Here is a 57671-nt window from a genome sequence, read left to right as displayed (position 1 = left end):
GATAGCACGTGTAACGCCACAGTATGGTGGTTTACGTTGGGAGAATATTACGGTGAACGGCGTGCAATGGCCAAGTAATAAGAATAACCCTGATGGCACTCGTATCATGCACCAGACCCAATTTACGCGTGGGCGTGGTCAAATGGAGGCGATTCCGTTTAGATACGCTGCTGAGTTACCGGACGCGGAATACCCGCTAGTATTAACGACAGGCCGCATTTTAGAACAGTTCCACACTGGAACCATGACACGTAAAACAAAAGGGTTGGATAACTTAGCTGGGCCGCGTGCCATGGTGAGTGTTCATGATGCTGAAGCGTTGGGTATCTCGAATGGTCAGATGCTCAAAGTATCAACACGTCGTGGTGAAATAGAAATCGCGGCGTTTGTGACTAAGCGAATGCAAAAGGGTGTGGTGTTCATTCCATTCCATTTCGTTGAATCACCGGTTAACCGTTTGACGACTACTGCGACGGATCCACATGCGAAGATCCCTGAGTTTAAGGTGGCGGCTGTTCGTATTGACCCCATTCGTCAGTCTGAAACGGAAACAGCAGAAGCTTAGTTCCGAGCGTTAAGCGAATTAGTGACAGAGATTAAAAAGCCGCGTAACTCTCAGAGTTATGCGGCTTTTTTTAATGAGCTATATTCAGTATGAATTACTTACTCAGTCGTTTGGCTTTAATTTAGATGAGATTAGTTTGGAGCAATCTCGTTACCGTGAACGCCAAATTGTTTAGCGGCGTAGGCAACACGCTCTGCTGGTTTTGGGTATTCAGCAGGTGTACCTAGGTTTTCGATATGATGCAAGCGAGGCAGTAAACCAGCGCCGTTTGCAATCTGTATTGCTAATCCAGGACGTGCGTTTAGCTCAAGTACCATCGGACCTTCTTCTTGGTCTAAAACCATGTCCGTACCCATGTAGCCAAGGCCTGTCATTTCCCAAGCGCTTGATGCAAGCGTGAGTAGCTTTTCCCAATGCGGTACTTGAAGAAGTGCCAACTCTTTCCCCGTATCTGGGTGGTGAGTCACTGGGTGGTCAAACTGAACCGCACGAACGGCTTTACCAGTAGCGATACAAATACCTACGCCCACAGCACCTTGGTGCAAGTTAGCTTTGCCATCCGAAGCTGAAGTAGATAGACGCATCATCGCCATAACAGGGTAGCCCTTGAATACGATGATTCGTACATCTGGTACGCCCTCGTAACTGAAGCCATCAAAACATTCGTCAAACTTGATGAGGTTTTCAACTACCGCTACATCGTTTTTACCACCAAGTGAAAAAAGCCCCGCGAGAGCGTTACTGATGTGACGCTCTACGTCTTCTTCATTGATAGTCGAACCCGATGGTTTGGTGTAAACACCATCCTTGTGAGAGATCACAACAAGGATACCTTTACCGCCACTGCCTTGAGCCGGCTTGATTACGAAACCCGGCCACTCTTTTACCATCTTGTGGATTGTTTTTACTTCAGCTTGATGACCAATAACGCCAATCAGTTTTGGCACAGTAGCGCCAGCCTGTTCAGCAATGATCTTAGTCTTAAGCTTGTCATCAACGAGTGGATACTTGGAACGATCATTGTAGCGACCAATATAACTATGGTTACGCTTGTTCATTCCCATTATGCCTTTGTCTTTCAACTTAAACGGTGAAGTAAATTGATCAAACATAACTTAGTCCTCCGCTAGCGGTTTAAAGCGACGAAGCTCTGTTAGACGGTAGCCTGTGTAGTTACCTAGTAGCAAAATGGTCGCTAGAATAACAAGCTGTAAACCAATAAAATTAAACGTTAAGTGCTGAATGAACGGGTTAGTCATGCCTAAGTAAACAAGAACCGCAGTGAATAGAGAACCACCACCTTGTAGCATAACTTCTTTCGCGCCTTCTTCTTCCCATAGGATAGACATACGCTCGATAGTCCAAGATAGGATGATCATTGGGAAGAACGTAATGGATAGACCTTCTGTCAGACCCACTTTAAATGCGACTACAGTAAACACAGAGATAATCATGATTACCGTGATGATTACGGCGGATATCCTGGCGACCAGTAGCAAATTAAGTTTGGACAAGTAGCTTCGAATAATCAGACCCGTACCCACGATAAGTAGGAAGCCGACAATGCCCGTTACCAACTGTGTTTGTACAAAGGCTACTGCAATCAGTACTGGCATGAAGGTACCAGACGTTTTTAAACCAATGATGACACGCAGGAATACAACAATCAGAGCACCGATAGGAATCAGCATGATGGTTTTGAACATCGCTTGCTCTTCTAGCGGTAAGCTGTGAATTGAAAGGTTTAACAGTTGATCAGCAGAGACTTTGCTATTGGTTGCTTCAGTAGGAGTAACCTCCTGCGCAATCATAGAGAAGTGGACTTTACTGTTCTGACCGCCAACCACATCCAGTAGAGATACGTTTGATTCATCCCAAATAAGTAGGTTTGGCTGAACTTGTTGTTCACTTGATTCTGGAGAGAATAGAACCCATTGGTCGTTATCCCAGATCTGGTTCATTTGCTGAATAGATTGACGACGACGCCCATCTTCTAGCTCGATAACGCCAACGACTTTATTGTGGATGTTTGCTGCTGAAAGTAGCTTATGTGTCGCTTCAACTTTGCTCATGTTATTCAGAATCAGCGCTGAGTTTTGGCTGTCTGGATCATTAAGCGTTTTGATAAGTTCGCGAGTGAAAGTGATGTTGTCTGCTGAGCGTTTAGTTGCTCTGTCAATCAATGCCAACGCTGCTGCTTCTTCAGGACCATCAAAGCTTGGTTGTGTGATTTCACCTTCAGGTGGTATAGCATCAACTTTCGCTTGGTTATCGACTAGGAATTGAGTCTTATAGTAGATAGTTTGAGGGCCATCAGCATGGCGAATAGACCACTCTGCACGGCGACCTGATTCTGTGTTCAAGTAAGAGATGCCGTAACCTGGTGACGAAGCTGATTCACCAATAAGTGTGTAATTAGACTGAGTGTGAGGAGCTGCTAGTGAAACTTTTGCTTCTTTACCAACCGCATTGAACTCGATACGAGCTTCAATATCCCAAACCTGCCTGGTTTCCCCAGGAGTCCAAGGTACACCGTAGGTGGTATGTCTGAACATACTCAGTGTTATACCTGCAACGATAAGCAGGAATATAGAGATATAAAATGGAATTCTTGACGTCATAGCTTACCCTACTATTGTTATTTAACTTCCGTTTGTACGTACTTTTTACTTACATCCACTAGCGCTATGTCTTTGATAAATTCGCGCCCTAGTAATACAGGGTGACTCATTTGAGAGCGATCCGCCAATGTAAATTGCGCTTTTTCATGGATTTTTCCAACTTTCACCCATAATTCGATCACAGCTCGACGTTCAGTCTGATCATTAGTTGATTGACGGATTTTTACATAACGTACAACAGGCGCTTCAATCCATTTTTGGTCTTCTTCAGCTTGGGCTTTGTCGTCTAGGTGAAATTTAACCCAGTTCTTACCGTTACGTTCGAACTCTTTGATATCGACAGCGTTTAGAGAAGAGGTTGTTGCACCTGTATCCACACGAGCATCGAAGCTTTGCTTGATTGAGTCAATAGACACTTTTTCGATGCCGCCAAGGATGGTTGGTTGTAACGTAGGGGCGACAGGAGCGGCTGCAACGACGACAGGTTCTTCTTCCTCTAGTTCTTCAATAACCTTGTGTTCCATATTTGTTAGATGGACATCTAATTGACTAGAAAGGCGAGTGATTTCGTCTTCTAAGCTTTCAATATAATCACTTTGATTGCTTAGTTGCAGTTCAAGATTTTGAACTTTATTTGCGATGTTTGTCTCTGAGCGGGAAATAGCGTCGAGAGTTTCTTGGTGATAGGCTGCACCGTTTGTCAGAGTACAGCCAGAGAGCAAACCAACCGCCACAATCGGCGATAATCGCTTAAACATAAAAAAACCTTTGAGAATTAGAGAATAGTTCAGACTATTTAGAAGTTTAGCCCACAAAAAAGGATGCGTGAAGCATCCTATTGTAAGAGTCTGGTCATATTGAATCGCAATGTGAGCGCTACGCCAATTATTGCTATTTTAAATAGCTCATTTATTAAACATAAGTCAATTTTTGTTCAACTCGTGAGCTCTGGAAGCAAATGTTCACCGCGGAATCAACGGTGACTTTTTGACCATGGCAGCCATTGTTTTGCTGCCTTATATAGGCTTGTGTTTTATTTACTCAATATGTCACTGCTTTGTGGGCAGAGAATCTATGGCTTTGTTGCTACCAAAATCGCACGTCTTGGCGCTGGGTGACCTTCAACCGTTTTGCTTGGATCGTTCGGATCTAGATAATCTGGAAGAGAGTTGTGTGTCATCCATTCTGTTGTGCGTTGTTCACCAATTGTCGTGACATTTTCATCAACGATACGTACGTCTTCAAAGCCAACTTGTTCAAGCCAGCGTTTCAGTGCACGAGCTGAAGGGAAGAAGTACACGTTTCTCATCTGTGCGTAACGGTCAACAGGGACCAGTACCGCATTTTCATCGCCTTCAATAACTAGGGTTTCAAGCACCAACTCGCCGCCAGATACCAATTGGTCTTTTAGTTGAATCAAGTGATCAAGTGGCGAACGACGGTGGTACAGAACACCCATGCTGAAAACAGTGTCGTAGGCTTCTAGCTTTGGCAGTTGCTCAATACCTAGAGGTAATAGGTGTGCACGTTGGTCATCGCCCATCAACTTACGAATTGCTTCAAACTGAACCAAGAATAGATGAGAAGGATCGATACCAACCGTTAAGCGAGCACCTTCACCTAGCATGCGCCACATGTGGTAACCATTACCACAACCTACATCGAGAACCGAACGGTTTTTCAATGGGGAGATATGTGGAAGCACACGCTCCCATTTCCAGTCACTACGCCACTCAGTATCGATATGAATATCGTGAACGGTGTAAGGGCCTTTTCTCCATGGGTGGAACGTCTTTAATAGGCTTTCTAGCTTTTTAAGCTCACCTGTGTGAAATGGTGTTGAGCTGCCAATCGTCACTGAGTTCTTCAGGTCAACTTGGTCTGGTACACCTTGTGGGATCTTGTTTAGTGCACGTAACCAACGGTCGAAATCACCGTGCTCTGCATTTTGCCAATCGGTCAGTTGCTGTGGCAGAACATTGAGCCACGGCTGAAGGCGAGTATCTTGGGCAATAAGTTGATAAAAATTGGCAAAATTAAACATAGGTTTTCACTGAGTTGGTGGTGTAGAAATTAAATTTGTCACTCGATCAAGAGTGTGGACAAACATGCTAGGGAATCTCGTTTATCATGTTTGATAAGAGATCCCCAACTCACTCGTTCCTCGCTCTTGAGGATGACATTTTAGTACGTGCTAATGGTGTCGCGGCTGTTACGTAATCGAAAATGTTTACTTTATCGCGAACATTGAACCAAAGTTGAAACATTGGAACCAAACTTCGCTGCTTGAGAAGCCAATCTTATCAAATCGTTCTCTGTGAACAGGGATCGAATCCGGACGCATTACGTTTTCAATTGCGCTGCGTTTCTGGCTTACTTCTAGCTCGCTGTATCCGTTAGCACGTTTGAAATCATGGTGCAGATCGATAAGCAGTTCATTTGAGCTTTCGTCTTCGAATACGTATTTTTCAGACAAGATTAAGATCCCACCCGGGCGCAAGCCAGCATGAATTTTTTCAAGCAGAGCGGATCGATCGTCCGGCGACAGAAATTGCAGCGTAAAGTTAAGCACCACAACAGAAGCGTCTTTGATTTCGACTTCGCGAATGTCGGCTTCAATCACCTCTACTGGTGTGTCACTGCGGTAAGCATTAACGTGCAATTTGCAGCGCTCAACCATGGCTTCTGAGTTATCGATAGCGAAAATCGTGCAGCCTTCTTGCTGAATGTGGCGACGCATAGAAAGTGTCGCCGCACCAAGCGAGCAACCAAGGTCGTAAATATTTGAATGTGGCTTTACAAAGCGCTCAGCCAGCATGCCGATTGCAGAGATGATATTACTATAGCCAGGCACCGAGCGTTGAATCATATCCGGAAATACTTCAGCAACCCTTGCATCAAAGGTGAAGTCTCCAATTTTATCAATAGGAGCGGAAAAGATATTGTCTGTGTTGCTCATGGCATTTTCTCTCGACAGTCAGCGTAATTGGCACAAAATTCGTACCAAATAAAAGGGGGCGTATTTTACGTAAAAAAAGCGCGGCTGTCACGAAAACTGAGATTTAGCTCAAGGTTCGAAGTTACTTATAGGTGAGGGGCTAAAACATCGAGATTTGGTTATTGCCTTTCTGAGCAGGAAACTGAGCTAGGTCGGGCAATAATAATAACGTATTTTCAGACACTTGCTTTTGCAACAGATCGTAAATAGCGATGGCAAGTTCAGGCGCATGATTATTGTCTGGGGTGTGAATCATTAAATACGGTTGTTTCCCTTCGCTTAGCCAGTTTGGAATTTTGGTAAACCAAGGCTTAAAAAACTCAATATTAGGTTCTTGGTCTGGGTGACCAATAAATCGAATCATTGGGTTATTGGCGGTCGCAATTGCATGAACAGGAACACGCGGTTTTTTCTGATGTGCATCGATCACCGCTTCTGTGGTGGGTGGCGCAGAAAAAACGGGGCGGCTGTCCATAATGATGCGATTGATGCCTTCCTCAACCAGCCATTGGTTGAAGCGTTTTTCCGCATCGCCCTTGTCAAAGAAACCTAAGTGTCGAACTTCGACGCCGAGCTGCATATCTTTTGGGAATAAGGTGCAAAACTTTTGTAGGGTAGGCAGCATGCTGGGCTCAAAACTGTGCGGCAGCTGAATTGTCCATTGACCAATGCGGTCGTGCAGTGGCGACATAGTCATCAAGAACTCTTTGAGCTCTGCTTGGCAGTGTCTGAGTTGCTGCTGGTGAGTGATGAATTTGGGCAATTTGAAGGTGAACTTGAAATCATCATGACTGGCGGCTTTCCAGTTATGAACGGTAGACATACTTGGCGTCGCGTAAAAGGTCGTGTTGCCCTCAACAGTATGAAAAACTTGCGTGTACTTTTCTAGGCGTTCGGCAGGCTTGGTTCCCTTGCCATAGAACTGACTTTGCCACTCAGAGTGAGACCACATGGTTAATCCAAGTCTTAGAGGTAAAGTGTCCATCGTTTTTGCACCATTAGTCATCACATTACTGCTTTTAATCGAAATGAAAATCTACTTTACGAGAGTTTTGCTGATTAAGGTACTTTCGAGATATAATTATCGCAATTTTTTCGGTTTTGATGAATCTTTGCGCACTTGATGGGCTAAAAAGCAGCAAAGCCTGATAAAACACAATAAATTCGAATGTGGAAGGTCGATTTTAAGCGAATTTCCGCGTATAAATGTTCCTTTGCTCTGTTGTGTGGAATGACCACAGACAGCTTGGAAACTAGTAAATAATTAAGAGATTGGGAAATTCATTATGCGTACCCATTACTGTGGTAACCTGAACAAGTCCCTGGCGGGACAAACTGTAGAATTGTGCGGCTGGGTAAACCGTCGCCGTGATTTAGGCGGTCTTATCTTTATTGATATGCGTGATCGTGAAGGCATCGTTCAGGTTGTTGTCGATCCAGATATGAAAGATATCTTCCCGATCGCTAACCAACTGCGTAATGAATTCTGTATCAAGTTTACTGGTGAAGTACGTGTTCGCCCGGACAGCCAAGTAAATAAAGACATGGCTACTGGTGAAGTAGAACTTTACGCGACCGGTCTAGAGATCATCAACCGTTCAGAAGCGCTTCCACTAGACTTCAACCAAACGAACTCTGAAGAGCAGCGTCTTAAGTACCGTTACATCGATCTTCGTCGTCCAGAAATGAGCGACCGTATCAAGCTTCGTGCACGTGCTTCTAGCTTCGTTCGTCGTTTCCTAGATGAGAACCTATTCCTAGACATCGAAACGCCAGTACTAACAAAAGCGACTCCAGAAGGTGCTCGTGACTACCTAGTACCAAGCCGTGTTCACAAAGGTAGCTTCTACGCACTTCCTCAATCTCCTCAGCTGTTCAAGCAATTGCTGATGATGTCTGGTTTCGACCGTTACTACCAAATCGTTAAATGTTTCCGTGATGAAGATTTACGTGCTGACCGTCAGCCTGAATTCACTCAAATCGATATCGAAACATCTTTCATGACTTCTCAAGAAGTACGTAACGTGACTGAGAAGCTTGTTCACGATATGTGGAAAGAACTTCTAGATGTTGAACTGGGTCAATTCCCAGTAATGCCTTTCTCTGAAGCGATTCGTCGTTTCGGTTCTGATAAGCCAGATCTACGTAACCCACTAGAGCTAGTTGACGTTGCTGACTTGGTTAAAGACGTTGAGTTCAAAGTATTCTCTGGCCCAGCTAACGACGAAAAAGGTCGCGTAGCGGTTATCCGTGTTCCAGGTGGTGCTAAGCTAACTCGTAAGCAAATTGACGGTTACGCTGAACACGTAAACATCTACGGCGCGAAAGGCCTAGCTTGGATGAAGGTTAACGACCGTGCTGCAGGCATGGAAGGTATTCAATCTCCAGTTGCTAAATTCCTAAGCGAAGACGTAATCAACGGTATTCTAGATCGCACTCAAGCTGAATCTGGCGATATCATTCTGTTTGGCGCAGACAAAGCGGGCATCGTTGCTGAAGCAATGGGCGCACTTCGTCTTAAACTAGGTACTGATCTAGAGCTAACAGACACATCTGCATGGGCTCCACTGTGGGTTGTTGACTTCCCAATGTTCGAAGAAGACGGCGAAGGTAACCTACACGCAATGCACCACCCATTCACATCGCCACTAGGTGTGAACGCGGAAGAGCTAAAAGCGAACCCAGCAGCAGCAAACTCTGATGCATACGACATGGTAATCAACGGCTACGAAGTAGGCGGTGGTTCGGTACGTATTCATAGCGCAGAAATGCAAACGGCTGTATTCGGTATCCTAGGTATTGAAGCTAAAGAGCAACAAGAGAAGTTCGGCTTCCTACTTGAAGCACTTAAGTACGGTACGCCACCACACGCAGGTCTAGCATTCGGTCTTGACCGTCTAGCAATGCTACTTTGTGGTACAGAGAATATCCGTGATGTTATCGCATTCCCGAAAACAACAGCAGCAGCATGTCTACTAACAGATGCGCCAAGCCTAGCAAACCCAGCATCACTGGAAGAGCTAGCAATCGCTGTTAAATTGGCAGAGAAGAAAGAGCAAGCGTAAGCCTGTTATCTTTCTCGTTGATGAAGAGATCCTAGTTGATAGAGAGCTCTTAATTAATTAGTCAAGATTTGTGAGTAAATTAGAAAATGCCCGTTAATTTGACGGGCATTTTTTTTTGCGTTCGATATACTAAGCTGAAAAGCATGTATAAATAATCAGTATTGAAGTTATGTCTATTATCTTAGGGATTGACCCTGGCTCTCGCATTACCGGCTATGGCGTGATTCGTCAAAATGGTCGCCATCTATATTACTTAGGTAGTGGTTGTATTCGTACTTCCGAAAAAGAACTGCCAGGTCGACTAAAACAGATTTACGCTGGCGTGAGCGAAATCATCACTCAGTTTCAGCCAGATGTGTTTGCGATCGAGCAGGTTTTCATGGCGAAGAACGCTGATTCTGCACTTAAGCTTGGACAAGCTCGTGGTAGTGCGATTGTGGCAGCGGTGAATGCGGATTTACCCGTTCATGAATATGCGGCTCGTTTGATCAAACAAGCGGTGACAGGTAATGGTGGTGCTGATAAGTCGATGGTTCAGAACATGGTGATGAGCATGCTCAAGCTACCTGCCAAACCACAGGCTGATGCTGCCGATGCTCTCGGCGTAGCGATCACTCACGCTAACACCAATAAAACCTTGGTTGCACTGGCAGGTAAAGCGACAGGTGCGAGAAAAGGGCGCTACCGTTAATCCCACCCCTCTATTTTCTGAAAGCTTGCATTACATGAGCCTGACGCCTCGTTTGGCTCATATCAAAACAATACGCACCTAAATCCTTGATGAAATGAGATCTTTCGAACAGAACCCAGATAATAACATTGCGTATCATTTAACATGTTATTAACATTGGTCGGAGGTCTTACAAGTTAATCAAGGATGATCACTGATGAACCCAATCAAGCTGTGGCGCGCGCTGTTTCTACCCAAAAGTAATGGATGGAATAGCAACGAAGTCAGACAAGCCGATATCTTATTACTCTTCACTTTTATCGCATTCTTTGTGGGTGTCTACAGCCTCATCAAGTGGACCAAGCATGAAGAGCAATTGCTGGTTGCCACTTCCGTATTTCTTATCGCCTTTGAATTAGTCTCTGCACTGCTATTACGCATTACCCGAAAGCCTAGCTTGGCATTGAACTTTGGCTTTGTCGGTATGGCGGTGCACGCCCTGAATATCATTTACCAAAGCGGTGGCGTGGTTGAGTCTACTCAGGCTTATTGGGTGCCGTTGTTAGTGGTTGCTTTTTTCCTGTCAGGAACTCGGATTGTCGCCCTTGTATGGAGTGGGTTAGTGATTGGCGTTTCATTGGTGATGACTTCAGCTCATCTTGATGGCTTTGAATTTCCGCAGTTAGTACTTACTCCGGAAGCGGTAGTGGTTGAAACGTGGTCTGGTGTGATCATGCCGCTGGTGGTGATTTGCATTGCTCAAGCCTTTACCGCTAAGCAAAAAGAGGTGGCGATTGAAATGGCAGAAGATGCGATTTCGGAAAGCCAACAGATTGCCAATCAAGCGACGCAAAGTGAAGGTCGACTTTCTATTGTCCTTGACCAAGCGAACTCAAACTCTGAAAGCTTACAGGGCGTATCTGTCCATTTAGACCAGCAGTCTCAAGACCTACATGCTCAAGTTGAAGTGTTGAACATCAATTGCGAATCTCAGGCGAGTGCAGCAGAACAGATGAGCCAACAACTGCATCAAATGACTCAAGGCATCGAAGAATCCAATTCATTCGTGGGTGAACTGAAAGAGCGCAGTGAAGCTGTGGGAACGAAAGCGCAAAAGAGCTCAGAATCACTAGAAGCCTCAACCAGTGCAATCAGCCAGATCATTCAAAGTAATCAAGAAATCATGAAAGTCGCGGACTTGATTACCTCGGTTGCCGAGCAAACCAACCTATTAGCTCTTAACGCAGCAATAGAAGCAGCACGCGCCGGAGAGCAAGGGCGAGGTTTTGCGGTAGTTGCAGATCAAGTGAGAGAGCTATCGGCGAAAAGCAGCCATTCCGCGATAGAAATTCGAACCTTATTAGACCGAAGTAAAGAAGAAGTGGAGCATGGCAGAGCCATTATTGAAACCACGGCCAATGAAATGAACGGCATTATCTCTGAGGTGCAAACCATCTCGACTGATGTTAATCAGCTCACCAATATTATGGCGATGCAGATGAGCTCATTGAAAGAACTCGACCTTGCTAGTTCAGAAGTGGCACAGAGCGTTGCAGAAACCAAATCCGTATCAGGTTTAGTCGCTAATTATGGTTCTGAACTGACCGGGCATGTCACCTCAGTAAAAGAACTGGTCGAAAGCTTAAACAGCGTGGTTTCCCAAGCTAAGCAAGCTTAAATAAATCATTCTAATAAACACAAAGAACTGGATAAGCATCCAGTTCTTTTATATTCTGTCCCTCAAATTATATTCCATCAAGAGAGTGAATTGTGATCGGACGTCTACGCGGTACATTAATAGAAAAACAGCCACCAGAATTACTAATCGAAGTGAGTGGCGTTGGCTATGAAGTTCAAATGCCAATGAGCTGTTTTTATGAATTACCAAACGTGGGCGAAGAGGCAATTATCTACACTCACTTTGTTGTTCGTGAAGATGCGCAGCTACTTTATGGTTTTAACACGGTTAAAGAGCGTGCGCTGTTCCGTGAAGTGATCAAAGCGAACGGTGTGGGCCCTAAGTTAGGCCTTGGCATTCTTTCAGGCATGACAGCTAGCCAGTTTGTGCAGAGTGTCGAACGTGAAGACATCTCGACGCTGGTTAAACTTCCGGGTGTGGGTAAGAAAACCGCTGAACGTCTGGTTGTTGAAATGAAAGACCGCCTGAAAGGGTGGGGTGCGGGTGACTTGTTTACTCCAGCGACAGATGCAGTTCCTATTGATTCTATGCCAACCGTTCACGACGCGGAAGAAGAAGCGGTAAGTGCACTACTTGCATTAGGCTACAAGCCGACTCAAGCTTCTAAGGTGGTTTCTCAAGTGGCTAAAGATGGCATGACCAGCGAGCAGTTGATTCGCGAAGCTCTGAAATCGATGGTTTAATACCCAATATACTTGTTCGACAAAATAGACTCATTCACTTTGCCTTTACACAGAGTCAAGAAGCGCAGAGTCAACAAGAGCATAGTTAGGAATAGCAGAATTTATGATTGAAGCCGATCGCCTTATTGCACCGGATAACCCAGTATTCAAAGATGAAGATGTCATTGATCGTGCAATACGCCCGAAAGCACTTGCTGACTATCAAGGTCAGGATCACGTTCGCGGCCAGATGGAGATTTTCATCAAAGCGGCACAATTGCGTAACGAGGCGCTCGACCATCTGTTGATATTTGGTCCTCCAGGTTTGGGTAAAACCACGTTGGCGAACATTGTTGCGAATGAGATGGATGTCAACATTCGTACGACTTCAGGCCCTGTTCTAGAAAAAGCGGGTGATCTAGCGGCGTTACTGACCAACCTAGAAGAAAATGATGTCCTGTTCATTGATGAGATTCACCGTTTAAGCCCTGTGGTTGAAGAGGTGTTGTACCCAGCAATGGAAGACTACCAATTAGATATCATGATTGGTGAAGGCCCAGCGGCACGCTCTATCAAGATCGACCTTCCTCCTTTTACTTTGATTGGCGCAACCACTCGTGCTGGCTCACTGACATCGCCGTTACGTGACCGTTTCGGTATTACTCAGCGTCTTGAGTACTACAAGGTTGAAGACCTACAAAACATCGTTCAGCGCAGTGCAGATTGCCTTGGTCTTTCTATGGAGTCCGAAGGGGCGCTAGAAGTTGCTCGCCGAGCTCGTGGTACGCCACGTATTGCTAACCGTCTACTGCGCCGTGTTCGTGATTATGCGGAAGTAAAAGGCGATGGGCATATTTGTCCAGAGGTTGCTGACAAAGCGCTAAACATGTTGGATGTCGATGCTAAAGGTTTCGACTACATGGATAGAAAGCTTCTGCTGGCGATTATGGAGAAGTTTGGTGGTGGTCCGGTAGGTATCGACAACATGGCTGCCGCGATTGGTGAAGAGAGAGACACCATTGAAGATGTGTTAGAACCTTACTTGATTCAACAAGGTTACCTACAAAGAACGCCAAGAGGTCGAATCGCGACCGACAGAGCATATTTACACTTCGGAATAGATAAGCCGTCTAATCGTTAAATTATTCATTTTTAAAGATCCCAGTTGCATAAGCGCTGGGATTTTTTGCTTTTTACTGAATAACAACTCTTTGAGCGAGTCGATAAAAAGACTGAATAACGGTCATCAAAAATGAAAACTTTGATTGCAGGTTTGATTTGGCTAACAAAAAATGAAATAAGTTGTCATATTTTTTGTTAATACTTTATAGGTAGTTGTAATTCGTATGTTGAGGCGGTGCTGAGCTTTTGTCACAGATATCATGCGCTGTTATTAACTGAGGCTAAATTGGTGTGATTTTAATCATGATTGTTCAAAAATAACTCTAATTTGCTCGAATAAAATTGATACAAATCAACGCAAGGTTCTCCTATAAACCTTTTGAAACATACTGATTTTACCAGTAATATTAGCGTCAGCTATATTAGCTCATGCTTAACAATAATCTAACTATAACGGTACGTTTTTGCTACAAATTTCAATTTGTAATAACAATTACACAAATTGTTTTAACATGGATTTTTGCGGTGATTAATCACACAGGTGTCATTCAGCCGACACAAAGGAGTTACCATGATTGATGTTGTTGATCTGTCGCGATTGCAGTTTGCATTTACAGCGATGTATCACTTCCTATTTGTTCCACTGACACTAGGTATGGCATTTCTACTTGCCATCATGGAGTCAGTTTATGTAATGACTGGCAAGCAAATTTACAAGGACATGACTAAGTTCTGGGGTAAATTGTTTGGTATTAACTTTGCTCTTGGTGTAGCGACAGGCTTAACCATGGAGTTCCAGTTCGGTACTAACTGGTCTTACTATTCTCACTATGTTGGCGACATCTTTGGTGCTCCGCTGGCTATCGAAGCGCTTGTTGCATTCTTCCTAGAGTCTACTTTTGTTGGTCTTTTCTTCTTCGGTTGGGACAGATTGTCGAAGCGTCAACACTTAGCGGTAACTTGGTTAGTAGCACTTGGTTCTAACTTCTCTGCGCTTTGGATCTTGGTAGCTAACGGCTGGATGCAAAACCCAGTGGGTGCGGAATTTAACTTTGAAACTATGCGTATGGAAATGGTGAGCTTCGCTGAAGTTGTACTAAACCCAGTAGCACAGGTTAAATTCGTACACACAGTCGCGTCTGGTTACACAACGGGTGCAATGTTCGTCCTTGGTATCAGCTCATACTACATTCTTAAAGGTCGTGACCTTGCCTTTGCTCGTCGCTCTTTCGCGATTGCAGCATCTTTCGGTATGGCGGCGATCCTGTCAGTAATCGTGCTAGGTGATGAATCTGGTTACGAGCTTGGTGAAGTTCAAAAAGTGAAGCTAGCAGCTATTGAAGCAGAGTGGCACACTGAAGAAGCACCAGCCGCATTTACTGTTTTTGGTATTCCAAACCAAGAAACAATGGATACTGACTACGCAATTAAAATTCCTTACGTAATGGGTATCATCGCAACGCGTTCGCTTGATACTGAAGTAACGGGCCTACGTGACCTACGTGATGACCACGTTGATCGTATCCGTACTGGTATGTATGCGTACGAGCTGCTTGAAAAGCTACGTGCAGGCGATAAGTCTGAAGAAAACATGGCTGCGTTCGACGAAGTGAAAGGTGACCTAGGTTACGGTCTACTTCTTAAGCGCTACACAGACGACGTTGTTGATGCAACAGAAGACCAAATCCAAATGGCTGCGGATGATTCTATCCCAACAGTTTGGCCTCTATTCTGGTCATTCCGTCTGATGGTTGCTTGTGGCTTCATCATGCTGTTTGTATTCGGTGCTGCGTTTGTTCAAACGTGTCGTCAGAAAATCGAACAGAAACCATGGGTACTTAAAGCTGCGCTATTCTCAATCCCACTTCCTTGGATTGCGATTGAAGCAGGTTGGTTCGTTGCTGAGTTTGGTCGTCAACCATGGGCGGTTGGTGAAATCCTACCGGTTAACGTTGCTGCATCAGCACTGACTATTGGACAGCTTTGGACTTCTCTATTCGCTATCCTGGCACTTTACACAGTGTTCTTGATTGCTGAAGTTTACCTAATGCTGAAATTCGCACGTAAAGGTCCAAGTAGCTTGAAGACAGGCCGTTACCACTTCGAACAAAACGATAACTCTGTTGAAGACAAAGTTAGCCGTTCAGTTGAAGTATAAGTGAGGGAATATTATGTTTGATTACGAAAGCTTACGACTTATTTGGTGGGTATTGATCGGTGTTCTACTGGTTGGTTTCGCCGTAACTGATGGCTTTGATATGGGTGTTGCCGCTCTGTCACCTGTTATCGGTAAGAGCGACACTGAACGTCGTATTATGCTAAACACGATTGCCCCTCACTGGGATGGTAACCAAGTTTGGCTTATCACTGCGGGTGGTGCATTGTTTGCTGCATGGCCACTGGTTTACGCGACGTCTTTCTCTGGTTTTTACTTCGCAATGTACGTAACGCTAGCTGCACTTTGGTTACGTCCACTTGCTCTTGACTACCGTTCAAAGATCGAAGATCCAAAATGGCGCAAAACTTGGGACTACGCACTTTGCTTTAGTGGCGCAGTACCACCAATCATTTTCGGTGTGGCATTTGGTAACCTACTACAAGGTGTTCCATTTGAACTGAACGAATTTATGATGTCTAAGTACCATGGTACGTTCTTCGCTCTGCTTAACCCATTTGCATTGCTTTGTGGTGTGTTGGCTCTGATGTTGTTCGTGATGCAAGGTGCAACATGGCTTCAAATGAAGACAACAGAAGAACTGCACGCTCGTGCTCGTAACGTTGCTCAGATCACTGGCCTAATTGCTATTGCTCTATTCGTTATTGGTGGTCTCTGGGTTCAATCAATCGAAGGCTATGTAATTACGAGCACTATCGATACGTTTGCTGACTCAAACCCACTAAACAAAGAAGTATCACTTCAAGTGGGTGCTTGGATGACAAACTTCGAAACATATCCAGCAATGTGGGCTGCGCCGATCCTTGGTGTAGCAATGCCACTGCTTGCTGTGATTGCATCTCGCTTTGAGCGTGGTGGTTTCGCATTCTTGTTCTCAAGCCTATCGAACGCTGGTGTTATTTTAACGGCTGGTTTTGCAATGTTCCCATTCGTAATGCCATCAAGCCTGAACCCTAACCAAAGCTTGACTATGTGGGATTCAACAGCGAGTGAGCTAACGCTTGGTCTTATGACTGTCGTTGCGGCGGTAATGGTTCCTGTGATTCTTGGCTACACAACTTGGACATACTACAAAATGTTCGGTCGTCTAGATAAGAAACACATCGAAGATAACGACGTTTCAGCTTACTAAGCTAGAAGTTAAATAACTTAGGAGAAATTTTATGTGGTATTTCGCATGGATTTTGGGTGTACTTCTAGCATGTGCATTCGGCATCATCAATGCTCTATGGCTAGAGCATTCAGAAATGATGGACAAAGACAGTGAGTAATCTCGCAGAGCAAATCGCTAAGCTGCATCAACCAATGGATAAGACTCTGCTTAGAGCCTTATCCCTAGTATTGGGTTTCATGCATGTGGGTTTAGTGATGTGGGATCCTGAAGCGTATGCGACAAGCATCGGTGGCTTTAACGCGATCATCGGGCCAATGTTCATTTGGGCAGTATGCTCAAGCATGGTTTACGGTATCGGATTTAAGCCAAGAGCTTGGATGTGGCAGCTACTGTTTAGCCCATACGTTTCACTCACAATTTTGCTCTACCTAACGGTGCTGCGCCTTTTATAAAAGGCAAAGGATTTAGGTTCATTGCAACGTGAATCTTTATACTTGTTGGGTTTTTAGCCAAAAAGAGGTCATCTTATACAGATGGCCTTTTTTTTCGTCTCTTAAATCAAAAAATTCACAGCGATATACTATTAATGATAAGGAGTTAGGTTATAGTGAGATCTTTATCGTTTTGGGTTGTGGTATCAAATTGCAGGGATTATCTAAGCCATTTACGTGGCCAGTGACAGTGTATTACGAAGACACCGACGCAGGTGGTGTTGTATACCATTCAAACTATCTTAAGTTTTTCGAACGCGCTCGAACTGAGATGTTGCGCTCAATTGGCGTCTCTCAGCAAGTCTTGTTAGAACAAAACATCGGTTTTGTAGTCCGACATATGGACATTGATTTTATTCAAGGTGCGCGCCTTGATGATTCTTTACAAGTCATTACAAATATTTACGAGTTGAAGCGAGCTACCTTGGTCTTCTGTCAAGAGATCGTAAATCCTGATGGCAAAGCATTGTGTAAAGCAATGGTTAAGGTAGCATGTATCGACAATCAAAAAATGAAACCAAAAGCAATGCCAACATTTATTCTTACGGAGCTAACGAATAGTGACTGCTGAAATCTCAATCTTAGGCCTAATTTTAGAAGCTAGTTTATTAGTTAAAATGGTCATGCTAGTTCTTATGGGCATGTCTGTTGTTTCTTGGGCGATGATCATCAAAAGAAGTAAAGTATTATCTCAAGCTTCGAAACAAACAGAAGTGTTTGAAGACAAATTTTGGTCGGGCGTTGATCTTGCAAAATTGTACCAAGAGAGCAACAAACGCAAAGACGAGCTTTCTGGTACTGAAGAAATTTTCTACGCAGGCTTTACTGAGTTTGCTCGCCTTCGTAAATCGAATGCAACTTCACCTGACTTCATTATGGAAGGCACTGGCCGTGCGATGCGCGTAGCCGTTGCTCGCGAAGTCGATGAACTAGAAACTAACTTACCTTTCTTGGCGACTGTTGGCTCTATCAGCCCATACATCGGCCTATTTGGTACGGTTTGGGGCATCATGCACTCATTCATCGCATTAGGTGAAGTGAAGCAAGCGACGCTCGCAATGGTTGCCCCTGGTATTGCAGAAGCACTGATCGCAACAGCAATGGGCCTATTCGCTGCGATTCCAGCGGTAATGGCGTACAACCGCTTCAGCAGCCGAGTAGGCAAGCTAGAGCACAACTACGCGACTTTCTCTGAAGAGTTCCACAGTATTCTTCACCGTCAAGCGATGGCTGGCAGGGAATAATAGATGGCTGGATACCAACCTAAAAAACGCAAAATGACAGCAGAGATTAACGTTGTACCTTACATCGACGTTATGCTTGTTTTGCTGATCATTTTTATGGTGACTTCGCCGTTTGTTACTCAAGGCGTTGACGTTGAATTGCCTCAGGCTTCAACGGCTAAATCGGCACAAGACCTATTGGGTGACGACAACGCAAGTTTCATCATCGTTGAAGTGAACAAAGACGGTGAGCTTGGCTTGAGCGTTAATGACGAAGAAGTACAGCGTGGCTTATCTATGGAAGATATTATCGTCCGAGTGAAAGCTGAGTTGTCTTTGAAGCCAAACTCTCCAGTGGCGGTTGGTGGTGATGCCGCAACGCCATACGCTGAAGTGGTTTTATTACTTGATGAATTAAGCCGTGCAGGTGTGCCAAAGGTTGGCCTTTTAACGGATATAAGGGAATAGCTCCGTAGCATTCATGAAAGCGAATAATAAAAAATCCAATAATTTCAGATCACCGCTTCTTATTTCTCTTGGGCTGCACGTCATTCTATTCGTTGCGCTCATTTGGGGAGCGGATTTCACGATGTCAGAGCCAAAGCCTACAGGGCAGATGGTTCAAGCTGTGGTGATTGATCCTCAGTTGGTTCGCCAGCAAGCTCAACAGATTCGTCAACAAAGAGAAGCGGCGAGCAAGAAAGAGCAAGAGCGTCTAGACAAACTAAGACGTGAAAGCGAACGACTTGAAAAGAATCGTAAAGCTGAAGAAGAAAATATTCGTAAGCTAAAAGAACAGCAAGCGAAAGAAGCTAAAGCGACTCGTGAAGCTGAAAAGCGCCGAGTTGAGAAAGAGAAACAACGCAAAGCTGAAGAAGCGCGTTTACAGCAAGAGCAAAAGAAAGCCGCTAAAGCAGAAGCTGACCGTAAGCTAAAAGAAGCTGCGTTAGTGAAAGCCGAGAACGAGCGTAAAGCCAAAGAAGCGGCAATCGCAAAAGCTGAACAAGAACGCGTGGCAAAAGAGAAAGCTGCGAAAGAGGCAGCCGACAAAGCTCGTAAAGAGAAAGAAGCCGCTGAACGCGCTGAAAAGCAACGCATAGCGAAAGAGAAAGAAGCGGCAGCCGCAGCAGAGAAAGCCCGTAAGGCAAAGGAAGCTGCAGCAAAAGCAGAAAAAGAGCGTAAACAACAAGAAGCCGCATTGAACGATATCTTTGCTGGCCTTGAAACGGAAGCGACTCAAAACTCTTCAGCAAGACAACAATTTATTAGTGATGAAGCGCAACGTTACGGTGCGATCTATACCCAACTGATTCAACAGAACCTGTTGTTAGAAGACAGCTATCGAGGACGCTCATGTCGAGTGAACCTTAAGCTGATTCCAACGGGCTCTAATGCGATATTGGGTAGCTTGAGTATCTTAGATGGCGATAGCCGTTTGTGTGCAGCAACCAAGCGTGCGGTGGCACAAGTGCAATCTTACCCGTTGCCTAAAGACCCAGACATTGTGAACTCACTGAAAGACATTAACTTAACTGTATCACCAGAGTAAAAGGACGAACTTGTGTTAAAGAAACTATTACTGAGTTTTGTTTTCTTAATAGCTACAAGCAGCCAGTTTGCACATGCAGCGCTGGAGCTGGTTATTACAGACGGTATTAACTCTGCAAGACCTATCGCTATTGTACCTTTCCGTTGGGAAGGCGCAGAGCCATTGCCACACGATGTATCAGCGGTTATCGCTTCTGACTTACAACGCAGTGGTAAATTCAGCCCAGTAGCAACTAGCAAAATGCCTCAAACGCCTTACAGCGAAGGTGAGGTGAATTTTGATGCTTGGACTAACCTAGGCGTTGATTCACTGTTAACCGGTAGCATCACTAAAAATGCCGAAGGGCAGTATGTGGTGAACTACCAACTGATCGACATTGTTCGTGGTCAACTGACTAAAGGACAAAGCCGCGCACTAAGCGATGAAGGCCAATTGGTACTTTCTAAAGATCACGTGTTGTTCAACAAGAAAGCGACAGTACCTGGTAAACGCTTGAGAGAGTATGCACACCGTATCTCTGACTTAGTTTATGAAGAACTGACTGGTGAGAAAGGCGCGTTCTTAACTCGTATCTCTTACGTAGTTGTAAACGACAAAGACCAATACCCATATCAACTTCGTGTTGCTGACTATGATGGCTTTAACGAGCGTTTAGTCCTTCGTTCTAAGCAACCTCTGATGTCACCTGCATGGTCACCAGACGGTAAAAAGCTTGCTTATGTGAGTTTCCAAAATGGCCAAGCGGAAATATTCATCATGAATATTTACACTGGTGAACGTGAGAAGGTGACGTCATACCCTCGTCATAATGGTGCGCCAAGATTCTCGCCAGATGGAAAAACATTGGCATTGGTATTGTCGAAAACAGGCAGCCTTCAGGTGTACACACTTGACCTTGCTAGCCGTAAGCTGACTCAAATTACCCGCGGCCGTTCTAATAATACGGAACCATTCTGGCACCCAGATGGCAAGTCTCTTATTTTCACATCGGATCGTGGTGGTAAACCACAGATTTATAATGTAAATTTGTCCAATAATTCGACTTCTCGTATTACTTGGCAAGGTAGCCAAAACTTAGGTGGCCAGATCACTCCTGATGGTCGATTCCTTATTATGGTGAATCGCAGTAACTCAGGCTTTAACTTGGCTAAGCAAGATTTGGAAACCGGTGCGGTTCAGGTGCTAACAAAAACATTGTTAGATGAGTCTCCAAGTATTGCACCGAATGGAGGTATGGTTATCTATAGCTCTATTTACAACAAAACAAATGTACTATCGATGGTTTCTATCGATGGCCGTTTTAAAGCTAGATTACCGGCAACCAACGGACGTGTAAGAGCGCCTGCATGGTCACCGTTTCTCTAGTTAATTTGATACATTCTTTTAGCTATTGATAGTGTTAACTATTGTGGCATTTAACTATCTATAGCACTCTTAGTCGCTGTAGAAACTAAGTTTGATAACGTAAGGAAAAAAAGATGCAACTTAACAAAGTTCTTAAAGGCTTGATGATTGCACTACCAGTGATGGCAGTAACGGCATGTAGCTCAACTGATGAAGCAACATCTGCAACATCTGGTACAGAAAGCAACCAAACAACTTCAGGTTCAGAAGGCAACGTAGACACAACTGTTGTAACGCCAATTGACGCTAACGGTCAACTGTCTGAGCAAGAGCTTAAAGAGCAAGCGCTACGTGAAACTCAAACAATCTACTTCGCATTCGATAACTCTACTATCGCTGGCGATTACGAAGAAATGCTAGCAGCGCACGCAGCATACCTAGTTAAGAACGTTGACATGAACGTTACTATCGAAGGTCACGCTGATGAGCGCGGTACTCCTGAGTACAACATCGCACTTGGCGAGCGTCGTGCACAAGCTGTAGCGAAATACCTACAAGCTCTAGGTGTTCAAGCTGACCAAATCTCTATCGTAAGCTACGGTGAAGAGAAGCCACTTCTTCTAGGTCAATCTGAAGATGTGTACGCTAAAAACCGTCGCGCAGTACTAGTTTACTAATTTTAGTAGACTATATAATTGAGGAATTGCCTCATGTTCAGTAACACAAAGCGAGTCATTTTGCTTTCGTTACTGGCAAGTGCAGCGAACACCGCGTTCGCTGCACCAGCTCCAGTATCCGATCTCAATAGCACCGCAACCAATTCATCATCTTCCTCTCGATCAGCATCTAACGAATCAGATATTGAGCGTTTAGAGCGCCTGCTTCAAAATCGCAATCTCGTTCAGCTTCAAATGCAACAGCAAATCGACGACATGGCACTGGAGATCAGTGAACTTCGTGGTGAGCTGGAACGAAACAGCTACGATATGAAGCAAATGCTAGAGCGTCAGCGTGAACTGTTCATTGAACTGGATCGCGTAAGAGGCGAGGTGAAAGCAGCAGGAACAGCAACGGTAGCAGTGGCGGCGAGCGAAGGCTCTAAAGACGCTTCTGGTACGTTCAGTACTGATGTGGATGAGCAAACTGCTTATCAAAATGCTGTAGATATGATTCTAAAGCAACGAGACTACACGGGTGCTATCGCAGCATTCCAGAAGTTTCAAAAAGACTTCCCAGATTCTACCTTCACACCTAACTCACACTACTGGTTAGGCCAGCTTTATTTCGCTAAGAAGCAAGATAAAGAAGCGGTTAAGAGCTTTGCTGCTGTTGTGTCTTACAAAGACTCAAACAAGCGAGCAGATGCACTGGTTAAGCTTGGTGACATAGCTGCGCGCAACAACAACGCGACGCAAGCTAAGAAATATTACCAACAAGTCGTAACCGAGTACCCAAACAGTGCTTCGGCTAAAGTGGCCAAAACCCACTTATAAACAAAATAGGGGTGCTTAGGCGCCTCTTTTTTATACCTGTTCACTTCCGTTTAGTACTTACTTCTCTTGCTAGTGATGCCAACGCATCGCCTTGTTTATGCGTTTTAAGCATTAGCTAGCCACCGCTTGCAACCAATCCTTTTTGATCCCAATCGCTGTCCTGTGTAGAATACTCGGATTCTCGGAAGAAGTTGCGTAGAGCAAGAGCAATGAGTCATATACTAGATAAAATCGATACAGTTTACCCGTTTCCGCCTAAGCCAGTTCCATTGAGCGACGCTCAGAAACAGGCCCACATCGCAAACATCAAAAAACTACTTCAAGAAAAAGATGCAGTTCTAATTGCACACTACTACACCGATCCTGAAATTCAGGCTCTGGCAGAAGAAACTGGTGGTTTCGTTGGCGATTCATTAGAAATGGCTAAGTTCGGTAACCGTCACTCAGCAAGCACTTTGATCATCGCTGGTGTTCGTTTCATGGGTGAGTCTGCAAAGATTCTTACTCCTGAAAAACGCATTCTAATGCCAACACTTGAAGCTGAATGTTCACTTGATCTTGGCTGTCCGGCTGACAAATTTACAGAATTTTGTGATGCTCACCCTGACCACACCGTGGTTGTATACGCGAACACCTCTGCAGCTGTTAAAGCTCGTGCAGACTGGGTAGTGACGTCGAGCATCGCTTTAGAAATCGTTGAAAGCCTAGACGCTGAAGGCAAACCCATTATTTGGGGCCCAGACCGTCACCTAGGTTCTTACATCGCAAATCAAACTGGCGCTGACATGTTGCTTTGGCAAGGTGAGTGTATCGTTCATGATGAGTTCTCAGCTGATGCTTTGAAGAAAATGAAATCGGTATACCCAGAAGCGGCTATCTTGGTTCACCCAGAATCACCAGCAAGCGTGGTTGAACTGGCTGATGCTGTAGGCTCAACAAGCCAACTGATCAAGAAAGCAAAAGAGCTGCCTCATCCACAGATGATTGTTGCGACAGACAAAGGCATCTTCTTCAAGATGCAGCAATTGGTTCCTGAAAAAGAGCTGATTGAAGCGCCGACAGCGGGTGCTGGTGCAACGTGTCGTAGCTGCGCACACTGTCCTTGGATGGCAATGAATGGCCTTGAAGCGATTGAAAACGCGCTTGAGAATGGTGGTGAGCAACACGAGATCTTCGTTTCTGACGAACTACGTGTGAAGTCTCTTATTCCATTGAACCGCATGCTAGATTTTGCAGAGCAGTTAAATGTGCAGGTAAAAGGTAACGCGTAAGCCGTTCTTTTATCTAACCCAAAAAACCAGCCAATAGTGCTGGTTTTTTTGTACCTGCGTATAGGCCGCCAATATCAATCTTGTGGTCATGTATCTTTTTCTGATGATACATCTTGTTGATATCAGGTATTTTTTCTAGCATGTAAGTAAGATCGAAGGATTAGAGGCTCGAATGATAATCTGGTTACAACTCAAACGCTGGATCAAAGCAAACATCTTTGTTTTGAATGGCAAAAACTTACTGTTCACTTTTCTTGGCTACATCGCTCTATCGTGGTCGATGCTGTATTTGGCGGGTGAAACAGATTTAACCAGTTCGGTTACCGTATTCGCTTACTACTTGGTGGTGACGGCTTCTACAGTTGGTTATGGTGATTTATCACCGACCACGGTAGCGGGGCAGTGGATCGTTATTCTATTTGTGATTCCAGGCGGGTTGAGCCTTTTTGCCGCATTACTCGGTAAAGTGGCAACAGAAGGTGTTGAATATTGGCGAGCGGGCTTGCTAGGAAAAAGGAGAGTTAGAGTGGATAACCACATTTTGATGTTGGGGTGGAATGAGCAAAGAACCATTCATCTCATTCGGATGCTACAACACGAAGAAACGGGTAAACGACCAATCGTGTTATGTACGCGTTCAGATATCGAGAACCCGTTACCCGGTGAAATTAACTTCGTTAAAGTAAACAGCTACACCGATGGCAAAGAGATGGAGAAAACGGGCATTGAGTCTGCAAGTTGCATCTTGATTGATAACCCAGAAGACGACATTACGTTATCTGCGGCGCTTTACTGTGCCAACCGAAATCCTAAGGCGCACCTTCTTGTTTACTTTAAAGACGAAGCGCTGAGCGATTTGTTACACAAGCATTGCCCTAACTCAGAATGTATTCCAGCGGTGGGTGCAGAGATGCTAGCAAAGGCTGCAGTAGACCCAGGATCAAGTGCGCTTCATCAAGAGTTATTGAGCTCAACAAGAGGCATGACACAGTATTCAACGTATTTCCCTGCAGACGCTGAGCCTGTTACCGTCGCGCCTATTTTCTCTGTGTTTAAAGAGAAGTATCAAGCAACGCTGATCGCCATTGATACAGGGAGTGGTATTGAACTCAACCCAGAGTTAGACCAAGTGGTCAGCAGTGGCACTAAGCTGTTTTATATTGCCGATGAGCGAATTGATGACTTCGATTGGAAAGGCTTCTAAAGCAACTATTTTAATTTCGTCTGAAAACTAAAAAAGGCCTCATAATGAGGCCTTTTTGGCATGTATAAAGCTAACTTTTATTGAGCTTCAGCCAGTGCAATGCCACGCTGCGTTAGACCGCAAAGCATCACAGGAACCGCGTTAAAGATCTCTTCGAACTGCTCTAGGCCTTCGATGCCTTGCTCTGCAAGCGTCGCGATTGACGTTTCTGGATCGTAAAGCATGCTCAGTGAAAGCAACACACCGCCAACGAGTGCATTATCTTCGCTCTCTTCAGGCATCAGTGTTTCCCAATCGTCGCGGGCAATCTGCCAGCCTTGAAGTAAGCCTTCACAAAAATCACGAGCGGCAGTGTTCACCACTTCTTCGTCGTCTAATTGACAAGCTTCAGGCCAAACCCAAGTCCCTTCAATCAGTTCTGGGCGGGTTTTATTCCAAAGCTCGATGATAACTTCAATGTAGCTTTCTAGCTGTTCACCATCCGTAAAAGGTGCGACTTCTTCGCCACCCCATAAGAACGGTAGCCACTCATGCGGGGTTAACACATTCGGTGCCGCTGCCATTGCAGTGACAAAGCCCATTGTTTTGTGTTCTGTGATTAGCTTTCCTTCCAACTCTGGAAGCGCAAGAATATCTTGTAAAGTCAAAGTGAGGTACCGTAAAAGGGAACATATTTGCGCTTATAGTACCAATGAACTTGTGCCAATCAAGCTTCAATCTAAAAAGGCTTGATGTCATGGATGATAAACACTAGGTTTAACAGAAAAGAAAACAATAAAAGAATTATGCAGATACGGTCGTCTTTAAAGAAAAAAAGCATGGTAGCGCTTGGATTATACCTTGCGATGTTTATTGCCATTGTCGGTAGTGTGACGTATTACGTCGTAGAATCCCCTGTGCGCGCCAAATTACAACAAAACCTCGACTTGCGTACGCAATTATTATCCGCCTTGATTACAGAGCCACTCAGTAGTTCTCAAGGCTTTGTAGACAGTCTCGTTGGGTTTGCTCAAGCGCATCGTAACGGTGATGATGTTATTCCGCTCTTTAAGTCCATGCTGGCGGCGAGCGACGATACGATTGTCAGTGCCGGTATTTGGCCTGAACCTTATGCGCTCGATTCTAAAAAGCTTCTCAACAGTTACTTTTTTAATAAAGCCGACGATGGAAGAATCGATCAGATATATTCTTACAACAACCCCAAAAACGCCCCTTATCAAGAAGAGTATTGGTACACCTCTGTCGTCAACCAAAAACAAGGCACGATCTCTTGGAGCGATGTGTATATCGACCCATACACACACGTTCGAATGATTACGGCGTCTTCTCCTTATTATTACGACGGTACTTTTGCCGGTGTTGCGACGGTGGATCTCTCGCTCGAAGAGCTGCTTGGTTTTATCAAGAACCACGCCGAAGAATACAACCTTGGCATTACGCTCAGAGACAAGCTCAACCAAGTGTTGGTTTCGCATAACTTTAATCTCGTTGAAGGCATTTACATCAGTAGCAATCAATTTGGTGATTTTGGCTGGCAAGTGGATGTGGTGAACTCCAAATCACGAGTAGCAGACGAAGTGTTTCGTCAGGTGATGAGTATTGAAGGCGGTATTGTTCCGCTATTGCTACTTTGTGTCATGGCGGGGTATTACTTATTGAACCGTTATTTGATTAGTCCAATCACAAGGATTGCAGCACAGGTTGATAGCTCGAAAGCGGGCGAAATCATTGATGTGGATTACTCGAGTGATGATGAAATCGGCCATTTGATTAAAACCTTCAACGAAAAGACCATTTATCTCGAAGCGGAAAAGGTTAAAGCTCAGGCATCCACCAATGCAAAAACCGCTTTCCTTGCGACCTTGTCACATGAAATTCGCACCCCTATGAATGGTGTGTTGGGTACTGCTCAGATCCTATTGAAAACGCCTCTAAATTCTGAACAAGAGAAGCACCTTAAGAGCTTGTATGAGTCTGGTGATCACATGATGACCCTACTCAACGAGATCTTAGACTTCTCGAAGATCGAGCAGGGCAGGTTGGATCTTGATGAAACGCGCTTCCCACTTGATTCGATCATCGGCAGTATTAACAGTGTTTACTACACATTGTCTTCCGAGAAAGGGCTTCAATTTAAAGTGTACTCTGAGGTGCCTTCGGGTCGTTGGTACTTCTCAGACAAAGCGCGTCTAAGACAAATCTTGTTTAATCTATTGAACAACGCGGTGAAGTTCACCTCCAGAGGCTTTGTTGAGGTGTACCTGAAAGAAGTCGTAGAGGGGAGTGACACCTATCTGAGTATTCGAGTTCGTGATACCGGGATTGGTATCTCTAAAGAAGCTCAAAAGCGTATTTTTAAACCGTTTGAACAAGCGGAGTCTTCGACCACAAGGCGTTTTGGCGGTACTGGCCTTGGCCTCGCGATTGTGAAGAAAATTGCCCAGTTGATGGATGGCAGTATTACCGTCACCAGTGAAGAAGGGATAGGCACGAGCTTTGATGTTCGCCTGAAGATTCAGCCATGCCAACCTGGCGAGATAGAGAGCTTGCCACATAAGAAGTTGGACTACTCAGGCTTAAAAGTACTGATCGTCGAGGACAACCGAACTAACACGGTGATCATTGAAACCTTCATGAGCAGTAAAGGCTTTACTTGTAAGAGCGTCGAAAACGGTGAACTAGCAATACAAGCCGTGGTTGCTGAGCGCTTTGATTTGGTACTCATGGATAACCATATGCCCGTGATGGATGGCGTTGAATCAACCACTGCGATTCGTGCTTTGATAGGCGATGTGTCATCGGTATTGGTGTTTGGTTGTACGGCTGATGTCTTTAAAGAGACTCGCGAGCGTATGCTGGGGGCGGGTGTCGATTATATTATCGCTAAGCCGATTGATGAGCGTGAACTGGATGATGCCTTGTTCCGCTACTCAAATAAGCTTTATCAATACCATGAAGTAAAAGCGGATGAGCTCGAAAGCCAAGACGTAAAACCACACGATTCGAAAAGTAAAAGCGAGTCACTGCCTAAACCAGATCTTCGAAACAAAGATAACACTGAAGAGCTGTTAGTGACGCTGTATGTGGCGCTAGAAGACAACAACCTAGAACTGATTCAATTTGCACTAGAGAGCCTACGTGTCCACGTTGAACCTATGAACAACGCGGAACTTACTGAACAAGTCGATAAAGCGTTAGAGCAGGTTGCTTTAGGATCACCACCTACACAAGATGTCATTAATATCATTACTGTAAATCTACCGATGGCTTAAATGTTGTTTAATTACGGTAAGTAAATGACGGATTGTCCAATATTTGACCTTGGTTGGATTTTTTGGTGGAAGTGACTGCTTTTAAAGTGGTTTTTGGTTGTTAATTTACGACTTTATTTTTAATTTGGAATGTATGACTGCTAATCTTGTGATTTAATAGCGACATTATCTGGTGAGGTGCAAATGCACCTTGTTTATATGTTACTAAATCACTAATTAAGCAGTGATATATTTTAGGTTTGTCGTCAATGAAGTCTCGTGGTCCATTTTGTATTCGAAACGCAGCTGCGGATACATTTGCTATGGTCGTTTTCTGTTTTATTTCTGGCATGATCGTAGAAGTGTTTATTTCTGGTATGACGTTTGAGCAATCTCTTGCTTCTCGAACGTTATCTATTCCGGTAAACATTGCTATCGCTTGGCCTTATGGCGTTTTTCGTGATTGGTTCTTGCGCAATGGTGCAAAACTTTCAGAAAGCTCATTGATGAAAAACTTGTCTGATTTGATGGCATACGTGTTATTCCAGTCTCCAGTGTATGCGGGTATTTTGTTGGCAGTGGGTGCTTCAGGCGACCAAATCGTTACGGCTGTCACCAGTAATGCCGTTATCTCGTGCGGTATGGGCGTACTTTATGGCTACTTCCTAGATATGTGCCGTAAATGGTTTCGAGTTCCGGGCTACTATCAACAAGCTTAAGAAAAGCAACAAGCGTAAGTGCAGCGAAAGAATGAAATTTGGTTTGTTTTTGATCTAATGAGTTAATTTGTAATCGAACAAACCGAAAAAGGCACTTTTTTTGAGAATGCCCCTTGACCAAAGCAAGCAGAATCAATAAAGTAGCGCCTCGTTGAGTGACATGCTCAACACACAATTTGTGGAAGGATGGCTGAGTGGCTTAAGGCGCTCGCCTGGAAAGCGAGTATACGTTTATAGCGTATCTGGGGTTCAAATCCCCATCCTTCCACCACTATTTAAGACCCTAGCAGAAATGCTGGGGTTTTCTCGTTTTAGAGCCTCTATATCCCACCTCATCTGTATACCTCCCTAATATCCGTTCCTTTAATCATTGCTTTATAGTTATTACCTCTATTAATACCGTCGCAGAATTAACCATATTAGATGTTTTTATCATCGATAATCGCTTGATTTTTTGGCCTGAATCTAGATTATTAATAGTACGCAATATTATGAATAATCTAACTATTAGGAACCCATAGCCCCATGACAGAAACCCTAGTTTCTCCAATGCTCTCTTTTACGATCGCGATTTCGTTACTGTTTATCGGTAAAGGTTTGATTGAGCGATCTGAAGTATTAAGAAAGTATTCACTGCCAGAGCCTGTGATTGGTGGCTTTGTCTGCGCAGCGACCGTAGCGGCGCTTTACTATATTTTTGAAATCCAAATCACTTTTAGCCTAGATGTCAGAGACTTTTTGCTTCTCTACTTTTTTGCTGGCATCGGGCTCCAAGCGGATATTAAAACACTGATTAAAGGCGGGCGACCGTTGTTCATCCTATTGTGTCTTGCTGCCATTTTTATCGTGTTGCAAAACGTAGTCGGAATGGCAGTCGCTTCTGGCTTTGGAATGGATGCGAAAGCTGGCTTGCTATCTGGGTCTGTTAGCTTGATAGGCGGCGTAGGCACAACGTTAGCGTGGGCGCCAATGTTTGTGGAAGAGTTTGGTATTGCTAACGCCCTCGAACTTGGTGTCGCTTCAAACACGGTTGGTTTAATTGCAGCGTGTGTGATTGGTGGCCCGATTGCCAACTACCTGCTCAATAAACACAAAGTAAGCCCTTCTAATGAAGAAGAGGTTACGGTTGGTGCATTCCAAGAGAGTGAAACAAAAACAGAGCTTAGCCACTACGGCGTTCTGTGGGCGTGGTTGATTCTTAACTTAACACTAATGCTGGGTTACAGCTTGAGTGAAGTTATCGACTCGATGGGCCTAAAACTGCCGTTATTCGTTAGCTGTTTAATCGCAGGTATCCTAATCGGAAACGTCGGTCGCGCATTGTTTAAGAAGCGTCGCACGCAAGAGAAAATCGCTCAAGGCCGAAAAGGCTTAGCGATGATCTCTGATATCTGCTTAGGCATGTTCTTAACCATGGCATTGATGGGACTTCGCATCTGGGATCTTGATGGGTTGTTTGGCTACATCTCTGTGGTCATGAGTATTCAGATCTTGCTTTCGCTGTTGTTTACTGTGTTTGTCGTTTATTACTTGATGGGAAGAAACTACGATTCTGTGGTGATATGTTCAGGCTTCGGTGGTATCACTCTAGGCTCGACAGCAACCGCAATTGTGAACATGACCGCAGTAACTCACCGCTATGGTGCAAGCCCACAAGCGTTCATTGTGGTGCCATTAGTGTGTGGTTTCTTTGTTGATTTGATCAACGCACTAGTGATCAGTTTCTTTGTTGGTATGTAAATGAAGCCAGTGCTTCGCATAAGTTGATGATTAGTAGCTTGTTCAACAGAGCAAGCTACTAGTGATCTAATTTTGTAATCTACTACTTTTGTTGATAATGCTAGGTATACATAACTCTATTATTTTGGTGGCTTTGATGAGCAATCTACTTACCTGAATGCTGTGAGTTTCGAAGCTAGTTGGCCAAATTCTTCCATTACATCTCGCCATTGCTGTTTTAGACGTGAACGCCCATGGTAATACTCATTGGATTTAAATATTTTCACTGATCATTTGTAGCACCTTAGAATATTCCTTCCTTCCCTGAGCTTCTCATCAACCCTAAAATGATATACCCAAGCACTGACAGGGTGTATGTCGATTTAAATCCCTGTTAATGAATCCAAACTTCGACTTGTAGCTTTAATGTTCGTTCTATGATGCCAAAAAAATCAGATTGCATTTAATGATTAAAATATTAACGGTTTATTACCTCATTATTAAAGTTATATTTATTGTATCTAAGGTTAAATATTAACCTGTTATTTTATTAGTATAGAAATTCCGCCTTTCCATATTGATATCATCATCAATATAATGTCTTTTTAGTTTAACTCGTCAAAGGGATCTCTATTTTTTTTATGATTATCGAACTTATTTTTCTTGATGACTGGAAAAGTTCAAGGTTAGAAGTCAGCATTGGAGTTTAAATATTACGCAATATATATGGGGGTGATTAAATAAATTAGATTCGAAACCCATTTTTTCTCTGCCTATAGATAATTTAAATGATATGGAAAGGCTTTAAAACGGGTATTAGATCACAATTATGATAAATATTAAAACTCAATATAACCTATATATTTTTCGTAAATTGACGGTGTCATGATTTTGACTTTTAATCAAGAATCACCATCAGTAATAGCCCTTCAAGCATTGGGGTATATAGGAGTCGAAATGTTGACACTTGGAACTGATGTCACATTTTCTTTGCTTGAAATGATGAGTATGACGCACATATCTTCACTTCAACCATATGTATATCTTATTGATTGAAAAAAACTAATTTTGTAACATGCGACAACAAACTTTGGTGGACGTCACGTGAACACAAATAATATCACATTAAAAATGTTAATCACTTGTTGCTTCTTTTGCTTGTTGAACCCAGCTTTCGCTCAATCTTATTGGGAAGTAGAAGGTATTGGTAAAAACAAATCAGAAGCAACGATCGATGCGAAAGAAAATCTAGCTTTTCGGGTAAACAGTACAGTGAAGGCATCTACGTTTAATTCCCAAGTTTCCCTATCTACGATAGAAACAAAAAACGGAGAGGAGATTGGAACTCGCGGTAAAGTAGACAGTGTTTTCGGTGCTAAATCTGAAATCACGTCGGTACCTATCAGCATTTCAAATATGGAAGTAATAACATCACAATGTGATGCTTCTGGGTGTAACTACCTATTTAGAGTTAATGTTGATGTGTGGGTTGAACAGTTGTCAATTGATATCGATAAGAACCACCAGTTAGCTCAGCAATATTTAACTTCCCAAGAAAGCGACTGGAAAGGTGCTGTGTTCACTAACAAAGCTCATACCTTATTGAAGAGTAATAAAGAATCACTATTAGTGTTGTCATCGTTAGATCATGATGTTGCGAAAAAATTCTATGGACCACAATTAATACTCGAGCGTAATACGATTGATCGCTTTAAAAATATCAGCATCTCCATTCGTTCTGCTTCAGATATGTATTCCTCGCAAACGAAAGCTTTGCTTACTCAAAGCATAGGGGCAACTTCGCAAGGCGACATCATTGTTTATATCAAAGGTAATGTAAGACAAGGCAAGAAAAACAACACTTACATTGCTAAGCAAGATCTAATACTACAAGTCTTTGAAGCTAGAAATCCAAATGTGGCAGTTAGCCAAAAGGTTTTATCGGAGGTAGGAAAGTCTTCGACTAGTAAAGAGGAAGCACTTGATGCTGCTCATACAGAAATAACAAAAATTCTCAATAAAAACTCTATTTATACTCTCTTGAATTAAAGGTTCTCAAAATGCTTAAGAAAACAATCCTTGCAGGTTTAGTCGTATCAGTTATGGCCGGTTGTTCATCAATTCCGGGTATGGAAACAGCAACCGTAGACCGCGAAGCTACAAGCAAGGAACTTGCTCAGAACTGTGAAGAACTAGGTACAGAGTTCACACCTGTATCATTCGCCGTTGATAAAGCATCAAAAGTGATGGTGTCACTGCAAGAGCGCCAATGTTCAGTGTTTAATGACTACCGCACTCTTGCATCTAAACATGGTGATGTTGCTGGTTTCCTAGCAGTAAACGCGGATAAGTCTGATGAAGAACTTCGTGTTGCAATGAGCGAATTCGATGAAGGTAAACCTACAAATAAAATGATTACTCCTCAAGTAGAAGCTTACAAAAAAGCCTCTGACGAAATCTTCCAGAAAAACTTAAAACTGGCGGCAGATATCGCAGTTCAAGCGGCTGAACTAACTTACATTGCATCTCAACATGCATCGGCACTTGCGCATGATTCTGCTGGTGGCGCAATGGACAGTTTTCTAGCGGTTGTCTCAAGTGATAAGGAAGGTGAAGCAAGTGAAGAGGAAATAGTACCAGTTGTTGAGGCTTACAATGAGATGGAAGCTCGCTCGATACTTGCATTTGATGCCAATTCACTTATTTCAATGGATAAAAACACTATCGAACAACTTGAAAACCTAGACAAAGTTGTTGCAGACAAAGTGAAGTCATAATGAAACTTTCTCGAATTGCCGGTTTAGTCACTGCTGCAATTGCGCTAACGGCTTGCCAGAGTAATCAAGGTAGCCAAACGTATTCAGTAGAAAGTAATGCGGGAAATTCATCGCTGGTTATCGGTAAATCAGCACACGAATTTAGCAGTGAAGATATTGAAGTACCTGCTTACTTCAATACCCAAGGTCTTCAATTCTGTACCTATGAAGCAGAAGAAAAAGACGCTCGCTGCCCACTCGCGAAAAAAACAATTCGCTTGTATTTTGGTGATGTGAAAACGGATGTGAATGAAAATCTTCAGGGAAAATCTGCTGATGTTTTCAATTCTATGCATTCAAGTATCAGTAAATTCCAAACCAAAGCGTTAGAAAACACTTTAGAAAACCAGTTTGCGGGCGTCAACCGCTTCCGTATTTTGACCCGTGATACCGATTCAGTTAACGCTGCTATGGAAGAAATTCTGGCAGACGAAGGCGCGGTAAACGTAGCAAAAAAATCAGGTAGTCGCGGTAAGTTATCTACCGATTACATTATGAAAGTCGATGTACTCAAAACCGCTGACATGTTGTTCGGTTCAACCCAGTCTTTGTTCCAAACGTCAATGGAAATGACGACAGGTGTGATTGATCCATATACACGTGAAAAATTGAGCTATCCGAATATCGGTAAGATACGTGTTTCTAACTTCGATGTACGCGATAAAGACAGTTACACCACTGTGATTGCAAATGGCGATTATTATCGCGGCTTTAACTACACCAGTGGTAAAGATGTTGATGCCGTTCTTAATGAAATGTCATCACGTGGCTTCGATATTATGTTAACGCGTTTGCTCAAAGAGATGCCAGCTACCGCTCAGGTTATGGGTATTAAAGGCGACCGAATTTCATTAGACCGTGGCCAAAATGCAGGCGTATTACCTAATGAGACCATGGTTATATTCGAATACAGCGCAGGTTTTGTTGAACCTATTGGTGTTGCTACTGTTAACCCAAGCCAACAAAGTGCCCAAGGGAAAATTGTTCGCTGGAAAGACAGCAGCATAGCCGACGAAGTGAAAGACATTGCTGAAGACGGGATTTATCGCCCTGATCGCCAACGTCGCATTTTCGCTGTAAGTGTTGGGGTTCCTATGGAATTCATGAAGGAGCGCAGTACATGGGCGGCAAAAGGCTAAGTAAAAGCTTTGCCATTAGTACCTTATTTGTATGTATGTCCGTTCCTGCACTGGAATTAGATAAGAGCCAGCCTACGTTGGCCCTTATTGAACAAGGTTGTGCATATGGTCGTGGGGCAATGGCCATTGAGTCAGCAAAAGCTGACGGTTTAAATAATCTTCGTTTGTTTTTGCAAGGTAAAGTCTCAGCTTCTTTTTCAACTGAAGATAGTGCGTTGGTTGAGGACCAATTTGATCAAAAGAGCCGCGATTTATTGATAACAAGCATTACTGCTGGTGATATCAATGCCGATTTCAGTGCACCTGAAATTCAAGGGGATGATACTTGTTTAACAGTGCGTCTAGCACCAGAACTTAATACTGGGTTTACCAATATTGACGACGGTATTGAATGGGATGACTCACCGGTTATGTCTGTCGTGGTTGTTGGTGAAGGACGCGAAAGTAACAAATTGGCATTGAGTGCAAGGCAAGCGGCGGAACAAGACGCCTTCAAACGCGCAATTAGTCAGGTACTTGGCGCTATGGTCAATTCTGATTATATGCAAAAGTCTTCCGATATCCTGTTAGGAGCAGAGAGCAGTAATGATTTCGACTTACAAGAAATCGCAATACAATCATTTTCAATTGAACCCCAAGGCATGATTTCCAGTTGGAATGAAATTTCTTATCAGGAAAAACCTAACGGCTCTGTAACCGTTACTCTTGATGTGTTTGTTGAACGACAGAAGATGGAAGCGAAAATAGCAAGATTGATAAAAAGCCTTGGCCAACCTTCAATCTATGTTGATGCAGGTCTCCCAGTCGTAAAAAATACATTTTCAAATGCACTCGCAGAGATGGGTTTTGATCTTGCTTCGAACCCGGCGCAGTCTAGTGTCATTCTTGATGTTCAAGAAACCCAAAAAGTAACGTCTTCTGGCCTTCAGCTTGATCTATCGGCAACCGTGATCGATCGTGCTGGCAACCGTTATGGTAGTTGGCACAATGATCCGACTTTCATGACGCTACCGAACAAAGTAGGCATGCTTAATGAACTTGCAGCTGTTCACCTAGCTGTTGAAGGTAATCAAATTGCCCTAAAGCGCGAACTTCAATCGTCGGTGCAAATAATGGCAAGCCGCGGTGGACCTATTCGAGAACTGATTTTTTCACAGAAAGCCGCAGGTAAACAGGGGCAACTTTACCGTTTGATTGGTGATATGAATGGGGTTTCTGATATTAAATCAAGTCAACAGGGTGGCAATATTGTTATCCAGTTAAGGTCGCTTAGCGATGCAAGTGATTTAGTCCAAGACATTGAACCTATGTTGCGTACCCATCAGCCAAACTACCGCTCGAAAGTTGATGTACTTAATGAATACCAAATCAGAGTGCTTTAAGAGTTACTCCGTTAGGACTTGTTATGTTTAAAAAACATTGTTTATTAAACATAACAGGTTAACTGATTTTTTATAATTTCTGCTGGGTTGTGATTAAGTCAGAAATGTCACAAAGAGCAGAGAAATGCATCACAGGTAAGATTGACGGATCAAATATCAAATGATCATTTGCAGATTTACTAATTGAAAATGATACACAAAAAACGTTATGGATAGCTTTTAATATATGAAAAAACTAATTATTGCAACGTCACTAGTTACAGCTCTAGTTGGCTGCCAAAGCAACAACAATACACTAGAGCAAGCTCAAAATTTTGCGTCATGCACGTTCCCAGATGCGCCGACTGTTGAAGCACCTGGTTGGATCTGTGATGTGGTTCCTACAGATGTAGCTATTGGTGCAACAGGTTATGCGAAGAAAAGCGCAGCAGGTATGAGCGTTATGCGCAAAATTGCTGTGAATGATGCTCGTGTAAACCTTGCCGCGGAATTTGAAACAGATGTGAGTAACTTATTTCAATCTGCTACCGACGGTGCTGTCTCAACATCTGCTGGGGAAGGTGTAACGCTAGTAACTGAGAATGTTCAAGAGGCATTTGAAAACATTACTAAATCGGTAGTGAGTAAAAGACTTACAAATAGCCGAATATTGGTAAGCCAAGCAAGCCCTAGTGGTGGTCTTTATGTATTAGTTGGTATGGACCAAGTAGCTTATGATGCAAATATGAATAAAATTATCGACGAAGTAGGTGGTGAAGATTCTGCTCTTTGGAATCAATTCAACGACGAAAAGGCCGCCGAAGATCTTGCTGCTGTATTCGATTCTTTGAAGAAATAATCGTTGTTTGACGATTAGTTAAAGTGAAAAAGGCCACCTATAGAGTGGCCTTTGTTTCTATACACTCTCGGAGTTAGTTATGTATAAAACGATCACCAAGACAGGGCTGGCTATTGCAATTTCAGCAGCTGTTAGCTTTCCAACACACGCAGTGTCAGATAGCCAAAAGCAACAACTTAATAATGCGGTTGTAAAAACAAGTCAATCCCAAGAAGAAAAACTTAAAGAATTTCATGCTTATGTAAATGCATACTTGGATGAGTACGAACAATGGCGTGACGAATATACCAATAAACTTGATGTACGCCGAACAGACCTTATTAAAACTTGGGGTGAAGGAGAGGTATCTTCTCAAACAAAACAGGTCGACTATTCACAAAACGATAAAGTTAAGACCGCAGTGGATTATGAAAGTAATACCGCTACGGTTTCTGTTTTAGTTGATGAAGACAGTAGCCCTGAAGAGATAGAAGCGCTTGTAAGAAAAATACCCGTTGAAGTTGAAGGGAAAACGGTTGATCTAACCAATCTGAAAGCGGAAGACCATGCGGTTTTATATTCTTTAGATAAAGAACAAGAAGAGAAGAACTTCGTTATTGAACAAACGCAGAGCCAAATGAATGAACTTGATGTTCAAGCGGAGCGATTGATTCAATCAGATACAGGTATCCCAGATTCATTTATTTACCAACGAGCTCACAATAAAAAATTGGCACTGCTTACTAAAGCACAAGAACGAATTGCTGCTCAAACTAAGCTTTATAGTGAAATGCGAGCTAAACATGGAATTTCGATTGAGCAACCAGAAGTTATCGATAAAAAAGTGCAAGAAGTTGCAAGCGTAGAGTCAATACCAGTAAAAGCATCTCCGACTGTAGCTGAAAAAGTGGTGAAGGTGACACCTAAAACTCAAGTTGTGAAGCCAAAATCAACTTCCGACATAGTATCTGTTCCTAGTCCGTCAAAAAAGGTGGTCACCTACAAAGTGAAGCTTCCTGAGAATAGCTTGAAATCTCGTGCGAGCAAATATACACCTCTCGCAGAGAAAGAAAGCAAGAACTGGGAAATAGATGCAGCATTGATTATGGCGATCATGCACTCCGAGTCTGCTTTCCGCCCAGATGCTAAATCCCACGTACCTGCATTTGGTCTTATGCAAGTTGTTCCGACCAGCGCTGGGCATGATGTAAATAAACAAGTTCGAAATATTGATGCGCCAATGAAGGCTTCAGATTTGTATCAACCCGTCATCAACGTTGAAACTGGTACTGCTTATTTAGACATCCTAAATAGTAAATATTTACGTAAGATCGAGAATGATCAAAGTCGTTTGTATTGCATGATTGCGGCTTACAACACCGGTGCGGGAAATGTTGCCCGAGCGTTTAACAAAGACCGCTCAACTAGCATTGGTAAAGCATCTAAAGTGATCAATAAGATGACTCCTGAAGAAGTGTACAACCAATTGGTCGCGAAGTTGCCATACGATGAAACAAAAAATTATTTGAAGAAAGTGAACAGCCGTATCGCACTATATAAATAATACTTGTAGCAAGCACATGGAAACGCGTGTGCTTTAATCCCTTTTTAGAGTTGTTGAGAGTAACAATGTTTAAGATTTTTGCTTTATTTTTCATCGTCATTGGTATTTACCTAGGTCTTAATTACAGCGATGAAATTAAAAATATAATGGATACAGAGGCTTTTGAGCGAGTGCAAGAACGTGCTGAAGACGGTAAAGATGCATTGATGGATACAATTGACGAGATTAAAGGCTGATCATGTCTGAAGAACAAAAAAAAGACGTTCCAAAAGAAATTAAAGATGAGCTGAAAGAGCTCCAAGATAACCAAGAGTCGTTGTTAGAAGCTCAAAGTAAAGGGAACTTGGCGCGCACTATTGGTTTGTTGTCTGTAGTTTCAATTGCTTTGGGTGGGTTTAACGATAGTTTTGATGCAATCGAAAAGATGGTTGATTTTGGTCTTTCACAAATGACTGATATTCCGTCACACAAAAAGCTTGAAAAAGTGTACATCCGCTCATCAGCTGAAGTCTTAGACCAGACATTTGGTGCCCCCGTTTATATCAAACGTTCAACTGGCGATGACGTTATAAAGTACTACAAAGACGATAACTTTATTCTTTCATCTATTACTAGAGATAATGCCATTGTTGCTTATCTTGTATTTCCAGATGAGGGCTTTACACCTGAAACATTAGAGCATGCAGGTGGTTCGGAGTTTTTCAACCAGCCTTTTAATGCCATTGAAAGTGTCAATGAAATTCGAGCGTCGTTCGCTAGAACCGGTAATTATTACATTGAAGAAAATAATGGCGGTGAGTTTGGCTACTTATATTCTTCAATCAGTGGCGCTAGTGAATTCATTACACCTTTGACAAAAAACAATAGGAAATTGCTTTCTGAAGTTGTTGACTCGCTGACTATGGATGAACATGTCGTAAAGAGCGTACAGTCTTTACGTTTGAATGCGAAGCCTAATTTCTATGGTTACAGTACGTTAGGTGTAGGGGCTCTAGAAGAAGCTATTTTGTCTAACACAGAATATCGTTTAATTCATAAGAGTTAACCATTAACAAATCAGTTCTAGCTTTGTACGAAGCTAGAACCTTATTAGCAGTTGGATTATGGCAAATTTAAAGTTCGAAAACTTTCTAGAGCGGCTTAAGGGTGATAAGAGAATCATTATTCAAGCTCATGACTTCCCTGACCATGATGCGATCTCTTCCGCATACGCGCTTGCATATTTATTAAAAAAGAAAGGGTTGTGCCCGTTTATTACGTTTCATGGTTACATAGATAGAGTGTCACTCAGAAACTTAATAGATTGGATAGATATCCCAATCTATGAGCCAAAAGATTTAAAATTGCAACCGGATGATAAGATTATTGTTGTTGATGGTTGTATTGGCGAGAAAAATGTTATCGACTTTCCAGGGATTGAGGTGGGAGTGATAGATCACCATCAAGTGAAAGCGCCTGATTTTGTATGGTATTCCGATATACGCTCAAACTATGGCTCAACTGCAACCATTATGGTTGAATATTACCGCTATTTTTCTTTGCCGATGCCACAGAATATCGCAACAGCACTACTGGTTGGTTTGAGCTTTGATACCGCAAACTTTACCCGAGGGGTAGGAACTGCAGATCTAAAAGCACTGTTGTATCTTCAGGCGAAGGCCAACAATGATATGGTTAACAAAATTTGTCGAAATCAAGTAGAGTTTCACGAATTAAAACTTTTCTATTCAATGCTCGATAGCTTACGTCGTGAAAAAAATGCCGCGTTTGCAGTGCTTCCTGAGGGGTGTCCTAAAAATATGCTTGGCGTATTAGGAGATTTCCTGCTGAGCGTTGATGAGCTCGATATTGTCGTCCTCACGGCTAGAAATAGAGAGAAAACCTTTATCTCTCTCCGTTCAGAGTGTTCAAAAAACAATGTCGCGAAGATAGTTAGAAGGGCTCTTAATGAAAAAGGGATTGGTTTTGGCGGCGGGCACCCTCATATGGCTGGCGGCATTATCAACAAACAGTTTGAATTCAGCAGTGAACTTGCTTGTGTTTATGACTTGATTCGACCGAACCTAACGCTTGATGCTTAAACTTGTTTGCATAGATTGATCGTTATTTTGAAAGGCTTTGTTGTCTTCAAGCATTGGCTTCGTTATCTTCCACTAAGTGAATGCTCAGCTCCGAAGGCAACTGACTGTTATTGGTGTATATGCGGTCAAAGTCATTCAGTGACGCTACCTTTAGAGCGGCAAAGCGTCCCCATTTACTGGCATCCGCAACAAGCCAGCTTTCGCGGCTGTTCTTTATGATTGATTTGGATAGGTCAGCCTCAACTTGCTCATGCTCCATGGCGAAATGACTGTCTGTTACTGAGCCGCACCCACAGATGCCAATGTCAGCTTCAAAATCGGAAAAGAAGTGAACTACGCTACTGCCTACCATGTCTTGGTGTTCTCGTCTGAACAAACCACCGGCCAAATACACTTCGATTTGTTCATTTGCTTCAAGGATGCGAGCCACCTGAAGGTTATTGGTGATCACTCGTAACGCTGGCTTTGCTAACAAATACTGCGCAATTCGAGTGACGGTGGTACCAATGCCCATCATGACGGTTGAGCCTTCAGGTATCGCGTCGGCAACCGCCATCGCAATACTGTCCTTTGTCTCTGACTCAACACCAGCACGGAATCGGTAGCTCGTGTTGGTGAGCGTTGTGGGTAAGCTAACGCCTCCGTGCACTCTTCGTGCTAGGCCTTGCTCACACAGGTGGTTTACATCACGACGAATGGTTTGAGTGGTAACAGAAAACAACTCGGCTAAGTGGTCTATCTGTATATCTTGGTTAGCCTTAAGCGTTGCGAGTATTTCTTTCTGACGATGGTTCAGTTCCATAGAGGGTCACTAAAATTGGTTTGGTACGTCGGTGATGATGTTATCGACGCCAAGGTTAAAATATTTAGCCGCCAACTGTGGATCGTTCAAAGTCCATATTTTCAGAACCGCGCCTGAAGCTTTGATCGCCTTCGCCGTTTTCTCATCAAGAATTCGGTGGTCAACATGAATGCTGTAAAGGTCGAGTGATTTGAGTGATTCCAAGCTGAAATCATTCCACACTTCGCAGATAAAGCCTCGTTTAACTTCTGGCATCATCTGTTGGCAAAGGCTTAGCGCCTCCTTTTTGAAGCTTGAGATGAGTAGCTTTTCAGTAGGGAACTGCTTTTGTTCAATCAGTGCCGCGACTTTCTCAACTAAAGGTTGGATAGCTTTATCGTCATAAATTTTGATTTCAAGGTTCAAAGTCACATCGAGCTCTAGGCACTTGTCGAGCGCTTCACTCAACGTAGGAATAGTTGTCCCCGCGAACTCGCTACCAAACCAACTGCCAGCATCTAGCGCCTTGAGTGCGGTTAAATCTAAGTCTGCAATATTGCCCGTTCCGTTGGTACAACGATTTACCGTCTTATCATGAAAAACCATTGGGGTGCCATCAGCGCTTAACTGGGTATCAATTTCAATCCATTTAGCACCAGCTTTCGCGGCTTGTTCAATACTCACTAACGTATTTTCCGGTGCTAAAGAAGCGGCACCGCGGTGGCCTGTGATCATAATTTAATCTCGATGTTCATTTGAAAATTCAGGAAACAGTATCTCTACTTTATTACAGATTTATTATCTACCCGCCATATCTGCTTACTTTAAATGAGAGCAAGCTTAAAGGTGTTGTATAGAGTTTATACAATAGTGAGACCTTATGCTCACAATGTTCAAATTACTAAGATTAATGTTCATATGAATGTAATAATTCACTTACATACTCTACGAAAACTTAATAACACCCTCTATATTTAGAAAACGATAGCCAAGAAAAGGTGATTAGAAATGAAAAAGCTATTAGGTACAGTAATTATGGCGGCGACGCTGCTTGTTGGTTGTGGTGAAGCTGACAAGGCTGGTTCTGAAGCTAAAGACGAGCCGATCAATATCAACATGAGCCTTGTATTCACTCAAAATGAGTTGTTAACACAAGAACTTATCAAAGCGACCGACAAAATTAGAGAAAGAACCGAAGGCTCGGTCAACATTAAAGTTTTCCCTGGCGGTCAATTACCTGTTTATAAAGATAACTTGGAACAAGTGGTTAACGGTGCAAACTGGATCGCAGTAGAGGATTTGACTTACCTAGGTGATTACGTACCTGATTTCGCAGCCCTTGCTGGCCCAATGTTGTACAACACTTACGATGAATACTTAGCGATGATGGACACTGAATTTGTCGCAGGCCTAAAGGCTAAAGCCGAAGAGAAAGGCATCAAAGTACTGAATGCAGACTACATGTTTGGCTTCCGTCACATGATCACTAATAAAGAGATCGTGAACTCTGAATACATGAAAGGCATGCGTATTCGTGTTCCACAAAGTCAGCTGTTCATTAGCACGCTTTCAGCAATGGGCGCAGCTCCAGCTTCTCTACCATTCCCTGAAACCTATGCAGGCGTTCAACAAGGTGTTGTTGACGGTCTTGAAGGTTCTATCTTGACGATGTACTCAACCAAAATCTACGAAGTGGCAAAGAACATGTCTTTGACTAAGCACTTCCTAGGTACTGTGGGTATCTACATTTCACCAACGCTTTGGGACAAATTTACGCCAGAGCAACAGCAGATCATTAACGAAGAGTTAGAAGCGGGCGCTGAATCTAACACTGCAGAGCTGGTTAAGCTTGATGTTGAATACACTCAGAAACTTGAAGAGCTGGGCGTTACCTTCAATGAAGTGAATTCTGATGAGTTCAACCAACTGACTGCGGATGTATACAACCAATTTCCAACATGGAGCGAAGGTATACACGCAACGATCATGCAAGAGTTGGAAACGATTCGAGCGGCACAGTAATCCTGCACACGTAAAATTTAATTAGTTAATGATTACGGCCTAAACATCTTTAGGCCGTTTTATTCCTGAAATACCCACGTTGTATTAGGTATTTCGTTGGAGAAGTCTTTTGTTTTTATTGAAAAATATTGAAGAAATCCTCGCTTCTATCGCTATTTCGATCACCGTTTTGGTTGTTATCGTTAACGTCGTCTTGCGTTATGGATTTGGCTTTGTTGTCCCGTGGAGTGAAGAGCTGTCGGTTATTTGCTTTATCTGGGCTGTCTACTTAGGAATTAGCTCCTGTTACAAACACAAGCTTCACATGGGCGTCGATGTGGTGGTTGCCATGTTGCCAGAAAAAGCAAAAATCCCATTTAGGCTATGTGTTTCCGTTTTCCTACTGGCTCTGAACATCTTAATGGCTGTTCTGAGTTATCAGTATCTCATGCTATCTAACAAGGTAACGCCAGTAATGGGCGTGTCATATTTTGTTATCAATGGCGTGCTGTTGCTTTGTTTCTCATTGATGGCGATCCACACCGTTCGATTCATCGCGAACGATGTCGCTTCTCTAAAGCGCTCTTCTAAGTAGGTACGATTCATGGAAAGCTATCTTCCAATCCTTATTCTGTTTGTTCTATTTCTATTGAATATACCCATCGCGTTTTCTCTGATCGCATCAGCGATGGTTTACTTTCTTTTTATCAATGATTCTATTCCCGTGAGCTTAGTCATGCAGCGCTTTATTAGCTCTGCTGAGTCTTTTCCGTTGTTGGCCATTCCGTTCTTTATCATGGTGGGTTCGGTGATGAACTATGCGGGGATCAGTAAGAGCTTGCTTGCCTTTGCTGATTCAATGATTGGCCATAAAACTGGTGGTCTTGCTCAAGTGAATGTCGCACTGAGTACACTGATGGGCGGTATCTCTGGCTCTGCCAATGCGGATGCGGCGATGCAATCGAAGATTCTAGCCCCTGAAATGACCAAGCGTGGTTATGATTTGCCATTCACGGCCGCTGTGACAGCTGCGTCTTCAAGTATCAGCCCTGTGATTCCACCGGGTATTAACTTAATCATTTTTGCGTTGTTAGCGAACGTGTCGGTTCATCAAATGTTTATTGCGGGCTACGTTCCTGCATTTTTGATGGCGCTGTCGCTGATGGTCACTATTGCGTTTATCGCGCGTAAACGTCGTTACAAACCTTCTCGTTCGGAGCCTGCGTCTGCCAAAGAGCGTTTTCACTATTTCCTGAAAGCGATTCCGGCACTGCTGATCCCGTTCGGCATTATCCTAGGCATGCGTTTTGGCTTGTTTACGCCTACCGAAGCGGGGGCTATCGCCGTATTGCTTTGCGCGATTATTGGCATCTTCGTTTATCGTCAACTGGGTTTACGTCATATCCCGCTCATCATGCGTGAAACCGTGCAGGGCACAAGTAGCGTTATGTTCATCATTATTGGTGCCATGGTCTTCGGTTACTACATGACGCTAGAGCAGATCCCACACAATGTTGCTTCTGCTTTGATTGAGCTTACCGACAACAAGTTAGTCTTGCTGTTGTTGATTAACGTACTGCTGTTAGTGGTCGGCATGTTCATCGAAGGCGGCGCTGCAATGATCATACTCACGCCATTGCTGCTTCCTGCTGTACTTAATCTAGGCGTTAACCCAGTTCACTTCGGCATTATCGTGATTGTGAATATCATGATTGGTGGTGTGACTCCGCCATTTGGCTCGATGATGTTTACGGTTTGCTCGATTTTAAAAGTTCGTATGGTCGACTTCGTGAAAGAAGTGGCTCCTTTGTTGCTAGCACTACTCACGGTTCTGATGTTGCTGACTTTCTCTGAAAGCTTAGTGATGTTTTTACCGAATTTGCTTTAACACTGTTTAGTGATTGATTATTTAGAGGTGTAGAAATGAATTCGGTATCGAATGAATTGAACCAAAATTGGAAAAAAATAGATTGGGTGTTAACCGATGTGGATGACACCTTAACGTGGCAAGGTCAACTGCCGCCTGAAACCTTGATCGCGTTAAGCAAGCTTCGTGATTCGGGGAAAAAAGTGGTTGCGGTAACGGGCGCTTGTGCAGGTTGGTGTGATCATATTGCTCAGTTGTGGCCTGTTGATGCGGTTCTCGGCGAGAACGGCGCGTTTATTATGGAAAAGAAAAATGGCTATCTGACATTGCGTTCTGATGTTCCTTTGCCCGAAATTAGTGCCAATCAAAGTAAGCTGAAAGAACAAGTATTATCTATTTTAAGCGATTACCCAGATCTTAGTTTAACGCTGGATCAGTCTTACCGCCTGTGTGAGGTAGCAATCGATATCGGTCAAAACCGTCCGAAAGTTGATGATGCGATTATTGAAGAGATAGTCTCTAAGATTCACGCGTTAGGTGCACACGCCACAGCAAGCTCCATTCACATTAATGCTTGGTATGGTGAGCACTCTAAGAAAGCGACATCGACCGCTTTTCTCAAAGAGAAGGGGCTGTCTGACCAAGAAATAGTCGAGCGTAGTTGTTATGTCGGTGACTCGATGAACGATCAATACATGTTTGAAATCTTGCCTAATAGTGTTGGGGTGGCAAATATTCAGCATTACTGGGATCGACTAGAGCATCACCCATCAGTGGTGATGAGCGAACCCGGAGGATACGGTTTCTCAGAGTTTGTTGATAAGCTACTTGCTTTAAAATAAGTAGCTTCACTTTTTCTAGTGGGTAGATGAAGTTTGTAAGGTTAAGGCTTAAATTAAAGAGGAGTGGCGACTCCTCTTTAGGCTTGAAATAACTAGCAATTAAGTTATTAAATACTAGTTCTCGTAGCTTTGTTCGCAATCATCTACTACAACATTATTAACATGGCAGTATGACGAGTTCGTTCCGTCCACATAGTGTTCGGTTACTTTGGTCGGTGAGGTTAAATTTAGGTCTAATGAGGTTTTATTAAAGCTTCGAAACTTACTTGTCTGAACGATGTCACCATAAGTGTTGTAATCTTGGTGAGATTTCCAAACTTCGAAGGCACTATTTAGGTCGTTTGTATCAAAATCAGAGCTGTAGTAGGTCAGTGTATCGAGACTGTCAGAATCAATTTTTCCTGCAAATAAGGTAGGGTGCAACACCGTACCTTGTTCGCTTCGATAAATTGACTCCTGCATCGTATTTTCTTCGTTGTTTATGGTCTTGGCAATAACACTTTCATTGAGTTCGTTAGCTCTGTTTTGGACTTGCTCACGACAATCTTCAATGCTTGTCGTATTGTATATGAATGCAGCAACTGAATATCCGCGCGCGTCATCTTTTGCTTGTAAAGCCTCATTTGCGATGCTGCAGTAAAAGTTTTCGTTACCAGGTTCCCACTTCTGAATACCTTGTTCTGGAGCTGAAAACATGTTGCGTGACATCGCTAGGAAGTTGGTTTTGATTAAGCCCTCCTCCTTCTGCTCTGCGGCTTCTTTATAATCTACGAGACCTAGTTGTTCTTCTAGATCATACGAATACAGCCATGTCGTTTCTTCCCAGTTTCCTTCTTCAGATTGAATAAACTCGAGGCGGTACCACGTTGTTGCTTCTGAGTTCTCGTAAGCATCCGTTGGCCAATCAGGGCTTGCAAGGAAATACTCAACGTATGCATAGTCGTAGCCTTCTTTTGAAATATCACTTGTTTCGTCATAGCTCTTTTGAAGGCCTGGGACTAGATTTTGCGCGAGTAAGTGTAACTCTTCATTATTAGTCTCAACATAATCACTGTAAAGTTCATCTACAGTAATGTTGTAGCGGTACGCAACCCGTAATTCTTGCTCTTCGACGCGGTTGATTATGTCACCACGTAGTTCCTCGTTATGAAGTAATGCGGTGCAAGTCGGTGATTTATCTTCGGCAGTTAAATCACGCTGAATCCCAACCCACACAATGGTTGATAGAGGCGTAACGGCCAGAATATCGCTATCGCTCGTGGTTGCTATAGAAGGCGGGTAGGTAAGTTGATAGGGCTCGGTGATAGGGTTATCTGGGTAGTCACTGTCAATTGCTCCAATAGGCACATCGATCACAGTAGCGGCATACTGTTGGCACTCCGCTTGTTCATTGGAAAGGTTGAAATCGTATTGCCCCTGTTCATCTGTTGTGTCGGATGGCTCACCTTTATCTAGGATACCGTTGGCATTAATGTCTAGAAAGGCGGTTGCACCCTGAATATACCCATCGATTGCTTTTCCCGACATGGTTATGGCCTGATGGGGACTATCTAATGACGAACTTTCACTACCACCACATGCCGTAATTATCACAGCTCCAGATATAACCAACAAAAATTTAGTTGTATTCACGGTATTCCCTTATTTGAATTATGTATTAACAGAATACCATTTGGGGGTTTTCACAAATCTTTATAAAAAAGAAATTAAAGTGGCGATATTTGCTTTATCAAGCTCAAGTCAAAGGGCTTAATTCCTTTGGCTTTTAAGTGATTTAGCGCACAAGCTAGGAGGTGGAAGCATGGTATGAATATATTGGGATACATGTCTTGCTAAAACTATGAGACGCTTGTGTTGTGTCAGTCGAATCACAAGGAAGTTGAATGCACCACTTTAATATTCGTGCTCTCGAGTATTTAAACGCGTTATCTAAATATGGGTCGTTACGTAAGGCATCTAAGATGATGAACGTTGACCCTGCCGCGATGAGTCGAATGCTGACACAGTTAGAAGCGCAAGCGGAAATGAAAGTATGGGAGCGCAACAACCGTCAATCACTGTTAACCGAAGCGGGTAATGAGCTGCTGAATTACTACCGCTCAATTGTTCGAGGAGAGGCCGCAGTGCTTGCTCGACTAACCAAGCTTAAAAACCTCAAAGGAGGCAATGTCAGCATTGCCATCGGGGAAGGATTTATTACCAATTTGGTGTCAAAGCCTATGCAAACCTTCATGGCTCGATACCCTGATATCAACTTATCAATTGAGATTGCTGGGGCATTGGATGCGGTCAAGATGTTGGAAGACCAACAGATAGATTTTGCGATTACCTATGCTTCTGCACCGCACCCTAAACTACACTCACATGTTGAACGTAGCCATCCCCTCGAATTGATTGCTCCGAAAGGGCATTTCCTTACGATGAAAGAAGCGCCTGTGACACTGCAAGATATTAAAGAGGCTTGTCTCGCCTTGATCGATAACTCGACCGGTATGGGGAGGCTGGTAAAGCAGGCCGAACAAATTTCCCATCTTACCTTGCAGCCAAAGCTTCAAACCAATTCGGTAACTGCACTGACTAACTTTGTCTCAGCAGGGTTGGGCGTAACCTTTATGCCCAAACTCACCGTGATTGATGAGATCAAGTCAGGGCAGATCGAAGTGGTTGCGACTGAGCTGGGAATGCTATCGAAAGCGACGGTTAAGGTTCAATCTTTGAAAGGCCGCGCGCTCACGCTACAGGCCGAGACCTTGTTAGATTTCTTACTTGAAAATGCTACTTTCTTGAGTCATGACGCTTACAACATCTAGGTTTAATCGATTTACTTAGCGACGCCTCCCAAGATTCCAAATACCGCCAATATCACAGTTCCAAACTGCCGAATTCGTTTTTAAGTCGAATTGAGGTTTTGTCAACACCACCTCCATTGTTAAGTCAACATGTGCGGAATAAGTTACAAATCATTAACGAAACGAGTTTTAGACTGACAGCTGTGTTCGACAGATTTTGGCCTTGTCGGACATTAGGGGAAGAGAATGGAAGTTATTGTAATTGGCAGCGGTGTTATTGGGTTAACCAGTGCTTGGTATCTGGCGAAAGAAGGTCATTCAGTGACGGTTATTGATCGTCAAGATAGCAGTGGCAAGGAAACCAGCTTTGCGAATGCGGGACAAATATCTTATGGCTATTCCTCACCATGGGCGGCACCGGGTATTCCATTAAAAGCGATGAAATGGTTAACCCAAGAGCATGCGCCTTTAAAAGTGAAACCGTCACTTTCTCCGGAATTAGTTGCTTGGGCAACGAAGATGCTAGCCAACTGTAACGAAGCCAAGTACGCCGTGAATAAGTCACGCATGCTAAGAGTGGCAAACTTCAGTCGAGAGTGTCTCACTCATCTAAGAACTAGTGAAGATTTGGCTTATGAGGGCAGGCAGAAAGGCACCTTGCAAGTATTTCGAAGCGAGAAGCAACTCGATGCTATTCAGCAGGATATGAAGTTATTAACAGAGAGTGGAATCGAACACTCGCTGTTTGATGTTGAACAGTGTCTGTCAGTGGAGTCGGGTTTAGCGGACGTTAAAGACAAGCTGGTGGGCGGCTTATACTTACCTCATGATGAAACCGGTGATTGTCATCAGTTCTGTTTAGCCCTGACTGAGAAGGCCAAGCAACTTGGTGTTAGGTTCGTGTTTGATACTGAAGTGGTAAGTTTGAATCATCAGAATCAAAACATCGAGAGTATTACAACGACTCAAGGTGTATTCAAAGCGGACGCTTACGTAGTTGCATCAGGCAGTTATTCTCGAGATCTGTTGAAACAAGTCGACTTGTCTATACCGGTTTATCCAGTTAAAGGTTATTCGTTAACACTACCGATCGTGAATGCAGATAAGTCACCAACCTCGACTGTGATGGATGAAACCTACAAGGTAGCGATGACGCGATTTGATGACCGTATTCGTATCGCGGGTACGGCCGAGCTTGCGGGTTTTAATTACCTGATCCCTGAAAAACGCAAAGCCACGATTGATATGGTGATTAAAGATCTTTTCCCACAAGCGGGTGACTTTTCTAAGGCTGAATACTGGACTGGGTTGAGACCAATGACGCCGGACGGTACGCCTATAATCGGCAAGACGCCTATCAAGAATCTATTTACCAATACAGGCCATGGAACTCTAGGTTGGACAATGGCATGTGGCTCAGGAAAGATCTTGGCAAGCGTGGTCAGTGGCTCTGCTAGTGATATAAAAACTGATGACTTGAGTATCCACCGCTATATGTAAAAGCAAGCCGTTAGTTATCTTGCCTATGGTTTGATGATATCGACATTAGGAGCATAAAGCGGATGCACCTAATGTTGCAAATCTAGGTGCATGGTTTTAAGTCTCCTCTATTTATAATCACGAGATGAATTGAGACTTAAATGACCTTAGCTCTGGCGGTAGCTCCTTATTTACGAGGTTAATAGCTTTGCGATGTTCTAATCCAATGGATCTCACTACGTCCCCGAAATGTTGGTTAAACAATAGCTCGAAATCACCACTGAGTTTGTAGTCTTGCAGTTTGTCCTCAAGTAATTGAGCCAGTTGAGCCTTGTCTGGGTGGACATAGAAGACCAGAGGAAGAGGGTAATAAAGCACAATACTTTTTTCTATGACTAACCCATCCAGGGAATTGGTATGTTCTTGGTATATGCTTTCTACTTCATTGGCACCGAGTGACACATAATCACATTTATTATCTGAAAGCAGTTTAAGAATCTCTGGTAAGGTTCCTTGCTCTAGTACTCGATATCCATTTGCTCTAAACAGCTCAGCATCAGCCCATGTTGCGGGAATTCCAGCGATAAGTGATTTCAGTTGATTGCAGTTGATATTATGGAATGTAGGTTGATCTTGTTCCCTAATTATCAGGATACGGTGCCCTAGTAAGCCTTTACAAATTGGAGAGTTGAGTTTGATTGCAGGTTTATCTGCAAATTTACGGTTTCCCGCCACCGTGACGAGTACATCATAATTCTTGCGGAATATATCTCCTTCATCCTCAGCTCTTGGAAAGTCAGTATTATCGCTGTGAACGACAATAGGTTCGTTCGGATCCCAATTCAACAAGCTATGAATTAGCTCCAACTCATAGTGCTGTCTTTTACCTGATTTATTGCCATTCCAAAAGTTAAACATAGTTGTCCTAAGGGGGAACTTACATTTTATGACTGGTATGCTGACATAGGTTTAGCGGTCAAGAAAGCGCTTTCTTTTGTTTTTGAGAGAATCATACATAGATACAGTCTATGTATGTTGAGAATCGCGACGGAAAGGCTATTTTAAAGAAAGCACATAAGTTCATTGATGGGTTAGAGGTTCGACGATTAGGAAAGACCATGGGGGCACTATTAGTGAATTTTAACTTATTGTTTTTAAATTGTTTTTCGTGTTAGCGAACAATTAATGTGACGAATGGCACTGTTGTGTATTTCTATTCTCAATCTATTCTAAATTTGTGATCTATGGTTCGTTTCACCGAAATGTAAGTTGAAGAATCATTCTATCGGCTTATTATCCACCTAAAGAAAGCGGTTTCTTGATGCGAGTTGCCGATAGTGAATACGAAAACACCCCCTTTTTTTAAAGTTAAAAGAAAGCGCTTTCTTTCTGGTTATTATCATTAAAAGGACAACGTGATGCACAAAAAGACATTGATTGCTTCGCTCGCCATTGGAGCTTTATTCGGAGCCTCTGTACAAGCAGATGAAGTTAAGCAGGGTGGCACACTAACGGTGCCAATTATCAATACTGGCTTTGTTGAAAACTTTAACCCTTATACAACTAAAGACTTGCTGCATGGGGTAATGTTTGAGCCATTGGTCGTATTCAACAACATGACAGGTGATGTTGATTATCGCCTGGCTGAGTCGGTTGAGTATTCAACTGACCTGAAAACATTGACGCTTAAGTTACGAGAGAATTTGAAGTGGTCTGATGGTTCAAAGTTAACTGCAGACGACGTTGTTTTTAGCTTTATGTTGACTAAAGAGGCACCAGCTTTTGACCAGAAAGGTATTTGGTCTTCAGGTAATTTAAAAGAAATCAAATCTATTGACGCGCGAACCGTCGTGTTTGAGCTGACGGAAGCGGATTCTACATTTGCTTGGAACTTAGAGCGTTACCATATTGTACCAAAGCATATTTGGTCGAAAGTTGAAGAGCTGACAACGTTTACCAACCTTAACCCGGTAGGTAGTGGCCCAATGACGACGGTTAAATACATTAAACCGCAACAGATGGAGCTGTGCCGAAACCCAAATTACTATTTAGAAAATAGACCTTATTTAGATTGCATCAACTTCCGTTCTTACAATGACAACTCTCAGATCCAACCTGCCTTAATCAAAGGTGAGATTGATTGGGGTTCAAATTTTATTGCTGACGTTGAATCAACATTTGTCGATATGGATAAAGAAAATAACCATTTTTGGTATCCAGCGAATGATGCTATCCACCTTTACGTAAATACCAAAGAAGCGCCATTTGATGACCTAAGAGTACGACAAGCACTTTCTATGGCTCTTGATCGTGAAACCATCGTTGATATTGCTGCTTACGGTTATCCGACCGCAAACTTCAATGCTGGTGGCATCGGTGAGCTATACGAAACGCACATTGATAAAAATGTATCTAAGAAATATGGTTATCTAACTAAGTACGATGTTGAAAGAGCAAACGCTTTACTTGATGAAGCGGGCTTAGTTGACAAAAACGGTGATGGATTCCGCGACAAAGCAAACGGGGAAACGGTTGAGTTTGATATCGAGGTTGTAAACGGTTGGACCGACTGGATCCAAGTGGTTCAGATGGTATCTGAATACTTTGAAGAAGTGGGTGTGAAAGCAAACGTTAAGACTGTGGATTGGGCGGTATATGACAGCAATTTGAAAGAAAGCAAATATACCATGTCAATTAACTGGTCAATGGTCGCGACAAATCCAATCTTGGCGTACCAAGAGTACTTCTCAACGTCTCGAATCGGAAAAACTTGGCATGCTGGTCACGGTGTTAATTCACCAGAAATCGACGCATTGATCGACAGCTTCGGCAAAATTGGTGATGCAGAGCAGCAAGAGAAAGTGTTGAGTGAACTTCAGGAATTTACGGCTGAAAACCTTCCCTTTATCCCTCTATTTTCTAACCCAACTTGGTTCCAATACAGTACTAAACATATTGTTGGTTGGCCAAGTGAAAAAGATCCATACGTACAGCCAGTATGGTACGACGGTGGTAAGAGAGTAATAATTCTCAACAATCTACACCTTAAGTAAGTTATTTTTGAGAGGGCTACAGCTTAGGTTGTAGCCCCTAGGTTAAAAGATTTTTATGTCGTTTTTAATTCGCCGATTTGGCTTCTATTTTACCGCTTTCTTAATCGCTATCTCGTTTAATTTCATGTTGCCTCGCCTAATGCCAGGAGATCCTGTTGATGCTCTTTTCGCTGCAGCTCAAGGTCGAATGGATCCTGCTCAAATGGATGCTGTTCGTGAAATGTACGGTTTTGTTGATGGCAATGTTTTCGAACAATACTTCGCGTATATGAAAAGCGTATTCACTCTTGATCTGGGACCTTCAGTGCTTATGTTTCCTGTAAGTGTTTCAGATGTCCTTGCTATGGCACTGCCGTGGACTATGTTCCTAGCGCTTGGTTCGCTGATTGTTGCTCTTATCATTGGTGTCAGTATTGGTACGTATGCATCGTATCGACGTGAAGGGCTATTTGGACAAATTGTTCCGCCAGTTTTGGCATTTATTAGTAACTTCCCGTACATCGTGACCGCGTTACTGTTGTTCTATTTCTTCGGTTTAAAACTCGAACTATTACCTTTGGCATACACCTATGACCCATCGCTAGAGCCAGGTTTTACATGGGAGTTTATTTCTAGTGTGGCTAAACACGCTGTGTTGCCTATGGGCTCTATGGTCCTGGTTGGGATCGCAACATGGGTCTTCAATATGCGTAATGCGATGATCAATGTGTTGGGTGAAGATTACGTAACGATGGCTGAGGCCAAAGGCTTGAGTAGTTATCGTGTTATGTCTCGCTATGCTGGTCGAAATGCCATCCTTCCTGTTGCGACCGCTATTGCAATGGCAATCGGATTCTCATTCGCAGGCTCAATCATGACCGAAGTGGTTTTTAACTACCAAGGCTTGGGGAACATCCTTCTTAAAGGCATAGTTGCTCGTGATTACCCACTTATCCAAGCCATTCTTCTTATCTTGGTGACAGCGGTACTGACCGCTAACTTTATTGCCGACCTCCTATATGTCTGGCTTGACCCTAGAATCTCGAACTGAGGCGCATGATGGATAATTTAATGGATACTCAAAAAACCGCTAACCAGCCGAATATGCCAGTACGTGAGCCAAAATGGTCGTGGAAAAACGTAAAGAAAACTCTCGGTAAAGCTTACGCATTTTTCTACGGTAACCCTCCAGCCATTGTAGGTACTTTTTTACTTACGATTGTCTTAGCTGGGGCGTTATTTGCGCCTGTATTATCGACTCATAATCCAGAAAAGCGCGTAGCACGTCCACATATTGCACCAAGTTCTGAGCATATTATGGGCACTACTCGTAGCGGGCGTGATGTATATAGCCAGGTTCTATTTGGAGCAAGAAAGTCGCTTACTGTTGCGATCTCTGCGGGCGTAATCGCGATGACAATAGCAGTGCTCGTCGGGGTTTCATCTGGTTACTTTGGTGGAAAAGTCGATGAACGCTTGAACTTCGTTACTAACGTATTTCTTGTGTTTCCACAGTTGCCCTTGCTGATTGTTCTCGCCGCATTCTTAGGGCAGGTCGGTTCGCTGGTTATTACCGTGTTGTTAGGAATAACCTCCTGGCCTTGGGGAGCTAGGGTGATTCGTGCACAGACCATGGCAATTAGAAGCAAAGAATTCATCATTTCTGCAGAAGTTATGGGTGAATCAAAAATCCGCATTATTTTAGTAGAGATCTTACCAAACTTAGTTTCGATTGTTTTTGGCGGGTTCCTAGGCACGGTTATCTACGCAATGGGCTCTGAAGCTGGTCTAGGTATTTTAGGTTTAGGTGATGCAACAGAAGTGAGTTGGGGCTCTATGCTGTATTGGGCACAGACCTCTTCATCGTTATATACCGGAGCGTGGTGGGAAATGCTGGTTCCTGCATTGGCGTTAGCGATTACTGGTGGTGGACTCGCATTGATTAACATGTCAATTGACCAAGTGAGCAACCCTAAATTACGTACGGGCCCACACATCAAACTGTGGCACAAACTTAAAAAAGAAGCAGATAAACGCCGAGGCCTATAATGAGCAATCTATTAGAAATTAATAACCTGTGTGTTGATTACGTTTCTCCTAATGGCGTAGCAAGAGCCGTTAATGACGTTAGTATTTCCATTGCGCCCGGTGAAACGCTCGGTATTGCCGGTGAGTCTGGTTGCGGTAAAAGTACATTGGCTTTTGCTATATCACGCCTACACAAAGCACCAGCGCTTATCTCTGAGGGTGAAATACTCTACAAAGGGCAGGATGTTTTAAAGATGAATAACAAGCAGTTACGTGACTTCCGTTGGAATGACGTTTCTATTGTTTTTCAAAGCGCAATGAACTCACTTAACCCTGTCATTACCATCGGTGAGCAGCTAACGGACGTTATTCTAGCGCACAGAAAAATACCTTATAAACAGGCTCACGATCGTGCGGTCGAGCTGTTAGGAACGGTTGGGATTCATGGCGACAGAATGTCGAGCTTTCCCCATCAACTGAGTGGAGGTATGCGTCAGCGAGTTGTTATTGCGATTGCTTTGGCGCTGGAACCTAAACTGATCATCATGGACGAGCCAACAACGGCACTTGATGTAGTGGTTGAACGTGAAATCTTGAATGAACTGTATGAGCTTAAGAGTAAGTTTGGCTTCTCTATTCTGTTTATTAGTCACGACTTAAGCCTCATGGGCGAAATTGCTGATCGAATTGGCGTGATGTATGCGGGTAACCTTATTGAATTAGGTGATGCGAAAACGGTATTTAGTGAACCTAAGCATCCTTATACAAAAGGGCTTATCTCTTCATTCCCGACTATTCATGGGCCAAAAGAACGTCTCTACGGGATCCCTGGGAATCCTGTCAACCTTTTGGATACACCTCAAGGATGTAACTTCCAAGAGCGATGTGGCGAATGCATTTCAATGTGCATTAAAAGTGAGCCTCGTTTGGGCGCTATTGCGACTGGGCATCACGTATCTTGTCACCTAGTTTGAGCGAAAGATTATGAATACTTTAAAGAACGTTGATAAAAGCGAAGTTATCTTATCAGTTAAGAATTTGGTAAAAGATTTCCCACTTGGCCAGTCAGTCAAAAGCAATATGATGCGAGCCGTAAATGATGTTTCATTTGATCTTCGTAAAGGAGAAGCATTAGCGATTGTTGGCGAATCTGGCTCAGGGAAAAGCACAGGAGCTCGAATTCTTACCCGAATTTACGATAAGACGGCTGGAGATATCGAATTCAAAGGTGAGCCTCTGCCTGACTATATTGAAAAATATGGTGAGCTTGAATATGCACGCCAAGTGCAAATGATTTTTCAAGACCCGTTTGGCTCGCTGAATCCTGTACACACGATTTACCACCATATTGCGCGACCTTTACTTATCCATAAACGAGCAGAAAAAGAAGCGATTCCGAACCTTGTTTATGAATTGCTTGAAATGGTTGGGCTAACACCAGTTAAAGAGACCGCAGAGAAGTACCCGCATGAACTAAGTGGTGGACAACGACAGCGTGTCGCAATTGCACGTGCAATTGCTGTTAGCCCGGAAGTTATCCTAGCTGATGAACCTATCTCTATGCTTGATGTGTCTGTGCGATTAGGAATCCTAAACCTAATGGCTGACTTGAAAGATAAGCATGGTATTTCGTTCATGTACATCACTCATGACATTGCGACGGCGCGTTATTTTGCTGAGAAAACGGCGGTGATGTATGTAGGACATATGGTCGAATGGGGCAATAGCGACAACGTCACTCAGAACCCACAACATCCGTATTCTCAGTTGTTGTTGTCAGCAGTGCCAGAAGTCGGTAAATCGGGCAAGCGTGACATGAACGTGAAAAAAGGCGATATCCCTTCTTGGAAGCCAAGTAGCGTAGGTTGCCCGTTCGCAAGCCGTTGTATGAAAGCCGATAAACTTTGCACGCAATCAATACCAGAACCGACTCAAATTGCAGAAGAGCATTTTGCTCGTTGTCATCATTTGTAAACTTTAAATCCTTTTTGAAACGCAAAAGAAAGCGCTTTCAAAACTTAAGTGTAAGAATTTTTTGGAATTTTGATATGAAACAAGACTACAACTCAACACCAGAGGTCGATGGCAAGTTCGTTG

At 43.3% G+C, this 57671-nt stretch carries 54 protein-coding genes and 1 tRNA gene (2 of these 55 cut by a window edge); 44 read left to right on the top strand and 11 right to left on the bottom strand.

Annotation, left to right across the window (positions count from 1 at the left end):
• Positions 1-565: the 3' portion of a formate dehydrogenase subunit alpha gene (fdhF, locus tag MSG36_RS17285; protein ID WP_248368993.1), read on the top strand. The gene continues 3665 nt to the left of window position 1, outside the view; the window shows 565 of its 4230 coding nt (coding positions 3666-4230); its start codon lies off the left edge, out of view; it ends in the stop codon at positions 563-565.
• A 131-nt stretch (positions 566-696) separates the two neighbouring features.
• On the opposite strand, the gene MSG36_RS17280 is transcribed toward fdhF, so the two are convergent.
• From MSG36_RS17280 to MSG36_RS17255, 6 genes are all read right to left on the bottom strand, one after another.
• Positions 697-1677, bottom strand: coding sequence for an alpha-L-glutamate ligase-like protein (locus MSG36_RS17280; protein ID WP_060982365.1), 981 nt, complete (start codon positions 1675-1677; stop codon positions 697-699).
• Positions 1678-1680: 3 nt separating this feature from the next.
• A complete protein-coding gene (locus tag MSG36_RS17275; protein ID WP_248368991.1) occupies positions 1681-3186 on the bottom strand; it encodes an inactive transglutaminase family protein in 1506 nt (501 codons plus the stop codon).
• A gap of 17 nt (positions 3187-3203) precedes the next feature.
• The gene (locus MSG36_RS17270) at positions 3204-3944 is read right to left on the bottom strand and encodes an ATP-dependent zinc protease (protein WP_248368989.1); all 741 of its coding nucleotides are present in this window, start codon (positions 3942-3944) and stop codon (positions 3204-3206) included.
• A gap of 314 nt (positions 3945-4258) precedes the next feature.
• Positions 4259-5230, bottom strand: coding sequence for a tRNA 5-methoxyuridine(34)/uridine 5-oxyacetic acid(34) synthase CmoB (gene cmoB, locus MSG36_RS17265; RefSeq protein WP_248368987.1), 972 nt, complete (start codon positions 5228-5230; stop codon positions 4259-4261).
• Between the two features lie 186 nt (positions 5231-5416).
• Positions 5417-6145 carry a carboxy-S-adenosyl-L-methionine synthase CmoA gene (cmoA, locus tag MSG36_RS17260; RefSeq protein ID WP_248368985.1) on the bottom strand — a complete coding sequence of 243 codons (729 nt, stop codon included), beginning with the start codon at positions 6143-6145 and terminating at the stop codon, positions 5417-5419.
• A 139-nt stretch (positions 6146-6284) separates the two neighbouring features.
• Positions 6285-7169: a DUF72 domain-containing protein gene (locus MSG36_RS17255; RefSeq protein WP_248368983.1), complete on the bottom strand. Its 885-nt coding sequence runs from the start codon at positions 7167-7169 to the stop codon at positions 6285-6287.
• A gap of 301 nt (positions 7170-7470) precedes the next feature.
• On the opposite strand from MSG36_RS17255, the gene aspS reads away from it, so the two are divergent.
• The 18 genes from aspS (at position 7471) to MSG36_RS17165 (ending at position 25267) form a co-directional block, all read left to right on the top strand.
• Positions 7471-9249, top strand: coding sequence for an aspartate--tRNA ligase (aspS, locus tag MSG36_RS17250; RefSeq protein WP_135383944.1), 1779 nt, complete (start codon positions 7471-7473; stop codon positions 9247-9249).
• Between the two features lie 169 nt (positions 9250-9418).
• Positions 9419-9940 (top strand): crossover junction endodeoxyribonuclease RuvC, encoded by a 522-nt coding sequence (gene ruvC / locus MSG36_RS17245; protein WP_004736470.1) that lies wholly within the window; start codon positions 9419-9421, stop codon positions 9938-9940.
• Positions 9941-10136: 196 nt separating this feature from the next.
• A complete protein-coding gene (locus MSG36_RS17240; protein WP_248368981.1) occupies positions 10137-11597 on the top strand; it encodes a methyl-accepting chemotaxis protein in 1461 nt (486 codons plus the stop codon).
• Positions 11598-11689: 92 nt separating this feature from the next.
• Positions 11690-12301 (top strand): Holliday junction branch migration protein RuvA, encoded by a 612-nt coding sequence (gene ruvA / locus MSG36_RS17235; RefSeq protein ID WP_248368979.1) that lies wholly within the window; start codon positions 11690-11692, stop codon positions 12299-12301.
• Between the two features lie 103 nt (positions 12302-12404).
• Positions 12405-13421, top strand: a complete 1017-nt coding sequence (gene ruvB / locus MSG36_RS17230) for a Holliday junction branch migration DNA helicase RuvB (protein WP_017062078.1) — start codon at positions 12405-12407, stop codon at positions 13419-13421.
• A 552-nt stretch (positions 13422-13973) separates the two neighbouring features.
• Complete coding sequence (gene cydA, locus MSG36_RS17225) at positions 13974-15560, top strand: cytochrome ubiquinol oxidase subunit I (RefSeq protein WP_048616295.1); 1587 nt, start codon at positions 13974-13976, stop codon at positions 15558-15560.
• A 13-nt stretch (positions 15561-15573) separates the two neighbouring features.
• Complete coding sequence (cydB, locus tag MSG36_RS17220) at positions 15574-16710, top strand: cytochrome d ubiquinol oxidase subunit II (RefSeq protein WP_248368976.1); 1137 nt, start codon at positions 15574-15576, stop codon at positions 16708-16710.
• A 31-nt stretch (positions 16711-16741) separates the two neighbouring features.
• Positions 16742-16849 carry a cytochrome bd-I oxidase subunit CydX gene (cydX, locus tag MSG36_RS17215; RefSeq protein WP_000270284.1) on the top strand — a complete coding sequence of 36 codons (108 nt, stop codon included), beginning with the start codon at positions 16742-16744 and terminating at the stop codon, positions 16847-16849.
• Positions 16842-17144, top strand: coding sequence for a cyd operon protein YbgE (ybgE, locus tag MSG36_RS17210; RefSeq protein ID WP_017055065.1), 303 nt, complete (start codon positions 16842-16844; stop codon positions 17142-17144). The genes cydX and ybgE overlap by 8 nt, the downstream gene beginning before the upstream one ends.
• Positions 17145-17316: 172 nt before the next feature.
• Positions 17317-17754, top strand: a complete 438-nt coding sequence (gene ybgC, locus MSG36_RS17205; RefSeq protein WP_061018433.1) for a tol-pal system-associated acyl-CoA thioesterase — start codon at positions 17317-17319, stop codon at positions 17752-17754.
• A complete protein-coding gene (gene tolQ, locus MSG36_RS17200) occupies positions 17744-18427 on the top strand; it encodes a protein TolQ (protein WP_010437896.1) in 684 nt (227 codons plus the stop codon). Before ybgC ends, tolQ begins: the two co-directional genes overlap by 11 nt.
• Positions 18428-18430: 3 nt before the next feature.
• A complete protein-coding gene (gene tolR, locus MSG36_RS17195) occupies positions 18431-18874 on the top strand; it encodes a protein TolR (protein WP_017062072.1) in 444 nt (147 codons plus the stop codon).
• 13 nt (positions 18875-18887) lie between these two features.
• On the top strand, positions 18888-19955 hold the full coding sequence (gene tolA, locus MSG36_RS17190; RefSeq protein ID WP_048612753.1) for a cell envelope integrity protein TolA: 1068 nt from the start codon (positions 18888-18890) through the stop codon (positions 19953-19955).
• Positions 19956-19967: 12 nt separating this feature from the next.
• Positions 19968-21320 (top strand): Tol-Pal system beta propeller repeat protein TolB, encoded by a 1353-nt coding sequence (tolB, locus tag MSG36_RS17185; RefSeq protein WP_050648540.1) that lies wholly within the window; start codon positions 19968-19970, stop codon positions 21318-21320.
• 113 nt (positions 21321-21433) lie between these two features.
• Positions 21434-21976, top strand: a complete 543-nt coding sequence (gene pal / locus MSG36_RS17180) for a peptidoglycan-associated lipoprotein Pal (RefSeq protein ID WP_017062069.1) — start codon at positions 21434-21436, stop codon at positions 21974-21976.
• A 33-nt stretch (positions 21977-22009) separates the two neighbouring features.
• Positions 22010-22792, top strand: a complete 783-nt coding sequence (gene ybgF / locus MSG36_RS17175; protein WP_048612755.1) for a tol-pal system protein YbgF — start codon at positions 22010-22012, stop codon at positions 22790-22792.
• Positions 22793-23001: 209 nt separating this feature from the next.
• The gene (nadA, locus tag MSG36_RS17170) at positions 23002-24063 is read left to right on the top strand and encodes a quinolinate synthase NadA (protein WP_017062067.1); all 1062 of its coding nucleotides are present in this window, start codon (positions 23002-23004) and stop codon (positions 24061-24063) included.
• Between the two features lie 172 nt (positions 24064-24235).
• Positions 24236-25267 carry a potassium channel family protein gene (locus MSG36_RS17165; protein WP_248368973.1) on the top strand — a complete coding sequence of 344 codons (1032 nt, stop codon included), beginning with the start codon at positions 24236-24238 and terminating at the stop codon, positions 25265-25267.
• A 77-nt stretch (positions 25268-25344) separates the two neighbouring features.
• On the opposite strand, the gene MSG36_RS17160 is transcribed toward MSG36_RS17165, so the two are convergent.
• Positions 25345-25914 carry a UPF0149 family protein gene (locus MSG36_RS17160; protein WP_017062064.1) on the bottom strand — a complete coding sequence of 190 codons (570 nt, stop codon included), beginning with the start codon at positions 25912-25914 and terminating at the stop codon, positions 25345-25347.
• Positions 25915-26085: 171 nt separating this feature from the next.
• Between MSG36_RS17160 and MSG36_RS17155 the strand changes: the two genes are divergently transcribed.
• The 13 genes from MSG36_RS17155 (at position 26086) to MSG36_RS17095 (ending at position 40755) form a co-directional block, all read left to right on the top strand.
• A complete protein-coding gene (locus tag MSG36_RS17155) occupies positions 26086-28539 on the top strand; it encodes a hybrid sensor histidine kinase/response regulator (protein ID WP_248368970.1) in 2454 nt (817 codons plus the stop codon).
• Between the two features lie 248 nt (positions 28540-28787).
• On the top strand, positions 28788-29237 hold the full coding sequence (locus tag MSG36_RS17150) for an L-alanine exporter AlaE (protein ID WP_017062062.1): 450 nt from the start codon (positions 28788-28790) through the stop codon (positions 29235-29237).
• A gap of 180 nt (positions 29238-29417) precedes the next feature.
• A tRNA-Ser gene (locus MSG36_RS17145) sits at positions 29418-29508 on the top strand.
• A 254-nt stretch (positions 29509-29762) separates the two neighbouring features.
• Positions 29763-30977 (top strand): sodium/glutamate symporter, encoded by a 1215-nt coding sequence (gene gltS, locus MSG36_RS17140; RefSeq protein ID WP_048612760.1) that lies wholly within the window; start codon positions 29763-29765, stop codon positions 30975-30977.
• Between the two features lie 1083 nt (positions 30978-32060).
• Positions 32061-33005: a hypothetical protein gene (locus tag MSG36_RS17135; protein ID WP_248368967.1), complete on the top strand. Its 945-nt coding sequence runs from the start codon at positions 32061-32063 to the stop codon at positions 33003-33005.
• 11 nt (positions 33006-33016) lie between these two features.
• Positions 33017-33733, top strand: a complete 717-nt coding sequence (locus tag MSG36_RS17130) for a hypothetical protein (RefSeq protein ID WP_248368964.1) — start codon at positions 33017-33019, stop codon at positions 33731-33733.
• Positions 33733-34911, top strand: coding sequence for a hypothetical protein (locus tag MSG36_RS17125; protein ID WP_248368962.1), 1179 nt, complete (start codon positions 33733-33735; stop codon positions 34909-34911). Before MSG36_RS17130 ends, MSG36_RS17125 begins: the two co-directional genes overlap by 1 nt.
• On the top strand, positions 34893-36293 hold the full coding sequence (locus MSG36_RS17120) for a hypothetical protein (protein WP_248368959.1): 1401 nt from the start codon (positions 34893-34895) through the stop codon (positions 36291-36293). Before MSG36_RS17125 ends, MSG36_RS17120 begins: the two co-directional genes overlap by 19 nt.
• Before the next feature lie 226 nt (positions 36294-36519).
• On the top strand, positions 36520-37131 hold the full coding sequence (locus MSG36_RS17115) for an LPP20 family lipoprotein (protein ID WP_248368957.1): 612 nt from the start codon (positions 36520-36522) through the stop codon (positions 37129-37131).
• A 79-nt stretch (positions 37132-37210) separates the two neighbouring features.
• Positions 37211-38674: a transglycosylase SLT domain-containing protein gene (locus tag MSG36_RS17110; protein ID WP_248368955.1), complete on the top strand. Its 1464-nt coding sequence runs from the start codon at positions 37211-37213 to the stop codon at positions 38672-38674.
• A gap of 65 nt (positions 38675-38739) precedes the next feature.
• Positions 38740-38910 carry a hypothetical protein gene (locus MSG36_RS17105; RefSeq protein ID WP_017076175.1) on the top strand — a complete coding sequence of 57 codons (171 nt, stop codon included), beginning with the start codon at positions 38740-38742 and terminating at the stop codon, positions 38908-38910.
• Positions 38911-38912: 2 nt separating this feature from the next.
• Positions 38913-39719 (top strand): ETEC_3214 domain-containing protein, encoded by an 807-nt coding sequence (locus MSG36_RS17100; protein WP_248368953.1) that lies wholly within the window; start codon positions 38913-38915, stop codon positions 39717-39719.
• 58 nt (positions 39720-39777) lie between these two features.
• Entirely contained in the window at positions 39778-40755 is a 978-nt protein-coding gene (locus MSG36_RS17095) for a DHH family phosphoesterase (RefSeq protein ID WP_248368951.1), read from the top strand.
• Positions 40756-40801: 46 nt separating this feature from the next.
• Here the strand turns inward: MSG36_RS17095 and MSG36_RS17090 are convergent, their stop codons facing one another.
• On the bottom strand, positions 40802-41557 hold the full coding sequence (locus MSG36_RS17090) for a DeoR/GlpR family DNA-binding transcription regulator (protein ID WP_248368949.1): 756 nt from the start codon (positions 41555-41557) through the stop codon (positions 40802-40804).
• Between the two features lie 9 nt (positions 41558-41566).
• The gene (locus MSG36_RS17085) at positions 41567-42271 is read right to left on the bottom strand and encodes a glycerophosphoryl diester phosphodiesterase (protein ID WP_248368947.1); all 705 of its coding nucleotides are present in this window, start codon (positions 42269-42271) and stop codon (positions 41567-41569) included.
• A 273-nt stretch (positions 42272-42544) separates the two neighbouring features.
• Between MSG36_RS17085 and MSG36_RS17080 the strand changes: the two genes are divergently transcribed.
• From MSG36_RS17080 to MSG36_RS17065, 4 genes are all read left to right on the top strand, one after another.
• Positions 42545-43558: a C4-dicarboxylate TRAP transporter substrate-binding protein gene (locus MSG36_RS17080; RefSeq protein WP_248368946.1), complete on the top strand. Its 1014-nt coding sequence runs from the start codon at positions 42545-42547 to the stop codon at positions 43556-43558.
• A 109-nt stretch (positions 43559-43667) separates the two neighbouring features.
• Positions 43668-44132, top strand: coding sequence for a TRAP transporter small permease (locus MSG36_RS17075; RefSeq protein WP_050651502.1), 465 nt, complete (start codon positions 43668-43670; stop codon positions 44130-44132).
• A 9-nt stretch (positions 44133-44141) separates the two neighbouring features.
• Positions 44142-45425 carry a TRAP transporter large permease gene (locus MSG36_RS17070; protein WP_048612770.1) on the top strand — a complete coding sequence of 428 codons (1284 nt, stop codon included), beginning with the start codon at positions 44142-44144 and terminating at the stop codon, positions 45423-45425.
• A gap of 35 nt (positions 45426-45460) precedes the next feature.
• A complete protein-coding gene (locus MSG36_RS17065; RefSeq protein WP_248368944.1) occupies positions 45461-46246 on the top strand; it encodes an HAD-IIB family hydrolase in 786 nt (261 codons plus the stop codon).
• A gap of 114 nt (positions 46247-46360) precedes the next feature.
• Here MSG36_RS17065 and MSG36_RS17060 read toward each other — a convergent pair whose 3' ends face one another.
• The gene (locus tag MSG36_RS17060; RefSeq protein WP_248368943.1) at positions 46361-47773 is read right to left on the bottom strand and encodes a hypothetical protein; all 1413 of its coding nucleotides are present in this window, start codon (positions 47771-47773) and stop codon (positions 46361-46363) included.
• 356 nt (positions 47774-48129) lie between these two features.
• On the opposite strand from MSG36_RS17060, the gene MSG36_RS17055 reads away from it, so the two are divergent.
• Positions 48130-49056 carry a LysR family transcriptional regulator gene (locus tag MSG36_RS17055; protein WP_248368941.1) on the top strand — a complete coding sequence of 309 codons (927 nt, stop codon included), beginning with the start codon at positions 48130-48132 and terminating at the stop codon, positions 49054-49056.
• Between the two features lie 225 nt (positions 49057-49281).
• Entirely contained in the window at positions 49282-50535 is a 1254-nt protein-coding gene (locus tag MSG36_RS17050; protein WP_248368939.1) for a D-amino acid dehydrogenase, read from the top strand.
• Positions 50536-50652: 117 nt separating this feature from the next.
• On the opposite strand, the gene MSG36_RS17045 is transcribed toward MSG36_RS17050, so the two are convergent.
• A complete protein-coding gene (locus MSG36_RS17045; RefSeq protein ID WP_248368937.1) occupies positions 50653-51432 on the bottom strand; it encodes an ABC transporter substrate-binding protein in 780 nt (259 codons plus the stop codon).
• A gap of 500 nt (positions 51433-51932) precedes the next feature.
• On the opposite strand from MSG36_RS17045, the gene MSG36_RS17040 reads away from it, so the two are divergent.
• From MSG36_RS17040 to MSG36_RS17015, 6 genes are all read left to right on the top strand, one after another.
• Complete coding sequence (locus MSG36_RS17040; RefSeq protein ID WP_017071752.1) at positions 51933-53567, top strand: ABC transporter substrate-binding protein; 1635 nt, start codon at positions 51933-51935, stop codon at positions 53565-53567.
• Positions 53568-53622: 55 nt separating this feature from the next.
• Entirely contained in the window at positions 53623-54597 is a 975-nt protein-coding gene (locus MSG36_RS17035) for an ABC transporter permease (RefSeq protein ID WP_017071753.1), read from the top strand.
• Between the two features lie 8 nt (positions 54598-54605).
• Complete coding sequence (locus tag MSG36_RS17030; RefSeq protein ID WP_048664694.1) at positions 54606-55595, top strand: ABC transporter permease; 990 nt, start codon at positions 54606-54608, stop codon at positions 55593-55595.
• Positions 55595-56548, top strand: a complete 954-nt coding sequence (locus MSG36_RS17025) for an ABC transporter ATP-binding protein (RefSeq protein ID WP_048659634.1) — start codon at positions 55595-55597, stop codon at positions 56546-56548. Before MSG36_RS17030 ends, MSG36_RS17025 begins: the two co-directional genes overlap by 1 nt.
• Before the next feature lie 10 nt (positions 56549-56558).
• Positions 56559-57548 carry an ABC transporter ATP-binding protein gene (locus MSG36_RS17020; RefSeq protein WP_248368935.1) on the top strand — a complete coding sequence of 330 codons (990 nt, stop codon included), beginning with the start codon at positions 56559-56561 and terminating at the stop codon, positions 57546-57548.
• A gap of 74 nt (positions 57549-57622) precedes the next feature.
• Positions 57623-57671, top strand: the start of a protein-coding gene (locus tag MSG36_RS17015; RefSeq protein ID WP_248368933.1) for a hypothetical protein. Its footprint extends 3395 nt past the window's final position; 49 of the gene's 3444 nt are visible here — the first part of the coding sequence; its start codon is at positions 57623-57625; its stop codon lies beyond the right edge, outside the window.

Origin of the sequence: Vibrio sp. 1CM8B, assembly GCF_023161685.1 — a bacterium.
GTDB classification, from domain to species: Bacteria; Pseudomonadota; Gammaproteobacteria; order Enterobacterales; family Vibrionaceae; genus Vibrio; species Vibrio coralliirubri.
The sequence above is the reverse complement of the archived record's forward strand: the minus strand, read 5'-3'. Positions and strand labels throughout refer to the sequence as shown.

Bases quoted from the DNA above. Each gene is read 5' to 3' on its own strand.
- MSG36_RS17280 (WP_060982365.1), bottom strand. From the start codon at position 1,677: ATGTTTGATCAATTTACTTCACCGTTTAAGTTGAAAGACAAAGGCATA.
- MSG36_RS17275 (WP_248368991.1), bottom strand. From the start codon at position 3,186: ATGACGTCAAGAATTCCATTTTATATCTCTATATTCCTGCTTATCGTT.
- MSG36_RS17270 (WP_248368989.1), bottom strand. From the start codon at position 3,944: ATGTTTAAGCGATTATCGCCGATTGTGGCGGTTGGTTTGCTCTCTGGC.
- cmoB (WP_248368987.1), bottom strand. From the start codon at position 5,230: ATGTTTAATTTTGCCAATTTTTATCAACTTATTGCCCAAGATACTCGC.
- cmoA (WP_248368985.1), bottom strand. From the start codon at position 6,145: ATGAGCAACACAGACAATATCTTTTCCGCTCCTATTGATAAAATTGGA.
- MSG36_RS17255 (WP_248368983.1), bottom strand. From the start codon at position 7,169: ATGGACACTTTACCTCTAAGACTTGGATTAACCATGTGGTCTCACTCT.
- aspS (WP_135383944.1), top strand. From the start codon at position 7,471: ATGCGTACCCATTACTGTGGTAACCTGAACAAGTCCCTGGCGGGACAA.
- ruvC (WP_004736470.1), top strand. From the start codon at position 9,419: ATGTCTATTATCTTAGGGATTGACCCTGGCTCTCGCATTACCGGCTAT.
- MSG36_RS17240 (WP_248368981.1), top strand. From the start codon at position 10,137: ATGAACCCAATCAAGCTGTGGCGCGCGCTGTTTCTACCCAAAAGTAAT.
- ruvB (WP_017062078.1), top strand. From the start codon at position 12,405: ATGATTGAAGCCGATCGCCTTATTGCACCGGATAACCCAGTATTCAAA.
- cydA (WP_048616295.1), top strand. From the start codon at position 13,974: ATGATTGATGTTGTTGATCTGTCGCGATTGCAGTTTGCATTTACAGCG.
- cydB (WP_248368976.1), top strand. From the start codon at position 15,574: ATGTTTGATTACGAAAGCTTACGACTTATTTGGTGGGTATTGATCGGT.
- cydX (WP_000270284.1), top strand. From the start codon at position 16,742: ATGTGGTATTTCGCATGGATTTTGGGTGTACTTCTAGCATGTGCATTC.
- tolR (WP_017062072.1), top strand. From the start codon at position 18,431: ATGGCTGGATACCAACCTAAAAAACGCAAAATGACAGCAGAGATTAAC.
- tolA (WP_048612753.1), top strand. From the start codon at position 18,888: ATGAAAGCGAATAATAAAAAATCCAATAATTTCAGATCACCGCTTCTT.
- pal (WP_017062069.1), top strand. From the start codon at position 21,434: ATGCAACTTAACAAAGTTCTTAAAGGCTTGATGATTGCACTACCAGTG.
- ybgF (WP_048612755.1), top strand. From the start codon at position 22,010: ATGTTCAGTAACACAAAGCGAGTCATTTTGCTTTCGTTACTGGCAAGT.
- nadA (WP_017062067.1), top strand. From the start codon at position 23,002: ATGAGTCATATACTAGATAAAATCGATACAGTTTACCCGTTTCCGCCT.
- MSG36_RS17165 (WP_248368973.1), top strand. From the start codon at position 24,236: ATGATAATCTGGTTACAACTCAAACGCTGGATCAAAGCAAACATCTTT.
- MSG36_RS17155 (WP_248368970.1), top strand. From the start codon at position 26,086: ATGGTAGCGCTTGGATTATACCTTGCGATGTTTATTGCCATTGTCGGT.
- MSG36_RS17150 (WP_017062062.1), top strand. From the start codon at position 28,788: ATGAAGTCTCGTGGTCCATTTTGTATTCGAAACGCAGCTGCGGATACA.
- gltS (WP_048612760.1), top strand. From the start codon at position 29,763: ATGACAGAAACCCTAGTTTCTCCAATGCTCTCTTTTACGATCGCGATT.
- MSG36_RS17130 (WP_248368964.1), top strand. From the start codon at position 33,017: ATGCTTAAGAAAACAATCCTTGCAGGTTTAGTCGTATCAGTTATGGCC.
- MSG36_RS17125 (WP_248368962.1), top strand. From the start codon at position 33,733: ATGAAACTTTCTCGAATTGCCGGTTTAGTCACTGCTGCAATTGCGCTA.
- MSG36_RS17120 (WP_248368959.1), top strand. From the start codon at position 34,893: ATGGGCGGCAAAAGGCTAAGTAAAAGCTTTGCCATTAGTACCTTATTT.
- MSG36_RS17115 (WP_248368957.1), top strand. From the start codon at position 36,520: ATGAAAAAACTAATTATTGCAACGTCACTAGTTACAGCTCTAGTTGGC.
- MSG36_RS17110 (WP_248368955.1), top strand. From the start codon at position 37,211: ATGTATAAAACGATCACCAAGACAGGGCTGGCTATTGCAATTTCAGCA.
- MSG36_RS17105 (WP_017076175.1), top strand. From the start codon at position 38,740: ATGTTTAAGATTTTTGCTTTATTTTTCATCGTCATTGGTATTTACCTA.
- MSG36_RS17100 (WP_248368953.1), top strand. From the start codon at position 38,913: ATGTCTGAAGAACAAAAAAAAGACGTTCCAAAAGAAATTAAAGATGAG.
- MSG36_RS17095 (WP_248368951.1), top strand. From the start codon at position 39,778: ATGGCAAATTTAAAGTTCGAAAACTTTCTAGAGCGGCTTAAGGGTGAT.
- MSG36_RS17090 (WP_248368949.1), bottom strand. From the start codon at position 41,557: ATGGAACTGAACCATCGTCAGAAAGAAATACTCGCAACGCTTAAGGCT.
- MSG36_RS17085 (WP_248368947.1), bottom strand. From the start codon at position 42,271: ATGATCACAGGCCACCGCGGTGCCGCTTCTTTAGCACCGGAAAATACG.
- MSG36_RS17080 (WP_248368946.1), top strand. From the start codon at position 42,545: ATGAAAAAGCTATTAGGTACAGTAATTATGGCGGCGACGCTGCTTGTT.
- MSG36_RS17070 (WP_048612770.1), top strand. From the start codon at position 44,142: ATGGAAAGCTATCTTCCAATCCTTATTCTGTTTGTTCTATTTCTATTG.
- MSG36_RS17065 (WP_248368944.1), top strand. From the start codon at position 45,461: ATGAATTCGGTATCGAATGAATTGAACCAAAATTGGAAAAAAATAGAT.
- MSG36_RS17060 (WP_248368943.1), bottom strand. From the start codon at position 47,773: ATGTCGGGAAAAGCAATCGATGGGTATATTCAGGGTGCAACCGCCTTT.
- MSG36_RS17055 (WP_248368941.1), top strand. From the start codon at position 48,130: ATGCACCACTTTAATATTCGTGCTCTCGAGTATTTAAACGCGTTATCT.
- MSG36_RS17050 (WP_248368939.1), top strand. From the start codon at position 49,282: ATGGAAGTTATTGTAATTGGCAGCGGTGTTATTGGGTTAACCAGTGCT.
- MSG36_RS17045 (WP_248368937.1), bottom strand. From the start codon at position 51,432: ATGTTTAACTTTTGGAATGGCAATAAATCAGGTAAAAGACAGCACTAT.
- MSG36_RS17040 (WP_017071752.1), top strand. From the start codon at position 51,933: ATGCACAAAAAGACATTGATTGCTTCGCTCGCCATTGGAGCTTTATTC.
- MSG36_RS17035 (WP_017071753.1), top strand. From the start codon at position 53,623: ATGTCGTTTTTAATTCGCCGATTTGGCTTCTATTTTACCGCTTTCTTA.
- MSG36_RS17030 (WP_048664694.1), top strand. From the start codon at position 54,606: ATGGATAATTTAATGGATACTCAAAAAACCGCTAACCAGCCGAATATG.
- MSG36_RS17025 (WP_048659634.1), top strand. From the start codon at position 55,595: ATGAGCAATCTATTAGAAATTAATAACCTGTGTGTTGATTACGTTTCT.
- MSG36_RS17020 (WP_248368935.1), top strand. From the start codon at position 56,559: ATGAATACTTTAAAGAACGTTGATAAAAGCGAAGTTATCTTATCAGTT.